The 57,508-nt window shown below is 68.5% G+C and carries 48 protein-coding genes and 1 tRNA gene (2 of these 49 cut by a window edge); 15 read left to right on the top strand and 34 right to left on the bottom strand.

Annotated features, from left to right (window positions below; all coding sequences use genetic code 11):
- The 6 genes from TSB10GB4_RS20010 to TSB10GB4_RS19985 form a co-directional block, all read right to left on the bottom strand.
- A protein-coding gene (locus TSB10GB4_RS20010; protein WP_186397176.1) for an alpha/beta fold hydrolase crosses the window boundary here: on the bottom strand, nt 1-403 show its 5' portion. The gene continues 365 nt to the left of window position 1, outside the view; 403 of the gene's 768 nt are visible here — the first part of the coding sequence; its start codon is at nt 401-403; the stop codon falls past the left edge of the window.
- Between the two features lie 56 nt (nt 404-459).
- The gene (locus TSB10GB4_RS20005; protein WP_186397175.1) at nt 460-1,281 is read right to left on the bottom strand and encodes an alpha/beta fold hydrolase; all 822 of its coding nucleotides are present in this window, start codon (nt 1,279-1,281) and stop codon (nt 460-462) included.
- A gap of 140 nt (nt 1,282-1,421) precedes the next feature.
- Complete coding sequence (locus TSB10GB4_RS20000; protein ID WP_186397174.1) at nt 1,422-1,862, bottom strand: hypothetical protein; 441 nt, start codon at nt 1,860-1,862, stop codon at nt 1,422-1,424.
- Nucleotides 1,863-1,893: 31 nt separating this feature from the next.
- On the bottom strand, nt 1,894-2,217 hold the full coding sequence (locus tag TSB10GB4_RS19995) for a hypothetical protein (RefSeq protein WP_186397173.1): 324 nt from the start codon (nt 2,215-2,217) through the stop codon (nt 1,894-1,896).
- A 294-nt stretch (nt 2,218-2,511) separates the two neighbouring features.
- Nucleotides 2,512-2,587: transfer RNA gene (locus tag TSB10GB4_RS19990), tRNA-Ala, on the bottom strand.
- Between the two features lie 192 nt (nt 2,588-2,779).
- Nucleotides 2,780-3,172, bottom strand: a complete 393-nt coding sequence (locus TSB10GB4_RS19985; RefSeq protein ID WP_186388762.1) for a TIGR02300 family protein — start codon at nt 3,170-3,172, stop codon at nt 2,780-2,782.
- A gap of 256 nt (nt 3,173-3,428) precedes the next feature.
- Here TSB10GB4_RS19985 and aroA point away from each other — a divergent pair, with 256 nt between their 5' ends.
- The 3 genes from aroA (at nt 3,429) to rpsA (ending at nt 7,474) form a co-directional block, all read left to right on the top strand.
- The gene (aroA, locus tag TSB10GB4_RS19980; protein ID WP_186397172.1) at nt 3,429-4,784 is read left to right on the top strand and encodes a 3-phosphoshikimate 1-carboxyvinyltransferase; all 1,356 of its coding nucleotides are present in this window, start codon (nt 3,429-3,431) and stop codon (nt 4,782-4,784) included.
- Nucleotides 4,781-5,407, top strand: a complete 627-nt coding sequence (gene cmk, locus TSB10GB4_RS19975; protein WP_186397171.1) for a (d)CMP kinase — start codon at nt 4,781-4,783, stop codon at nt 5,405-5,407. Before aroA ends, cmk begins: the two co-directional genes overlap by 4 nt.
- Before the next feature lie 357 nt (nt 5,408-5,764).
- Nucleotides 5,765-7,474: a 30S ribosomal protein S1 gene (rpsA, locus tag TSB10GB4_RS19970; protein ID WP_186388759.1), complete on the top strand. Its 1,710-nt coding sequence runs from the start codon at nt 5,765-5,767 to the stop codon at nt 7,472-7,474.
- A gap of 87 nt (nt 7,475-7,561) precedes the next feature.
- Here rpsA and panB read toward each other — a convergent pair whose 3' ends face one another.
- Nucleotides 7,562-8,368, bottom strand: coding sequence for a 3-methyl-2-oxobutanoate hydroxymethyltransferase (panB, locus tag TSB10GB4_RS19965; protein ID WP_186397170.1), 807 nt, complete (start codon nt 8,366-8,368; stop codon nt 7,562-7,564).
- 197 nt (nt 8,369-8,565) lie between these two features.
- Here panB and sppA point away from each other — a divergent pair, with 197 nt between their 5' ends.
- The 3 genes from sppA to TSB10GB4_RS19950 all read left to right on the top strand — a co-directional run bounded on the left by sppA (nt 8,566) and on the right by TSB10GB4_RS19950 (nt 10,435).
- On the top strand, nt 8,566-9,573 hold the full coding sequence (sppA, locus tag TSB10GB4_RS19960; protein WP_186397169.1) for a signal peptide peptidase SppA: 1,008 nt from the start codon (nt 8,566-8,568) through the stop codon (nt 9,571-9,573).
- A complete protein-coding gene (locus tag TSB10GB4_RS19955; protein ID WP_186388755.1) occupies nt 9,570-9,881 on the top strand; it encodes an integration host factor subunit beta in 312 nt (103 codons plus the stop codon). The genes sppA and TSB10GB4_RS19955 overlap by 4 nt, the downstream gene beginning before the upstream one ends.
- A 197-nt stretch (nt 9,882-10,078) precedes the next feature.
- Nucleotides 10,079-10,435, top strand: a complete 357-nt coding sequence (locus tag TSB10GB4_RS19950) for a LapA family protein (RefSeq protein WP_186388754.1) — start codon at nt 10,079-10,081, stop codon at nt 10,433-10,435.
- A gap of 60 nt (nt 10,436-10,495) precedes the next feature.
- On the opposite strand, the gene TSB10GB4_RS19945 is transcribed toward TSB10GB4_RS19950, so the two are convergent.
- From TSB10GB4_RS19945 to TSB10GB4_RS19875, 15 genes are all read right to left on the bottom strand, one after another.
- On the bottom strand, nt 10,496-11,116 hold the full coding sequence (locus TSB10GB4_RS19945; RefSeq protein ID WP_186397168.1) for a trimeric intracellular cation channel family protein: 621 nt from the start codon (nt 11,114-11,116) through the stop codon (nt 10,496-10,498).
- Nucleotides 11,117-11,763: 647 nt separating this feature from the next.
- On the bottom strand, nt 11,764-12,396 hold the full coding sequence (gene grpE, locus TSB10GB4_RS19940) for a nucleotide exchange factor GrpE (protein WP_186397167.1): 633 nt from the start codon (nt 12,394-12,396) through the stop codon (nt 11,764-11,766).
- 180 nt (nt 12,397-12,576) lie between these two features.
- Entirely contained in the window at nt 12,577-12,897 is a 321-nt protein-coding gene (gene trxA / locus TSB10GB4_RS19935; protein ID WP_186397166.1) for a thioredoxin, read from the bottom strand.
- 115 nt (nt 12,898-13,012) lie between these two features.
- Nucleotides 13,013-16,510, bottom strand: a complete 3,498-nt coding sequence (gene addA, locus TSB10GB4_RS19930) for a double-strand break repair helicase AddA (protein ID WP_208984892.1) — start codon at nt 16,508-16,510, stop codon at nt 13,013-13,015.
- Nucleotides 16,507-19,638, bottom strand: a complete 3,132-nt coding sequence (gene addB, locus TSB10GB4_RS19925) for a double-strand break repair protein AddB (protein ID WP_186397164.1) — start codon at nt 19,636-19,638, stop codon at nt 16,507-16,509. Before addB ends, addA begins: the two co-directional genes overlap by 4 nt.
- Before the next feature lie 24 nt (nt 19,639-19,662).
- Entirely contained in the window at nt 19,663-20,427 is a 765-nt protein-coding gene (locus tag TSB10GB4_RS19920) for a nucleotidyltransferase family protein (RefSeq protein ID WP_256376600.1), read from the bottom strand.
- Nucleotides 20,428-20,499: 72 nt separating this feature from the next.
- A complete protein-coding gene (gene tsaE / locus TSB10GB4_RS19915; protein WP_186397163.1) occupies nt 20,500-22,062 on the bottom strand; it encodes a tRNA (adenosine(37)-N6)-threonylcarbamoyltransferase complex ATPase subunit type 1 TsaE in 1,563 nt (520 codons plus the stop codon).
- Between the two features lie 12 nt (nt 22,063-22,074).
- Nucleotides 22,075-24,546 carry a PAS domain-containing sensor histidine kinase gene (locus TSB10GB4_RS19910; protein WP_186397162.1) on the bottom strand — a complete coding sequence of 824 codons (2,472 nt, stop codon included), beginning with the start codon at nt 24,544-24,546 and terminating at the stop codon, nt 22,075-22,077.
- Nucleotides 24,547-24,924: 378 nt separating this feature from the next.
- Entirely contained in the window at nt 24,925-26,322 is a 1,398-nt protein-coding gene (gene ahcY, locus TSB10GB4_RS19905) for an adenosylhomocysteinase (protein ID WP_186397161.1), read from the bottom strand.
- Between the two features lie 1,094 nt (nt 26,323-27,416).
- Nucleotides 27,417-27,710, bottom strand: coding sequence for an HPr family phosphocarrier protein (locus TSB10GB4_RS19900; RefSeq protein WP_186388743.1), 294 nt, complete (start codon nt 27,708-27,710; stop codon nt 27,417-27,419).
- 38 nt (nt 27,711-27,748) lie between these two features.
- Nucleotides 27,749-28,153: a PTS sugar transporter subunit IIA gene (locus tag TSB10GB4_RS19895; protein ID WP_186397160.1), complete on the bottom strand. Its 405-nt coding sequence runs from the start codon at nt 28,151-28,153 to the stop codon at nt 27,749-27,751.
- 277 nt (nt 28,154-28,430) lie between these two features.
- The gene (locus TSB10GB4_RS19890) at nt 28,431-28,901 is read right to left on the bottom strand and encodes an HPr kinase/phosphorylase (RefSeq protein WP_186397159.1); all 471 of its coding nucleotides are present in this window, start codon (nt 28,899-28,901) and stop codon (nt 28,431-28,433) included.
- On the bottom strand, nt 28,898-30,739 hold the full coding sequence (locus TSB10GB4_RS19885; RefSeq protein WP_186388740.1) for a sensor histidine kinase: 1,842 nt from the start codon (nt 30,737-30,739) through the stop codon (nt 28,898-28,900). Before TSB10GB4_RS19885 ends, TSB10GB4_RS19890 begins: the two co-directional genes overlap by 4 nt.
- 76 nt (nt 30,740-30,815) lie before the next feature.
- A complete protein-coding gene (locus TSB10GB4_RS19880; protein ID WP_186388739.1) occupies nt 30,816-31,514 on the bottom strand; it encodes a response regulator transcription factor in 699 nt (232 codons plus the stop codon).
- Between the two features lie 111 nt (nt 31,515-31,625).
- Entirely contained in the window at nt 31,626-33,029 is a 1,404-nt protein-coding gene (locus TSB10GB4_RS19875) for an MATE family efflux transporter (RefSeq protein WP_186397158.1), read from the bottom strand.
- A 542-nt stretch (nt 33,030-33,571) separates the two neighbouring features.
- Here TSB10GB4_RS19875 and TSB10GB4_RS19870 point away from each other — a divergent pair.
- From TSB10GB4_RS19870 to TSB10GB4_RS19840, 7 genes are all read left to right on the top strand, one after another.
- Nucleotides 33,572-35,185 carry a phosphoenolpyruvate carboxykinase gene (locus tag TSB10GB4_RS19870; RefSeq protein WP_186397157.1) on the top strand — a complete coding sequence of 538 codons (1,614 nt, stop codon included), beginning with the start codon at nt 33,572-33,574 and terminating at the stop codon, nt 35,183-35,185.
- 980 nt (nt 35,186-36,165) lie between these two features.
- Nucleotides 36,166-36,510 carry an XdhC family protein gene (locus TSB10GB4_RS19865; protein ID WP_186397156.1) on the top strand — a complete coding sequence of 115 codons (345 nt, stop codon included), beginning with the start codon at nt 36,166-36,168 and terminating at the stop codon, nt 36,508-36,510.
- A 149-nt stretch (nt 36,511-36,659) separates the two neighbouring features.
- A complete protein-coding gene (locus TSB10GB4_RS19860; protein WP_186397155.1) occupies nt 36,660-37,373 on the top strand; it encodes an XdhC family protein in 714 nt (237 codons plus the stop codon).
- The gene (locus tag TSB10GB4_RS19855) at nt 37,370-39,022 is read left to right on the top strand and encodes an NTP transferase domain-containing protein (RefSeq protein WP_186397154.1); all 1,653 of its coding nucleotides are present in this window, start codon (nt 37,370-37,372) and stop codon (nt 39,020-39,022) included. Before TSB10GB4_RS19860 ends, TSB10GB4_RS19855 begins: the two co-directional genes overlap by 4 nt.
- Before the next feature lie 166 nt (nt 39,023-39,188).
- Nucleotides 39,189-39,845: a L,D-transpeptidase gene (locus TSB10GB4_RS19850; RefSeq protein WP_186388964.1), complete on the top strand. Its 657-nt coding sequence runs from the start codon at nt 39,189-39,191 to the stop codon at nt 39,843-39,845.
- Nucleotides 39,842-40,387, top strand: a complete 546-nt coding sequence (locus TSB10GB4_RS19845) for an OmpA family protein (RefSeq protein WP_244570972.1) — start codon at nt 39,842-39,844, stop codon at nt 40,385-40,387. Before TSB10GB4_RS19850 ends, TSB10GB4_RS19845 begins: the two co-directional genes overlap by 4 nt.
- A gap of 386 nt (nt 40,388-40,773) precedes the next feature.
- Nucleotides 40,774-40,986 (top strand): hypothetical protein, encoded by a 213-nt coding sequence (locus TSB10GB4_RS19840; protein ID WP_186397153.1) that lies wholly within the window; start codon nt 40,774-40,776, stop codon nt 40,984-40,986.
- Nucleotides 40,987-41,374: 388 nt separating this feature from the next.
- Here TSB10GB4_RS19840 and rpsL read toward each other — a convergent pair whose 3' ends face one another.
- From rpsL to mutM, 9 genes are all read right to left on the bottom strand, one after another.
- Complete coding sequence (gene rpsL, locus TSB10GB4_RS19835; RefSeq protein WP_067223430.1) at nt 41,375-41,746, bottom strand: 30S ribosomal protein S12; 372 nt, start codon at nt 41,744-41,746, stop codon at nt 41,375-41,377.
- Between the two features lie 180 nt (nt 41,747-41,926).
- Entirely contained in the window at nt 41,927-44,380 is a 2,454-nt protein-coding gene (gene gyrB, locus TSB10GB4_RS19830) for a DNA topoisomerase (ATP-hydrolyzing) subunit B (protein ID WP_186397152.1), read from the bottom strand.
- A gap of 214 nt (nt 44,381-44,594) precedes the next feature.
- Nucleotides 44,595-45,212, bottom strand: a complete 618-nt coding sequence (locus tag TSB10GB4_RS19825) for a LysE family translocator (RefSeq protein ID WP_186397151.1) — start codon at nt 45,210-45,212, stop codon at nt 44,595-44,597.
- Nucleotides 45,213-45,288: 76 nt separating this feature from the next.
- Nucleotides 45,289-46,428: a DNA replication/repair protein RecF gene (recF, locus tag TSB10GB4_RS19820; RefSeq protein WP_186388730.1), complete on the bottom strand. Its 1,140-nt coding sequence runs from the start codon at nt 46,426-46,428 to the stop codon at nt 45,289-45,291.
- Between the two features lie 104 nt (nt 46,429-46,532).
- On the bottom strand, nt 46,533-47,651 hold the full coding sequence (gene dnaN / locus TSB10GB4_RS19815; RefSeq protein WP_186388729.1) for a DNA polymerase III subunit beta: 1,119 nt from the start codon (nt 47,649-47,651) through the stop codon (nt 46,533-46,535).
- Nucleotides 47,652-47,881: 230 nt separating this feature from the next.
- Nucleotides 47,882-49,360 carry a chromosomal replication initiator protein DnaA gene (dnaA, locus tag TSB10GB4_RS19810; protein WP_186397150.1) on the bottom strand — a complete coding sequence of 493 codons (1,479 nt, stop codon included), beginning with the start codon at nt 49,358-49,360 and terminating at the stop codon, nt 47,882-47,884.
- Between the two features lie 1,156 nt (nt 49,361-50,516).
- The gene (gene rpsT, locus TSB10GB4_RS19805) at nt 50,517-50,783 is read right to left on the bottom strand and encodes a 30S ribosomal protein S20 (RefSeq protein ID WP_186388727.1); all 267 of its coding nucleotides are present in this window, start codon (nt 50,781-50,783) and stop codon (nt 50,517-50,519) included.
- Nucleotides 50,784-50,977: 194 nt separating this feature from the next.
- Nucleotides 50,978-51,751 (bottom strand): enoyl-CoA hydratase, encoded by a 774-nt coding sequence (locus TSB10GB4_RS19800; protein WP_186388726.1) that lies wholly within the window; start codon nt 51,749-51,751, stop codon nt 50,978-50,980.
- Nucleotides 51,752-51,889: 138 nt separating this feature from the next.
- Nucleotides 51,890-52,795, bottom strand: coding sequence for a bifunctional DNA-formamidopyrimidine glycosylase/DNA-(apurinic or apyrimidinic site) lyase (gene mutM, locus TSB10GB4_RS19795; RefSeq protein WP_186397149.1), 906 nt, complete (start codon nt 52,793-52,795; stop codon nt 51,890-51,892).
- A 220-nt stretch (nt 52,796-53,015) separates the two neighbouring features.
- On the opposite strand from mutM, the gene ubiE reads away from it, so the two are divergent.
- Together ubiE and ubiB are read left to right on the top strand one after the other, a co-directional pair.
- The gene (ubiE, locus tag TSB10GB4_RS19790) at nt 53,016-53,801 is read left to right on the top strand and encodes a bifunctional demethylmenaquinone methyltransferase/2-methoxy-6-polyprenyl-1,4-benzoquinol methylase UbiE (protein WP_371328922.1); all 786 of its coding nucleotides are present in this window, start codon (nt 53,016-53,018) and stop codon (nt 53,799-53,801) included.
- Between the two features lie 7 nt (nt 53,802-53,808).
- Complete coding sequence (ubiB, locus tag TSB10GB4_RS19785; RefSeq protein ID WP_186397147.1) at nt 53,809-55,377, top strand: 2-polyprenylphenol 6-hydroxylase; 1,569 nt, start codon at nt 53,809-53,811, stop codon at nt 55,375-55,377.
- A 22-nt stretch (nt 55,378-55,399) separates the two neighbouring features.
- Here ubiB and TSB10GB4_RS19780 read toward each other — a convergent pair whose 3' ends face one another.
- From TSB10GB4_RS19780 to atpD, 3 genes are all read right to left on the bottom strand, one after another.
- Nucleotides 55,400-56,050, bottom strand: coding sequence for an alpha-ketoglutarate-dependent dioxygenase AlkB (locus TSB10GB4_RS19780; protein WP_186397146.1), 651 nt, complete (start codon nt 56,048-56,050; stop codon nt 55,400-55,402).
- A gap of 148 nt (nt 56,051-56,198) precedes the next feature.
- On the bottom strand, nt 56,199-56,606 hold the full coding sequence (locus TSB10GB4_RS19775) for a F0F1 ATP synthase subunit epsilon (RefSeq protein WP_186397145.1): 408 nt from the start codon (nt 56,604-56,606) through the stop codon (nt 56,199-56,201).
- Between the two features lie 24 nt (nt 56,607-56,630).
- Nucleotides 56,631-57,508, bottom strand: the 3' portion of a protein-coding gene (gene atpD / locus TSB10GB4_RS19770; protein WP_186397144.1) for a F0F1 ATP synthase subunit beta. 562 nt of this gene lie beyond the right edge of the window; the window shows 878 of its 1,440 coding nt (coding positions 563-1,440); the start codon falls outside the window, past its right edge — the gene reads right to left on this strand; its stop codon occupies nt 56,631-56,633.

Below are 57,508 nucleotides of genomic sequence, written 5' to 3'. Positions count from 1 at the left end.
CGAGGGTCCCGCCCGGGAACCTTGCGCTCAGCTCCGCCACGCTCTCGCCGGCCTGAGGCGCGAAGGCCGCGACATAGACCAGCGCCGTGACGTTGGCGTGGCCGTTCGCCGCCGCCGAGATGACCTGACCGCCATAGGAGTGGCCGACAAGGACCACCGGACCGTCGATGCCGGTCAGAACGTCCGAGACGAGGCGCGCGTCGTCCGACACGCTGCGCAGCGGATTGGCGACGGCGCGGGTGGCGTACCCGTCCTTCTGGAGCTGGGCGACGACGCCGTTCCAGCTCGAGGAGTCGGCGAAAGCGCCATGCACGAAGACGATGGTGGGCTTCGCCGGTTCGGCGACAGCGGCACCGAACAGCAGCGTGGCGGCAAGCGCCAGGGTTGCGGCAAGCTTGGACATGATCGTTTCCTTGTCTGAATGACGTTTTGGAGGAAGCTGGCGGACGCAGGGCCGCGTCAGCTTCGGATGAAGGCGAGAATGTCGGCGTTGAGGCGGTCGGCCTCGGTTTCGGCGAGGCCGTGCGACCCGCCCTCGTAGATCTTGAGCGTGGCGTCCGGGACGATCTGCGCCGAAAGGTGAGCGGAGGCCCGGATCGGCACGATCTGGTCGTCGTCGCCGTGGACGATCAGGGTCGGCCGGTCGATCCGCCGCAGGTCCTCGGTGTAGTCGACTTCCGAGAACTCGCGGATGCAGTCGTACTGCCCCTTGATGCCGCCCTGCAGGCCGATGCGGCGGAAGTTCTCGCGCAAGCCCTCGTTGCTTTCGACGCCCTCGCGATTGAAACCGTAGAACGGCACGGTGAGATCGAAGAAGAACTGCGAGCGGTTGGTCGCGGTGTTGTTGCGGATGTCGTCGAAGACCGACAGCGGCGTGCCCTCGGGATTGGCCGGCGTCTGCAGCATCAGCGGCGGCACGGCGCCGACCAGGACGACCTTGGCGACCCGCGCCGTGCCGTGACGGCCGATATAATGCGAGACCTCGCCGCCGCCGGTCGAATGGCCGACCAGGATCACATCCCGCAGATCCAGCGCCTCGATCAGCTCCGCCAGGTCGTCGGCATATTGGTCCATGGTGTTGCCGTCGAAGGTCTGGTCGGAGCGGCCATGGCTGCGCCGGTCATGGGCGATGACCCGGAAGCCGTTGTGGCCGAAGAACAGCATCTGCTGGTCCCAGGCATCGGACGAGAGCGGCCAGCCATGGGCGAAGAGAATGGGCTGGCCGGTTCCCCAGTCCTTGTAGAAGAGGCGGGTTCCGTCGGTGGTGGTGAAATAGGCCATTGCGATCTCCTGTATTTATCGCTCACGATTGCCTCGTGCACGATCTAAATAGGTGACTGCATACCCGATGTCAATCGCTCACGAATAGATCGTGTACGATTTTTATGCGGGCAAGACAGCGACGGTGCCGAGGCCTGCCGTCAGCGAAGCCGCACCGCGTCGAGCAGGCCGATCCCCCGGTCGTTGCCCTCCAGCCCGTCCGCAAGATGCCACAGGCGCCCCTGCAGTCCGTAGCCCGGTGCCAGCCGCAGCGCCTCCCGCGAGCGGGCGGCGATGCCGCAGGCCAGCACCAGACGGCGACCGGGATACCGCCGCACCAGGTCCTTCAGCCCCGCATAGAAGGTGGCCAGCCCGGCTTCGTGCATCGGCCCGCTGCCGCCGGTCGGGAATGTCAGGCGCTCCTGCGCCAATCCCTCGACCGGCATCTCGTGCGGCGTCTCGCCGGACTGGCGGATATCGACGAGCAGATAGGCCGCGGGCTCGGCAAGCAGCGCTTCGGCCGCCACCTCCCCGTCCGCCGGGTCCGCGCCCGCCTGCGCGGCGGGCCCGGCCAGCATCGACAGCAGGACCGCGATGGCCATGGCGGTTTTGCATCGGTCCGGCATCGGACGGTTACCCCAGCCGCTTCCAGCGCACCCAGACCGGCGCCCCCTGATCGGGACGGGTCGTCTTGCGATAGGCGGGGCTTCGAGGGTTGCGGCATTCGCCCCCCGCAGCCGCCTCGACGAAGGCGCCATCGGCAGACACGCTCCTGCGGCCGCCCCAGAAGTCGCAGGTCGCGCATTTCTGACGGGCGTCGGCACGGATTCGCGTTGACGCTGAGGCCGCCGCCGGCACCAAGGCAGCCGTCGCGGCGGCAAGACAGCACGCCACCAGCCGGCGGCGATCCATCCCGGCCTTGTCGCCAGGGAACGATCTGTCGGTACTGGTTGTCATCCAACTCTCCCTTTCCTGACCGATTTCCTCTTTCCGACCCGGCCCGCCTCGCGCAGGACCGGCCAGGGCCAAGTATACGGATCTGCCGGTCAAACGCAGCAGGCATCGCTGCTGCCGTTCGGGAGAAGGAGCCGTCGGAGTGTCTCGCCGGACAGGCGGGAAGCTGGGAGCGGGGATGTCAACACGGCCCAATGCGGCGCCTGGCGACAGGCCGGCATCAGCCGCAAACGGCACGGCGGGATGGGCGCCGGCAGAGGACGGAAAACGGAAATCCGCTCAGGGAAGAGGGAAGACTGGTGGAGCCAAGGGGAGTCGAACCCCTGACCTCTTGAATGCCATTCAAGCGCTCTCCCAACTGAGCTATGGCCCCGTCTTCCAGTGTCTTGTCCGACCAGGGCTCCGGAAAACCTCCGGTGCCGCGGTGCAAACGATCCGGCGACGCTTGGGTTCGTCTTGCCGGTGCGGGCGGAAAATACGTCTTCCGCCCCTCAAGTCAAGCGGAATAATCCGCTTGCCCGAACAGGCCGGGGAAAGGTCCCCAGGCCTGTGGACAACGCCGCGATCAGCGGTCGGTGTCCTCGTCGTCGCGCTCGAGCACGATGCCGACGTCGTCGTCTTCCTCGTCCTCGACGTCGATGAACACGTCATCGGCATCGTCGTCGGCGATCTCCTCGTCGACTTCCTCATCGTCGATCACGACGGCGGCATCGCCCTCGGTCTCGGCGTCCGCTTCCTCCAGGCTGACCATCTCGGCCGCCTCGTCGTCCAGCTCGACGTCATCCTCGTCCTCCTCGACCACGGCCGCAGCCTTGGCCGCGGTCTTCACCCGCAGCGCCTGGGCGAGGATGAACACCGTGCCGCATTTCGGGCAGGTGATCGGGTCGCGATTGAGGTCATAATATTTCGTGCCGCAACCGCCGCACAGCCGCTTGGTGCCAAGTTCGGGTTTTGCCACGTTTCCAACCCTTGATCTGCAGATAATCGGGCGTTCGCATAAAGGCTGCCCGGCTTCCTGTCAAAGCCTAATCCGCCCTGCTTCGTCAAACCCTTTATGGGCACGGCCGCAACCGGTTTGCGATCGCCGGACCGCCATGCGGTTGCAGACCCCTCCGGCGGAGCCGCGGCGAGGACAACACCCACGGTGACGTATCGGTTCCAGCATGATACGAGGTGCAACGCAACAGTCGGCTTCAAGCTTCCGGAAATCCAGCATGTCCCAGTCCACCTCCGCCCGGCCGCTGACGGCCCGCTCCGGCGCCGCGCTCAAGGGTCGGGTCACCGTGCCCGGCGACAAATCCATCTCGCACCGCGCCCTGATGCTGGGCGCGCTGGCCGTCGGCCGGACCACCGTTTCAGGCCTGCTGGAATCGGAGGACGTGCTCAACACCGCCGCCGCCATGCGCGCCTTCGGCGCCCGCATCCGGCGCGACGACACCGGCCTGTGGAGCGTCGACGGGGCCGGGCTCGGCAGCCTGATCGAGCCGGAGACGGTGATCGACTACGGCAATGCCGGCACCGGCGTGCGCCTGGCCCTCGGCATCGTCGGCACCCATCCGATCTCCGCCACCTTCACGGGCGACGCCTCGCTGATCAAGCGGCCGATGGGCCGGGTGCTGGAGCCGCTCAGGATGATGGGCACGCGGGTGATCTCGCGCTCCGGTGACCGGCTGCCGCTGTCGGTGCACGGTCCCGGCACCGCGGCGCCGATCAGCTACCGGGTGCCGGTGCCCTCCGCCCAGGTCAAGTCGGCGGTGCTGCTGGCCGGCCTCAACGCGCCGGGCCAGACCACGGTGATCGAACCGATCCCGACCCGCGACCATACCGAGCGCATGCTGGCCGGCTTCGGCGCGACGATCCAGGTCGACCACGACGACGCCGGCGGGCGGGTGATCACCGTCACCGGCCAGGGCGAGTTGCAGGCGCAGGACGTCACCGTGCCGGCCGACCCCTCCTCCGCCGCCTTCCCGATCGTCGCGGGCCTGATCGTGCCGGGCTCCGAGGTGACCGTCGCCGACGTGCTGCTCAACGAGCACCGCACCGGCCTCCTGACCACGCTGCAGGAAATGGGCGCGGATCTGGAGATCACCAATATCCGCGAGACCGGCGGCGAGCGGCTCGGCGATGTGCGCGTGCGCCATTCGAAGCTGACCGGCGTCGAGGTGCCGGCGAGCCGCGCACCCTCGATGATCGACGAATATCCGGTGCTGGCGGTTGCCGCGGCCTTCGCGCAAGGCACCACGACCATGCTCGGCCTGGAAGAACTGAGGGTCAAGGAATCGGATCGCCTTGCGGCGGTCGCCGCGGGCCTGCGCGCCAACGGCATCGACTGCGAGGAGGGCGAGAGCAGCCTGCGGGTGCATGGGCGCAAGGGGCCGGTCGGCGGCGGCACGGTCGCCACCCATCTCGACCACCGCATCGCCATGAGCTTCCTCGTGCTCGGCCTTGCCGCCGACCACCCGGTCACGGTCGACGACGGCGGCGTCATCGCCACCAGCTTCCCGACATTCGAGGCGCTGTTTGCAGAGCTCGGCGGCGACATCGGCGAGACGGGAGAGCAGGCCGCATGATCATCGCCATCGACGGACCGGCGGCCTCGGGCAAGGGCACCCTGGCACGCCGGCTGGCCGACTATTACGGACTGCGCCATCTCGACACCGGCCTCACCTATCGCGCGGTCGCGGCCGCGCTGCTAGCGCGCGGCCTGCCGCTCGGCGACGAGGCGGTGGCGGTGGCGACGGCGCGCAATCTCGATCTGTCGCGTCTCGACCGCGACGTGCTGTCGGCGCATGAGATCGGCGAGGCGGCCTCGCGCATCGCGGTGCTGCCGGGCCTGCGCGAGGAACTGGTGCGGGCGCAGCGGCGCTTCGCGCAGGAGCCGCCCGGCGCCGTGCTGGACGGGCGCGACATCGGCACGGTGGTGTGCCCGGATGCGGACGTGAAGCTCTATGTGGTGGCGAGCGCCTCCGAGCGGGCGCGGCGGCGCACCCAGGAGCTCATCTCCAAGGGGCAGGACGCTGACTATGCGCGGGTGCTGGCGGATCTGGAGCGCCGCGACCGGCGCGATGCCGGCCGCGCCGTCGCGCCGTTGAAGCCGGCGGACGATGCGGACTTGCTCGACACGTCGGAAATGGATATAGAAACCGCGTTCAAGGCGGCTGTGGATATCGTCGATAACGTGAACGCAAGGTAGCGGTCACGACGTCGGCGCATTTTCCGTGGCTTCGGAGAGCCGGATTGTCCGCCTGGCGCGGCATCCGCGCCCATCGGCGTCAAGGTCCGGCTCGCCCGCGACCGGCCGGGGCGACGACTGGCGGACCACGGACGCGTTCTCCCTTCCGGCGAAGAGCGGCTACGGATCTCCCGCTTTAAGACATGACTGAGCGTGCGGTTTCACCTTCCGCCTCGCCGGCCCGCCCCTTGCTCGCACCGACAGGTCCGGGAGTGGCGCGGAAGCAGTTCCCGAAACGGGGGCTGCCGGATGGGGACACCGCCTGGGACCAACACAAACCCGCCGGCGACAAGCCAGATTTGGCTGCCAGGAGTTTCGATGAGCAGTTTGAACCCTACCCGCGATGATTTTGCCGCCCTTCTCGAAGAGAGCTTCGAGCAGCACGAGCTGTACGAGGGCTCCGTCGTTACCGGCACCGTGATCGCCATCGAGAAGGATCTCGCGGTGATCGACGTCGGCCTGAAGGTCGAAGGCCGCATCGCGCTGAAGGAATTCGGTGTCAAGGGACGTGACGGCGACGGCGCCGGCGTCTCGATCGGCGACAAGGTCGAGGTCTATCTGGAGCGCGTCGAGAACGCGCTCGGCGAGGCCGTCCTGTCGCGCGACAAGGCCCGCCGCGAAGAGAGCTGGGTCCGTCTCGAGGTCGCCTTCGAGGCGAACGAGAAGGTCACCGGCCAGATCTTCAACCAGGTCAAGGGCGGCTTCACCGTCGACCTCGACGGCGCCGTGGCGTTCCTGCCGCGCTCGCAGGTCGACATCCGCCCGGTCCGCGACGTCGCCCCCTTGATGCACACGCCGCAGCCGTTCCAGATCCTGAAGATGGACAAGCGCCGCGGCAACATCGTCGTGTCGCGCCGCGTCGTCCTCGAGGAGACCCGCGCCGAGCAGCGTTCGGAACTGGTCCAGAGCCTCGAGGAAGGCCAGATCATGGAAGGCGTGGTCAAGAACATCACCGACTACGGTGCGTTCGTCGACCTCGGCGGCATCGATGGCCTGCTGCACGTCACCGACATCGCGTGGCGCCGCATCAACCATCCGAGCGAGGTCCTGTCGATCGGCCAGACCGTCAAGGTCCAGATCATCCGCGTCAACCAGGACACGCACCGCATCTCGCTCGGCATGAAGCAGCTCGAGGCGGATCCGTGGGACGGCATCGAGGCCAAGTATCCGGTCGACGCCAAGTTCACCGGCCGCGTGACCAACATCACCGACTACGGCGCCTTCGTGGAGCTGGAAGCCGGCATCGAGGGCCTGATCCACGTCTCCGAGATGTCCTGGACCAAGAAGAACGTCCATCCGGGCAAGATCGTCTCCACCTCGCAGGAGGTTGAGGTGATGATCCTGGAGGTCGATCCGGTCAAGCGCCGCATCTCGCTGGGCCTGAAGCAGACCCTGCAGAACCCGTGGGAGGCCTTCGCCGAGAAGTTCCCGATCAACACCGAGGTCGAGGGCGAGGTCAAGAACAAGACCGAGTTCGGCCTGTTCATCGGTCTCGACGGCGACGTCGACGGCATGGTGCACCTCTCCGACCTCGACTGGAACCGTCCGGGCGAGCAGGTCATCGAAGAGTACAAGAAGGGCGACATGGTTCGCGCCGTCGTGCTCGACGTCGACATGGAGAAGGAGCGGATCTCGCTCGGTATCAAGCAGCTCGGCGGCGATCCGTTCGACACTGCTGCGGCCGGCGAGCTGCGCAAGGGCGCGGTGGTGACCTGCGAAGTCGTCGAGATCAAGGACGGCGGCCTGGAAGCCAAGATCGTCGACACCGACCTGACCACCTTCGTGCGTCGCGCCGACCTGTCGCGCGAGCGCGGCGACCAGCGTCCGGAGCGGTTCTCGGTCGGCGAGAAGTTCGACGCCCGCGTCACCCAGTTCGACAAGAAGACCCGCCGCGTGTCGGTCTCCATCAAGGCGCTGGAAATCGCCGAGGAGAAGGAAGCCGTCGCGCAGTACGGTTCGTCCGACTCGGGCGCCTCGCTCGGCGACATTCTCGGCGCGGCCCTCAAGGCCCGCGAGACCGACGACTGAGACCGACGCGACACCTCGCGAAAACACCGAACCCCGGCCTTTCGGTCGGGGTTCTTTCGTTTCGGGGGGAGTTGCGCCCCGCTCGGTTCAGCCGTAGCAATGCTCGGGCGCGGGATAGGCGCCGGAGCGCACCTCCTCGCCGAAGGCGCGCAGCGCCTCCATGATGCTGCCGCGACCCGCGAGATAGTCCTTGACGAACCGCGCCTTGCGGCCCTCGCCGAGGCCGAGCATGTCGTGCAGGACGAGAACCTGCGCATCGGTCGCAGGTCCCGCGCCGATGCCGATCACCGGCACCTTTGCCGCCTCGCTCACCGCCCGCCCGAGCGCGTCCGGCACGCATTCGAGCAGCAGCAGGCGGGCGCCGGCCGCCTCCAGCAGGCGGGCCTCCTCGCGGATGCGGGCGGCGGCCGCCTCGTCGCGGCCCTGCAGGCGATAGCCGCCCAGCATGTCGGCCGTCTGCGGCGTCAGGCCGAGATGGGCGCAGACCGGCATGCCGCGCTCGGCAAGGTGGCGGACCGTGTCGACGACCCAGGCGCCGCCCTCGATCTTCACCACATTGGCGCCGGCCTGCATCAGCCGCGCCGCGTTGGCGGCGGCCTGGTCGGGCGCGTTGGCCGCGCCGAAGGGCATGTCGGCAATGATCAGCGGGCGGTGCTCGCCGGCTTCGGTTCCGCGGCGCACGCAGGCCGTGTGATAGGCCATGTCGTCCATGGTGACGGGGACCGTCGAGCCGCGCCCCTGCACCACCATGCCGAGACTGTCGCCGACGAGCAGCGTCTCGAGGCCGGCGCGCGCGGCGACGGCGGCGAAGCTCGCGTCATAGGCGGTGACCATCGCGAAGCGCCGGCCCTCGCCCTTGCCCGCATCCAGCGTATTAAGGGTGATTTGCGCCATGGTTCTATGCCCCTCCCGAACCTGCTATCCTGCATTGCAGCAAAGACTGACTCGGCCTAACTGCCAGAGCGCGCCGGGTCAGGCAAGCCCGCAACGGGCACCCGGCCGGGTGCGGCTCGCAGTTCGGGCTTTTCAACCGGGGCACGGCCATGTAGCGATAGGCCGCCCCGAGGGGAGAAAATGGAAAGGTTCGGCCCATGGCCCTTGATGCGGATGCCCTCGTCGACCGGCGACGGTTGCGCCGGAAGGTGGTTTTCTGGCGCGTGTTCGCCTTTCTGCTGGCGATCGTCGCGATCGGCGGACTGCTCGCCTGGAGCGGCAACTTCGATTCGCTGTCGCGGCGCGCCGACCATGTCGCCCGGCTGCAGGTCAGCGGCCTCATCGTCGACGACAGCGACCGGGCCAAGCTGATCCGCGATCTTGCCGACAACGCCCGGGTGAAGGCGGTGATCGTCGAGCTGAACTCGCCCGGCGGCACCACGGTCGGCGGCGAGACGCTGTATCTGGCCCTGCGCGAACTGGCCGAAAAGAAGCCGGTGGTCGCCCAGATCGGCACGCTGGCCGCCTCGGCCGGCTACATGACCGCCATCGCCACCGATCACATCGTCGCCCGTCACACCTCGATCACCGGCTCCATCGGCGTCTACATCCAGTATGGCAATTTCGGCGGGCTGCTCGACACGCTCGGCGTCAAGTTCGACGTGGTCCGCTCCGGCCCGCTCAAGGCGGAGCCGAACTTCCATTCCGACCCGCCGCAGGCCGCGCGCGACAACCTGCAGGCCTTGATCGACGACAGCTACGAATGGTTCGTCGCGCGGGTGGCGGAGCGGCGCGGAATGGACGAGGAGGCCGTGCGCACCGTCGCACAGGGCGGCGTCTATTCCGGCGACACCGCCCGGCGGCTCGGACTAATCGACGCAGTCGGCGGCGAGGAAACCAGCCGCAAATGGCTGGAGAGCGAACGCGGCGTCGCCGCCTCGCTGCCGGTCGTGACCTGGCGCGTGAAACGCGAGAGCGAGCGCGGGCTGCCGCTGCTCGGCCAGGTGGCCCACTGGTTCGGCACCGGGGTCGCCAGCGGCGCGCTGCAGGCGGTCGAGGCGACCGGGGCTATCCTTCCCGAAGGCCTTGCGCTTGACGGTCTTGTATCCGTTTGGCAGGCTCGCAACGCGGCGGAAAGTCTCGACCGAACAGGGGGACGCGAATGATCAAGTCGGAACTGGTGCAGCGGATCGCCGAACAGAATCCGCATCTCTACCAGCGGGACGTTGAGAACATCGTCAACGCGATCCTCGACGAGATCACCGATGCCCTGCGCAACGGCAACCGGGTCGAGCTTCGGGGCTTTGGCGCCTTCTCGGTGAAGAACCGCCCGGCCCGAACCGGGCGCAACCCGCGCACGGGCCAGAAGGTCGAGGTGGAAGAGAAATACGTGCCCTTCTTCAAGACCGGCAAGGAGATGCGCGAGCGGCTCAACGACGGCGACGGCTCGGAAGATCCGGACGACGACGACTGAGGTCGCCCGACCGGGTCGCGGGACCGCAAGAGGGTGCCGGAGGAGGGTCGCAGGCGCAGCGGAGATCGAGCCCGCGCCCGTCCGGCCGCGCGGAGCGTCCCGCTAGGGAGCCTGACCCTTCAGGAGACTGGCCGCGCAGGAGACTGGCCGCGCAGGAGACTGGCCGTACAGGAGACTGGCCGTACAGGAGACAGGAATTGACGCGCTTTCTGAAGAACCTGGTGCTGGTGCCGATCGCTATCGTGCTGATTGCCCTCGCGGTCGCCAACCGGCATGTCGTGACCCTGTCGCTCGACCCGTTCAACCGGGCCGACCCGGCGCTCAGCGTCGACGCGCCGCTGTTCTGGATCCTGTTCGCCGCGGTCGCCTTCGGCGTGTTCATCGGCGGCGTCGCCTCCTGGGCGGCGCAGGGCAAGTGGCGCAAGGAGGCCCGCGTCAAGCGGCGCGAGGCCGACCTCTGGCACTCGGAAGCCGACCGGCTCAAGGCGGTGCAGCAGCAGGGCCAGAAACAGGCTGGCGGCGGCAAGGCGATCGCCTCGCGCAGCGCCGCCTGATCTGATCTAATCTGTTCTGATCTTCTGGCCGTCCGACGTTTCACCGGTTCGGGCGGTCGGTCAGGACTCGTCCCGCGGCGGCGTGTAGCCGGGCAGATTCCAGCCCTTGAGGATCGCCCCGCCGCGCAGGAAAAACGCCACCGAAACGCCGGCGATCGCCGCCGGCCAGGCGTCGGCCCCGAAGGAAAACAGGCCGACATAGACACCCGCCCCGACAAAGGCCGGCGTCAGGTAGAGTTCCGCCTTCAGCAGCGCCGAAGGCTGTCCGGCGATGGTGTCGCGGATGATGCCGCCGAAGGTCGCGGTCGCCACCCCCATCAGCACGGCCACCGTCGGCGGGTGGCCGAGCGACAGCGTCTTCGCCGCCCCCATCACCGAATAGGCCGCAAGGCCCATGGCATCGACCCAGCGCAGCGGCTTGCTCAGCCGCTCCACGGGCGGAATGACGAACCACATCAGCGCGCCGATGGCGATGCAGACGACGAGATAGATCTCGTTCTCGACCCAGAACACCGGTGCGTCGAGCAGCAGGTCGCGCAGCGTGCCGCCGCCGACGCCGGTGAACACGGCAAAGAAGACGAAGGCGAGGCAGTCGAGCCGCAGGCGCGAGGCGACGATGGCCCCCGTCACCGCGAAAACGGCAACACCGAGAAAATCGAGGATCTGGAGCATTGTCGCCATGCGGCGATGCTAGGCTGTAATCCCGCGCATCCGCAATGACCGAAATCGGGGCACCGCCCGCTGTCCCCGTATTGCGACGAGCCGGACTTTTGTAAGGGCTACGCTGATCAGGCTTTAGGTGAGGCCCGCATCCATCATCGCTATCACAGCATCTATGATGCTGGAGCGCGTCGATCACGCCTGCGGCTATGGCCAACGTCGCGTGAGCTACTTCTGTTCTCTAGATCGGGGGGATATTTCCAGCCTCGTATTCGTCTTTTATAGGAAGCTTGTCGAAAGGCGGCTCATATCCTTGCGCATCGTATTGGAAGCGCGGAATTTCGCCTAACGACGATGGGACTCCATAATCGACAAACGCGTATTCCGTGCCACTTACTGGCGACTTTGTTCGATGAATTCCTTTTGCCGGCATGCGAATGCTCCCAACTCTTGCACTTAAACAGACAACAAGAACTGGGCGCTTTGGATAGATATCAAGGAAACAGGATTCCAAACCGAGACACTACCGCCTTGCGCGGAGACACGCCGAAACAGGCAGAGAAGGAAAAGGCAGCGGGCACTGCGCAGGCGCGCGCAAGGGCGCGCCTGCAAGGTCTTTCACGCGCCGAGAGCCGCGCCCTCGAGTCGCTGGGAGAGCGGTACGGCCCTCAGGCGGTGCGGTCGACCGTCGAGCCTGGCTCGGCCAGGGGCGCCTCGCCCTCCGGCTTGCGCTCCTTCGGCCCGCCCTTCGACACGCCGACAAGGGCGGGACGCAGGACGCGGTCGCCGATGACGTAGCCGGCCTGCATCACCTGCACGACGGTGTTGTTCGGCACCTCGGTGTTGGGCACCTCGAACATCGCTTGGTGGAAATTCGGATCGAACCGCTCGCCGGCCGGGTCGATGCGGCGCACGCCGTGCTTCTCGAGCTGGTTGATCATCTCGCGCTCGGTCATTTCGACGCCCTCGATCAGGGCGCGCATGGCCTCGTCGGCGGCTGTGCGGGCGTCCGCGGAGATCGCCTCCAGCGCCCGGCGCAGGTTGTCGCCGACGCCCAGCATGTCGCGCGCGAAGCTCGCGGCGGCATATTGCTTGCTGTCGCGGATTTCCTTCTCCGTGCGCCGGCGCAGGTTCTCCATCTCCGCCATGGTGCGGAGCATGCGGTCCTTCAACTCGGCGTTTTCCGCCAGCAGCGCCTCGGTCGGATCGAGCGTGGCCTGCGCCTCGCCGCCGCTCTCGGCCTCGTGGCCGGTCGCGACATCCTCGGGGGTGATATTGGTCTTGTCGTTGCTGTCGTTCATGGTCTTCCCGGCAATGCTCGGCGTCTTCAGGGTCGGTGCGTCAGGATCGGCGCGTCAGGGTCGACGCGGTGCGGCCGGCCCGATCGGGGCGGTCCACGCAAGACGCACCGCTCCGGTCCACCACACCTGACGGGCCGGAGCAGCGTGATTCGGGTGAGGTCCGTCCGGAACCGGAACGCGTTAGATCGCGGTCTGGATCCAGGCGGCCAGCTTGTTCTTCGGCGCCGCACCGATCTGCGTGGAAACCGGCTGGCCGTCCTTGAACAGGATGAGCGTGGGGATGGAGCGCACCCCGTACTTCATTGCCATGTTCTGGTTCTCGTCGATGTTGAGCTTGGCGATCTTCACCTGCCCGCTCATCTCCTCGGAGATTTCCTCAAGCGCCGGCGCGATCATCTTGCACGGACCGCACCATTCGGCCCAGAAATCCACCACGACGGTGCCGGACGCCTGCAGGACGTCGGCTTCAAAGCTCTCATCGGTCACGACTGAAGTGGCCATTTCATGCCCTTTCCAAAAGCTCGCGGATGCGACGCACCCTTTCGTTGCCCCGAACGTAGGAAGGCGGCCCGCCCGCGTCAAGCAAGCGTTGGGTCGCACCCATGTCGCTGCGGACTCAGGCGGGCGCGAGCGCCGCCACCGCCGCGTCCATCGCCTCTGCCGGCAGTTCCACCAGCTTCGGCCCTGCCGTATAGACCAGCGCGGCGCGCACCAAGCGCCCGGGCCAGATGTCGGCGAGCAACCGGCGATAGACCGCAAGCTGCACCACATAGGCCTCGCCGACCTCCCCCGGCACCCCCGGCACCCGGCGGTCGGTCTTGAAGTCGAGGATCCACACCGCGTCCTCGTCGACCCGCAGCCGGTCGATCTGGCCGGAGACCTCATAGGCCGAGCCGTCGGCAAGGCGCAGCGTGCCGGCGAGCGGCACTTCCGCGCGAGCATCGCCCGAGAAGACGGCGGCAAAACCGGGATGGTCGAGAACGGCAAGCGCCTCCGTCAGCAGTTGCTCCGTCCTTGCGGCAAAGACCGGGCTCAGGGCATGGGCGAGGTAGCGTTCGCCGGCGGCGCGGCGGGCGTCCCTCGGCAGTTCGGGCAGCAGTTGCAGCAGCCGGTGCAGGTGGCGGCCGCGCTCCAGCGCGAAGTCGGGCGCGGCCCGCGCTTCCGCCAGCCGGTCGGTCGCCGGCACGGGCTCAGTCCCCTCCTTCGCCTCCATCTCGTCGAAGGCCTCGGAGGGGCGCAGGCGGCGCGGCCGCTCGATTGCGGCGACGGGGGCGAACAGCCAGGCGGGGGCGGGCGCGCCGGCCGCCTCGCTCGCCTCGTCCCCGACCCGCGCCAGCAGCGGCGCCGGCGCGGTCGTGCCGGGGCGCTGCCAGATGCGGCAGGGCCCGCCGTCTCCCGCCTCGCCGTCGCGGGCGCCCGGCTCCAGCGCTTTTGCCACCAGCGCGTGCCAGCACTCATCCGACTGGCCGCGCGCCGGCATCCAGCCGCAGACCACCAGCCGGTCGCGGGCGCGCGTCATCGCCACATAGAGCAGGCGGCGATATTCGTCGGCCGCCGCCTGGCGCAGGGCGTCCAGCCGCTCGCCGTGCCAGGGGCTGCGCTCGGCCTTGACCGGGTTCCACACAAGGCCGGTGACCTCGCCGAGAGTGCCCGGCATCGCCCGCTCGATGAACACCGGATCGTGATGGGCGCTGACCGGCGCCGCGCCGCCATCGACCAGCACGACGAGCGGCGCCTCCAGCCCCTTCGCCCCGTGCACGGTCATGATCCGCACCACGCCGCGCGCCGCGTTGAGCTCGCGCTTCACCTCGGTGGGCGCGGCCGCGAACCAGGCAAGGAAGCCCTCCAGCCCCGGCACCCCAGTCTGCTCGAAGGCCAGCGTCACCGCCAGGAACTCGTCGAGCACGTCGTCGACCTCCGAGCCGAGGCGGGCGCGGAAGGCGCGGCGCCCGCCGTCGGCACCCAGCAGACGCGAGAAGAACTCGAAGGGCGGCAGGAAGTCGGCGCGCGCGCGCCAGGTCTCGATCCGCTCGCGCGCCCGCTCGAATGCCGGATCGCCCTCCGCCTGCCGGCGCAGCGACTGCCACAGCGTGCCGGAGCGCAAGGCAGCCCCGTCGGGGCGGGCGAGGCGGAACAACGCTTCGTCGTCGAGGCCGATCAGCGGGCTCTTCAGCAGGCAGGCGAGCGACAGGTCGTCCTCGGGCAGCAAGAGGAAGCGGCCGAGCGCCAGCAGGTCCTCGACCGCGATATGGTCGTTGAGCACCAAGCGGTCGCTGCCGGCCACCGGCACGCCCTCGCGCTTCAGCGCCCGTGTCAGCGCATCGACAAAGGGCCCGCGCTTGCGCACCAGCACCAGGACGTCGCCGGGCGCCGCCTCGCCGCTCGTCCACCAGCCGCGCACGCAGCGCGCCAGCCGGTCGGCCAGCCGCAGCATCGGGCTGCCCGCGCCGATGCGGTCGACCGGCGCGGTCCAGTCGTCGGGCACCTCCTGCGCCACCGGTTCTTCCGGCGGCCAGATCTCGATCATGCCCGGATCGTTGCGCCGCACCGCCTCGTGCACCGGCGCGCCCGCCTCCCGCGACAGGCCGGAATGCATGTCGGGCGCTTCGAACACCGTGTCGACGGCGGAGAGCACATCGGGCCGCGAGCGGAAGGAGAGCGTCAGTTCGACCCGCTCGAACGCCGCCTCGGCATCCCGCGCCCGCCCCTCGAAATAGCGGCGCATGTCGGCGAAATAGGCCGGCACCGCGCCCTGGAACGAATAGATCGACTGCTTCTCGTCGCCGACGGCAAAGAGCGTGCGGGTGCGCGGGTGCGCCGAGGCGCCGGCGAAGAACTCCTCGGCCAGCGCCTGCACCACCCGCCACTGGTGCGGGCTGGTGTCCTGCGCCTCGTCGACGAGGATATGATCGAGGCCCTGGTCGAGCTTGTACTGCACCCAGAGCGCCGCATCCGCGCGCGACAAGAGGCTCGCCGTGCGTACGATCAGGTCCTCGAAATCCATCAGCCCGCGGCGGGTCTTCTCGGCCTCGTAGATGTCGAGCATGGCATCGGCGAGCCGCAGCGCTGCCTCCGTGCCGGCGAGCGCATAGGCGATCCGCCGCCGCTCGAGCAGCGCCAACAGCCGTTCCTGCTCGGCGTAAAGCCGCTCGACAACTTGCGGGAAATTCTCTTCCACCTTCTTGGTCGCCAGCGACTTGGTCGGCGCGAGGTCCTTGTTGAGGAAGACCCGCTGCCAGACCTCCCACCACGCGTCCGGCGTACCGGCGAGCCGGGCCGCCATGCGCAGCCGTTCGGCCCGCTCGATGTCGCGCGCGCCGCCGCTCGCCAGCGCCTCGGCATAGGCCAGTGCCTCCTGCGGCGAGATCGAGACCTCCTCGCAAAGCGCCGCGTCGAGGCGGGCGAGCGTCTCGCCTTCCGAAAGGCCGAAAGCCTCGGCGAGTTGCGCCAGCGCCGCCTCCAGCGAGCCGGCATCCTGCAGCCAGCGGCGCAGCGTGTCGCGGCGGGCGATCAGGTCGGCAAGCGCCGTCTCCACCGTCTTGTCGGGGAGTTCGGAGACCAGATGCACCAGCGCCCGGCCCAGCCGGCTCTCCGGCTCGCGCTCGGCCAGCGCCAGCACGCGCGAACGGGCGCCGGCGAGAAGATCCGCCGCCTGCCGGTCGTCGAGCACCTGGAAATGGCCGGCGACATTCGCCTCCAGCGGAAACTGGTGCAGGATCGCCTCGCAAAAGGCGTGGATCGTCTGGATCTTCAGCCCGCCCGGCGTCTCCAGCGCCACGGCGAAGAGATGGCGCGCCCGCGCCAGTCCGCGCGCATCCGGCCGCCGTCCCTCGATGACCTCCAGTTCCTTCGCCAGCGCCTCGTCGGTCAGCGCGATCCACGAGCCCAGCGTCTCGAAGACGCGGGTCGCCATTTCGGAGGCCGCCGCCTTGGTGAAGGTCAGGCAGAGGATGCGCGAGGGCGCGGTGCCGGCGAGCAGCAGGCGGATCACCCGCCGCGCCAGAACGAAGGTCTTGCCCGAGCCGGCATTGGCGCTGACCCAGGCCGAGCGCAGCGGGTCGGCGGCCCGCGCCTGTTTCTCGCGCGTCGCGAGAGGGATCTCGAAGGTGCTCATTCCTCCTCCCCTCCACCCAGCGCCCATTCTCGCACCCGCGCCAGATGGTCGTAAGGACCGGACATCTCCGCTTCCTTGCGCACCCTGGCGCGCGACAGATAGCCCTTTTGCGGGTTTTCATAGCCGGCAAAGAGTTTCACCGTACGGGCCAGCGCCTCCGCCGCTAACTCGTCGACGCTGGCGATCTTCGGCGTCCGGTCCTGCCATTCCAGCGGCGTGCGCCCGCCGGTGAGACGCAGATAGGCGAGCGTCGCGACGGGCGCTGCCCTATCGACCTCGCCGAAGGCGCCCTTGCCGATCATCGCCACTTCCAGCGGCAATTGCGGCGCCAGCAGCGCGGCGACCTCCTTGTCGCTCGGCGCCTGCCCGGTCTTGTAGTCGATCACCGCCAGCGTGCCATCGGCCATCTGGTCGATACGGTCGGCCCGCGCCGACAGGGTGACGCGGCCGCCGGGGGCAAGATCGAGCTCCAGCGCGCCGGGGATCTCCAGATGGCGGCCGACGATCAGGTTCGCGCGGCCTGCCTCGTGGCGGATGAAGGCGGCGGCGATCCGCTCGAAGCGCAGCCACCATACGGCGCGGATCGCCGGGAAGGCATCGAGCGGGGCGAACTGCGCCCGGCCGATCGCCAGCAAATGCGCCAGCGCCGCCGCGTCGAACGGGCCGTGCCAGCTCTTCAGGAAGTCGGCGAGGCAATCGTGGATCAGCGTGCCCTTTTCCGCCGCGCCCGGATCGCCGCCGATCGGCTCGACCGGGTCCAGCACCAGCACCTTGCGGGCATAGAGCGCATACGGATCGCGGATCAGCAGCTCCACCTCGGTCACCGAGATCCGGCGCGGGCGGGCGGCAACGGGCGGCGCCGGTTCCGGCCGCGCGATCGGCGCAACTCCCGCCTCGGCCCGGTCGAGATGGGCGGCGAGCGCCAGCACGGCCTGCCCCCGCGCCTGCATCGCGGCGGTGACGCCGTGGCCCAGCAGCGTCGTCAGCCGCAGCAGCCAGCGCGAGGCGACGGCCGGCGCGCCGCCAGAGCGCTCGGCCCGCGACAGGATGACCTGTCTTGCGCCCAGCGCCTGCGAGAAATCATGGGCGGCCGCGCCGATGCGCCGCTCCGGCGGGTCGAGGCCGAGCCCGCCCTTCATCGGCCGGTTGAGCCAGGGGTCGTTGCGCGTCGCCTGCGGCCAGTTGCCCTCGTTGAGCGCCCCCAGCACCAGCAGGTCGAAGTCCTGCAGCCGCGCCTCCATCGGCCCGAAGATCGCAATGCGCGGATCGCCCGGCAGGCGGCGGCGGACATTGATGCCGGAGACGAGGGCGATGAACATGTCCGGCCAGTCGGCGGCGGGCGCCGCGAGGCCGGCGGGACCGGCGGCGATCATCCCGGCAAAGGCGGCGGCGAGCCCCTCGCCGGCCTCGCCGGCATAGAGCTCGTCGGAACGGCCTTCCTCGTCGCAGGCCAGCCGCACCAGCACCGCCTCGTGGTCGGCGGCAAGCTGCACCACGTCGACCGGCTCGCGCGTCTCCGCATGGCGCTCCAGCGGAACCAGCGCCTGCGCCAACCTATCGACGAGGTCGGCGACATCCTCCCAGTCGTCCTCGTGGAGCTTCTGCCAGCGCGGCAGCCGCGGCGGGCTCTCGCCCTCCGTTGCCAGCCGCCGCGCGGCGGCAACCGCCTCGCGCAGGCCGCCGGTTCCGGCCCTGGCGCGCGGCCCGCGCAGCACCGCGCGCTCCAGGGCGCGCGCCGCGGCGCGGATCTTGTTAGACGGCAAACCAAGCCGCGTCAGCGGGTGTTTCAGCAGGGCGAGCAGCGCCACCGGCTCCAGCCCGTCCAGCGCCAGCCGGGCGGCGAGGCGGGCGAGCACGCCGGGCGCGGTCTGGTCGAGCGGGCGGCCGGCGCTGTCGTCCGGCTGCAAGCCCCAGCGCGACAATTCGACGGCGACCCGGCGGGCGAGCGTCCTGTCCGGCGTCACCAGCGCCGCCGTCTTGCCCTCCTCGACAGCCGCGCGCAGGGCGGTGGCAACAGCCAGCGCCTCCTCCGCCTCGTTGCGCGCCGCCATCAGCGCCACATCGGCGAAGGCGCCAGCCCGCGCCTCTTCCGGAATCTCGGCAACGACCCTCGGCCAGACATCCGTCGTCTCGGCCGGCCGCAAGGCCTCGGCGACCAGCCGGTCGCGCAGCCGCAGGGCTTCGCTCGCTCCTATCGCCAGCGGCACCACCTCGCCGCGCGAGATCTTCAGCGCGCCGGCGAGCCGCGCCATGCCGTATTGCGGATGGCTGGGGCTCCCCGAAACGCCCTCGCCCCCCAGGATCGCCCGCCAACTGTCCTCGTCCATCGCCGCATCGAAGCCGGGCAGCACCACGGCACCGCGCTCCAGCCCGGCGATGACGGCGAGCAGGTCGGCAATCGCCGGGATCGAGCCGGTGGCGCCGGCGGCGATCACCGGCCCGCGCGGCGGGGCCTGGCGCAGCCGCTCCGCCTCGCGCCGCAGCAGCATTGAGCGCCGCGCCTTCGGATCGCTCGCCGCGCGGCTGGCCAGATAGGCCGGCCAGTGCTCCATGGCGATCTTCAGGAAGTCCAGCGTGATCTGCCAGTAGCGGGCATGGTCCTCCGGCACCAGGCCGGCAAGGCCGGTCCAGGAGATCTCCTCCGTCGCCATCTCGTCCATCAGGGCCAGCAGATCGCCGGCGAGCCACGCGGCATCGGCGGCGGAGGCAGGCGCGCGCAGCACCGCGCCGGGCGGCAGGCCCAGCACCTCGCGGCGCAGCGCCCCCTCCCAGGCCTGCACCAGCCGGGTCATGGCGAAGCGCCGCTCCATCTCGGGCAGCGCCGGCGGCAAGCCGTCGGCCCAGGCCTCGACCTGCAACAGGTGCAGGTCCTCCTCGACATCGCCGAGCGGGCGGATCGCCGGCAGCAGCACCGGCGCCCCGCCCAGCTTCTCGCGGATCAGCGGGGCGATGGCGCGGGCGGCGCGGCGGGTCGGCAGGTAGAGCGTCAGGTCGGCCAGCGCCAGCGGGTCGGCGGCCGGGTCGAGACCGGGCACCAGCCGCCCGTCGAACAGGGCGTCGACCAGGGTCCGCAGGAAGGGCGCGGAGGGCGGGATCGTATGGACTCGCGGCGCTGCCTTACCCGTCATCGGTCTCCGCCTCCCCTTGCGCCGTCAAGCGGCGCTGTCGCGGATGGCGCGTTCGGCGGCATCGATCGCCTCCGGCGTGCCGACATGCAGCCAGATCCCCTCCATCAGCACGCCGAACAGGGTGCCGCGCTCGATCGCCGCGTCGAACAGGCGGTTGAGCGAAAAGGCCCCGGCCGGCGCGCCGTCGAACAGGCGCGGATGCAGGATCGCCCCGCCGACATAGGCGAAGGGCGCGACCTCGCGCTCTGCCCGCCGCGCCAGGCGTCCGTCCCCATCCATCACGAAGTCGCCCTTGCCGTCATAGCCGACGGCGGTGACGAGACCGGACAAGAGCAGCAGGGCGTCCATCTTCTGCGGGTCGAAGTGCCTTGCCAGATGCTCCAGATTGGGCCTCACGCCCTCGATCCAGGTGCTGTCGGAATTGAGCAGGTAGAACGGCTCCTCGCCGAGCAGCGGCAGCGCCTTGACGACACCGCCGCCGGTTTCCAGCAGCTCGGCACGCTCGTCGGAGATCAGCACCTTGGGCGGTCCCTGCCAGCGCAGGGCATGCACTTCGACGAGATCGGCAAGGTAATGCACGTTGACGACGACGGTCTCGACGCCGGCGGCAACCAGCTTGTCGAAGGCCCGGTCGAGCAGCGCCCGCCCGGCGATCGAGACGAGCGGCTTGGGCGTCGTCGCGGTGATCGGGCGCATGCGCTTGCCCATGCCGGCCGACAGCACGATGGCCCGCTTCGGGCCTCGAACGTCCGCCTGTTTCCTCGCCCCGATATCCGTATCTGCCTGCAAGTCCGCCTCTTTCCGTTGGGTGGATGCCCCCGCCGTTTCTCCTGCCCCGCGCCGCCTCGGGGCCCGGCCCGCTCAGCCGGTCTCGCCGAGGCGGCCGTCGAACCAGCCGGCCAGTTCGGCAAGCTCGGGATGGCGCAGGCAGCGGGTGAGATACTCGCGCACGCGCGGCAGATGCACAAGGTAGCCGGGCTTTTCGTCCCGCACGGCGAGCCGGGTGAAGATGCCGAGGATCTTGGTCGCCCGCTGCGCACCCATGATGGCGTAATCGCGGCGGAAGGCCGCCTCGTCGAAGCCGGGCGAGGTGGCGTGCCGCCGGGCGAGATAGTGCCCGACGATCTGCTGCTCCAGCTCCGCCGGCACATCGACGCGCGCGTCCATCGCCAGCGAGGCGACGTCATAGGCGGCCGGGCCGATCATCGCGTCCTGGGTGTCGACGAGGCCCAGGCGGTCGGTGCCCTCGCCCTCCTCGCGCCAGATCAGGTTGGGCGAGTGGTAGTCGCGCAGCACCCAGTTGCGGTCCCGCGACGCGCGCTCGAACAGCGGCGCCCAGCAGGCCGCGAAGGTCTCTTCCAGGGCATCGGACACCGTCTCCCCCATATGCGGCAGATACCATTGGAGGAACAGTCCGGCCTCGACCCGCATCGCCCGCGGGTCGAAGTGCGGCAGCCGGTAGCTGCCGCCGCCGCAAGCATCCGGCAGCGGCAGATCCGCCTGCGGCGGCGCGCCATGGAGCCTTGCCAGCAGCTCGGCGGCAGCAAGATAGCGCTCCGCCACCGGCCGGCCGGCCTCGACGACGCTGCCGCGCCCGAGGTCCTCCTGCAGCACCAGCCCGGCCGCCAGATCCGCGCCGAGGGTGCGCGGTGCGCGCAGGCCGCGCGCGCGCAAGGCCTCGGTGACGGCGACCACCGCGTCGACCCCATCGGTGAGGTGCACGAGCTGGCGATAGCTCAGCCCGTCGCGCAGCACCGGCTGCGGCGGCAGCGGCGCCGAATCGATCAGCACCGCGCGATCCGCCCCCGCCTGCACCGTCTCGAACCGGCGGGCCGAGGCATCCGCCGCAAAGCGCCTTCGGCTGGCGCCGGCAAACCCGCTCGCCTCGATCAGCCGGCGGATCGCCAGCGTGCGCTCCAGCCGCGCGCGCCAGGCCTCGTTCGGCGGCAGCAGGGTGATCGCGCGCGCCTGCGGCGTGTCGCCGGCGGCGAGGCGCAAGATGAGCCGGTTTCCCGGCAGGCGCGCGGCCGCCCGCTCCGGCCATTCGATCAGCGCGGCGCCGGTCTCCAGCACCTCGTCGAGGCCGAGTTCGTCCAGTTCCTCCTCGTCCTCCAGCCGGTAGAGGTCGAAATGCGCGACCGGCAGGGCGGTCAGCGGATAGGTCTGGACGAGGGTGAAGGTCGGGCTCGGCACCTCCAGCGCGGGATCGTCGGCGAGCGTCCGCAGCAGGGCCCGTGCGAAGGTCGACTTACCGGCGCCGAGGTCGCCGACCAGGCACAGGCAGTCGCCGGGCTGGAGCAGCATGGCGATGTCCTCGGCAAGGCGGCGGGTCGCCGCCTCATCGCCGCAGAACAGGGCGATCGCGCCGGCGCCGGGATCTGGCTCCCCCTGCCGGCGGGACGATGCGGGGCCGGTGTCGCTCATGCGGCGGGCCGGTCACTCGGCGGCGTGCTGAAGGGCATCGGGAGCGAAGGGAAATCGGCAGACGACATACGTGCCGACCCCCTCTTCCGACTCGATGGAGACCGTGCCGCCATGCAGCTCGACGAAGCTCTTGACGATGGACAGGCCCAGCCCGGCGCCGCGGCGGCGCTGGCCGGCATCGCGGCCGACGAAGCGGGCGAAGACCTGGTCGAGCATGTCCTCGGGGATGCCGCAGCCATGGTCGCGGACATGGAACTCGATGGCGCTGGCCGTGCGCAGGCAGGCGACGTCGATGGTGCCGCCGACATCGGAGAATCGCAGCGCGTTGGAGATCAGGTTGAACAGCACCTGGCGCAGCCGCCGCTCGTCGGCCTGGATCACCCCGACATCGTCGGCGATGGTCAGCTTCAGCGCGATGCCGCTGTCGGCCAGCCGGTCCTTCAGCCCCTCCACCGCCGCCTGCACGGTCCTTGCGACGTCGACCGAGGAAATGTCGAGCTCCATGATGCCGGCATCGATGGTGGCAAGATCGAGAATGTCGTTGATGATCGCCAGCAGCGCCGAGGAGGAGGAGAGGATGTAGTCGACATACTCCCCCTGCTTGTCGGTCAGCGGGCCGAATTTCGGGTCGGAGAGAAGCTGGGCGAAGCCGATAATGTTGGTCAGCGGCGAGCGCAATTCGTAGGAGACGTGCTGGATGAAGGCGTTCTTGAGCTGGTCGGCCTGTTCCAGCGCCTCGTTCTTGTCGAGCAGGGCGCGCTCGACATTGACCGAGTCCGTCACATTGACGAAGGTCACCAGCGTGCCGCCGTCGGGCAGCGGCACGGTGGCATAGTCGATCGCCTCGCCGCTTTCGCGCTCCAGCCGGTCCGACACCGGCTCGCGGTTGTCGGCAAGGCTGGTCACCGCCGTCACGAGCTGGCGCCAGGTCGCCGCCTCGTCCTCCTCCAGCATCTCCATGTCGACGACGCGGGTGATGTGCGGACTGTCGCCGAGCCGCTCGTCGGCCAGGTCCCACATGGTCTCGAAGGCCGGGTTCCACAGCCGCAGCCGCCCGTCGGAGCCGAACACCGCCACCGCCTCGGACAGGTTGTCCAGCGTCTCGCCCTGGACGCGGATCAACGAGTTGTAGCGGCTTTCCAGCTCCAGCCGCTCGGTGACGTTCTCGTAGATATAGGTGACGCCGCCCTGCGGATGCGGGTTGGCGATGACGCGCAAGGTGCGTCCGTCCGGCAGGTGCCACCAGAACTCGCGCGCGTCGAGCGAGGTATAGGTCTCCAGCAGCTTGTTGCGCCAGCCGCGATAGTCGGCCTGCTCGGGCAGCTTGCGCGCAGCGCGCAGGGCGTCGAGCAGGGCCGCGTCCGTCGGATTGCTTTCGAGGAAACTGGCGTCGAGGTCCCACAGGGCGCGGAAGGCGGCGTTGTAGAACTGCAGCCGCCGGTCGGCGCCGAAGATCGCGACGGCGGTGGCGAGCTGGTCCAGCGTGCGGGCGTGGAAGTCGATGGTGCGGCCGAGTTCCTGGCGCACGTTCTCCAACTCGCTGACATCGATGGCAAGGCCGCCGGAGCCGGTCTCCACCGAGATCTGGGTGATATCGAAGATCCGCCGGGCGCCGGCCGCCACCGCCGGCAGGCGGGCGCGCGCCTGGCCGCTCTCGTCGCGGCCGCGCTCGATCTGGCCGCGGCCCTTGGCGTCGAGGAATTCGACCCTGGCCTCGATAGCCGCCGCGCCGCTGTCGGTTTCCACCGCCCGCGCATAGGCGGCATTGACCCAGACCAGCGCCCCCTCCTCGTCGCGCAGCCACGCGGGCGAGGATATGCCGTCGAGCAGCGCCCGCAGGGTCTGCAGCTCGCGGGTCATGGCGCCGTTGCGCTCGGCCATCACGGCCTGCGACCGGCGCTCGCCGGTCAGGTCGCGCAGCCGCAGCACCGGTGCGCTGGCGGCGAGGCGGCCGCAGATCTCGACCATGCCGCCGGACCGGGTCGGCAGGGTCATGCGGAAGGATTCGCCATGCTGGCGCAACCGGTCGACCGCCTGGTCGAGCGCGGCCGCGGCTCGCGCCTCCAGCCAGGAGCCGAAGGCCAGCAACCGGGCGGGCGAGCGCGGCACGCCGGAGCTCTCGTCCAGCATGCCGGCGACGAAGGGCTCGTCCTCGCCGGGCTGCCACATGACGATGCGCTGGTCGTCGGAGGCGATCAGGCTTTCCAGCCGGTCGAGCCGGGCGACCAGCCGGGCGCTGGTCTGGGTGGCGCTGCTGAGGGTTCCGGAATTGGCCCGCATGTTGCGGATCAGGGTGACGGCGGCGGTCACCGCGAAGGCGACGGCGCCGCCGATCGCGGCGATCCACACCACCTTTTCCGGCGTAAAGGATCCGGACAGCAGCGGATGCGTTGTGGCAGCGGCGTCCTGGGCAAGGCACAGGCCGGTGGAGGCGACGAGGGCCAGCGGCGCGGTCGACAGACCCAGCCGCGCCTTGCGACTCATGTCCCGCCATGCGGCGCGCCTGCGCCCATGTTCCCAGCCGTCCGCCGGCATCCGCTCGTTCCCCTGTCGCCCGTATCGGGTCGCCCGCATCGCAGCGCCCGCATCGGGTCGCCCGTTTCAGGTCATCCGTTTCAGGTCGCCCGCTTCGGGCCACCCGCTTCAGGCCGCCGCCAACGGGCCGTCACGCCAGTTCTGCCTCACGAAGCACCTGATTCGCAAAGACCATAACGCAAACGCGAATCGCGCAGAAGGGTGCGTTACCGAAAAGTAAACGGGGGCCGTGTCATCCACAGCCCCCGTTTCCGCACTCGTTCAAGGGTTCGTCCCCGCCCGGCAGGCCCCGTGCCTGCCGGTTGCGCCGGAAACCGGCGGGATCGATCAGTAGCGGTAATGTTCCGGCTTGTAGGGGCCGGTGGTCTTCACGCCGATATAGTCGGCCTGCGCCGGGGTCAGCTCGGTCAGCTCGACGCCGAGCTTGGCAAGGTGCAGGCGGGCGACGCGCTCGTCGAGATGCTTCGGCAGGACATAGACGTCCTTGTCATAGGCATCCGGGCGGGTCCACAGCTCGATCTGCGCCAGCACCTGGTTGGTGAAGCTGGCCGACATCACGAAGCTCGGATGGCCGGTGGCATTGCCGAGGTTCAGCAGGCGGCCTTCCGACAGCAGGATCATCCGCTTGCCGTCCGGGAACTCGATCATGTCGACCTGCGGCTTGATGTTGATCCACTTGTAGTTGCGCAGCGCCTCAACCTGGATCTCATTGTCGAAGTGGCCGATATTGCCGACGATCGCCATGTCCTTCAGCGACCGCATGTGGTCGAGCGTCACCACATCCTTGTTGCCGGTGGTGGTGATGACGATGTCGGCGCTCGGGGCGGCCGTCTCCAGGGTGACGACCTCGAAGCCGTCCATCGCCGCCTGCAGGGCGCAGATCGGGTCGACCTCGGTCACCTTGACGCGGGCGCCGGCGCCGCGAAGGCTGGCGGCCGAGCCCTTGCCGACATCGCCATAGCCGCAGACGACGGCGGTCTTGCCGGCCATCATCACGTCGGTGCCGCGACGGATGCCGTCGACGAGGCTTTCCTTGCAGCCATACTTGTTGTCGAACTTCGACTTGGTGACGCTGTCGTTGACGTTGATCGCCGGGAACGGCAGCAGGCCCTTGGCCTTGAGCTGGTACAGGCGGTTGACGCCCGTCGTCGTCTCCTCGGAGACGCCGCGGATCTCGTCGCGCTGCTTGGTGAACCAGCCGGGGCTCGCCGCCATGCGCTTGCGGATCTGGGCGAAGAGGATCTTCTCCTCCTCCGAGCCAGGATTGGAGAGCACGTCCTCACCGGCCTCGGCGCGGGCGCCGAGCAGGATATACATGGTGGCGTCGCCGCCATCGTCGAGGATCATGTTGGCCGTGCCTTCGGGGAAGAAGAAGATCCGGTCGCAATAATCCCAGTATTCCTCGAGGGTCTCGCCCTTCTCGGCGAAGACCGGGATGCCGGCGGCGGCGATGGCGGCGGCGGCGTGGTCCTGGGTCGAGAAGATGTTGCAGGAGGCCCAGCGGACCTCGGCGCCGAGCGCCACCAGCGTCTCGATCAGCACGGCGGTCTGGATGGTCATGTGCAGCGAGCCGGCGATGCGCGCGCCCTTGAGCGGCTTCTTCTCGCCGAACTCCTCGCGGCAGGCCATCAGGCCCGGCATCTCGGTCTCGGCGATGTCGATCTCCTTGCGGCCATAGTCGGCCAGGGAGATGTCCTTGACGTAGTAGTCGGTTGCGGTGGTCATCGGTCTCGTCCGCTCACTGTGTTGAAAACTGCGGCCGTGCTGGACGCAGTCGCTGTTTGAACCTGCATTCGCCTGCCCGCAGACGGCCGTCGCGCGACGCGGCGCCTGTGGCCGTCCGCTGGCCTTCCGGGCGCGTCCCGGTCCTGTCTGGCGCCGTGTCATCCGGACTCTCGTCCGGGGTTCGGCGCAGATAACGGCTTGCGCCGGACGCGAGCATCCGGCGGACGCCGGTTTTATAGGCCGGAAATCAGCACAAAGCAATAAGGATATAAAGATTTCTTTATGTCCTCTTCATTCGCAAATCCCTTGCCTTGGTGCGCGGCTCCGGTCCTTCTCCGCCGCCCGTCCGGCCGGACGAGCGCCGAGCCGGAACCGGAGGCTCTTTCAAGGAGTGCTTGTCGCGCCCGCCTCCCCCTGACGTCATTCCGGGCAAGACCTCTCCCCGGTGTCTTTCCGGGCAAGGCCTCTCCTTCGTCATTCCGGCCAAGCGAAGCGCGAGCCGGAACCGGGGAGGCACGGCGGTTGTGGGGACATCCGGGAGCACGCCGGACAGGCCCTCGGCTCCCCGATCCCGGCTCGGCGCTGCGCGCCGTCCGGGAGGACGCGGGGAAGGGTGGTGCGTCCGGGAAGACGTGGCAAGACGCGATTGGGCAGAAGGACGCGGGAGGGACGCGCGTGTTTTCGCCACCGCTCTGGCAGCCAATGGCCCCCGGGTCGCGCTTCGCTTGCCCGGGATGACGTCCGAGGGTGGGCGACGGCGGCGGGATAACGGAAACGACCCTCCGCCGGTCGCCCCACCCACAGGATGTCGTCCCGGTTTCGGCGAAGCCGAAGACCGGGAACCAGTAACCCCGAACGGTTCCAGTGAGGCCTCAGCGCTGCCGCCGGAACGCTGGAGGTTGCTGCCTTCGCACGCCCGCCTACCCCAGCGGATACCGGACGCCTGCCTGCGCAGGCGTGACAGCCGCGGAAGGTGGCGATGCGTCCCGCCTCAACCTTGCCGAGGGGGCCAATGGGTCCCGCCTCTCCGGCCCCGAACAGACCCCGCCATTCCGGCCAGCGGCCGCGTCCGGCGAGGGCTCCGGCAGCGCGGCTCAGTCGGTTTCGCCGAAGCCGCTTTCGACCAGTTCGGCGATGGCGGCAAGCGCGGCTTCCGCCTCGGCCCCGCTGACCGAGACGCGGATCGAGCAGCCGGGGCTGGCGGCCAGCATCATCAGGCCCATGATGGACGTGCCGCCGACCGTCTGGCCGTCCTTCATCACGATCACCTGCGCCTCGAACGTCTCGACCAGCTTCACCAGCTTGGCGGAGGCGCGGGCATGCAGGCCCCGGCGATTGACGATCATCAGGTCGCGGACGAGTCCGACAGCTTGCATCGTGTCCGTCATCCCGACCCCGTCATCCCGACCCCGTCACCCCTGACCCCTCATCCCTGGCCCGACAGCACCTGGCTGGCGACGGAGATGTATTTCTGGCCGGCCTTGCGCGCCTCGTCGACCGCCACGGCGATGGGGATCTCGCCGCGCAGGCTCGCCAGCTTGATCAGCATGGGCAGGTTGACGCCGGCGATCACCTCGATATTGGTGCCGTCCATCACCGAGATCGCGAGGTTCGACGGCGTGCCGCCGAACATGTCGGTCAGCAGCACGACGCCGGCTCCGTCATTGACGCTCGCAACGGCGGCAAGGATGTCCTGCCGACGCTGCTCCATGTCGTCGTCCGGGCCGATGCAGATCGTCTCGATCCGCTCCTGCGGACCGACGACATGCTCCAGCGCAGACTTGAATTCCACCGCCAATCGTCCGTGCGTAACAAGTACGAGACCGATCATGCCCTGTCCGTCATTTGCCCGTCATTGCCTGTCGTGTCGTGTTCGTCCGCGGCGGCCTGTGCACGGCGCCCGGCACGGTCCCGGATTGTTCGGTCGCGCCACCTGCCATGCATCGAGGCCCCCAGCTCCCGGTCGTTCGATGCCGGGCGCCCAATGTCGGCAAGGGAACGCTGCAGTGCAAGAAAAATCGGCGCCGCCGCCGCCTTTTTCGCCAGCTCCCCCCCGCCTTTCCGCCCCGCGCCGCTCACCTGTCGCTCACTGGCCGCTCACTGGCCGCTCACCTGTCGCTCACCTGTCGCTCACTGGCCGCTCCCGCCAGCACCGCCAGCACATGCAGGGCCGAAGCGCCCTCGCGGCCGCACGGCACGGCAAGGCGCGCAAGCGTGACCCCGCACAGTTGCACGCGCATCGCCTCCGGCTCCGGCATCCGCTCCAGCTCCGCCTCCGACACCAGATCGACCACCAGCCGCACCACCGCGCGCGGCTCGAAGGCGAGGGCGACAATGCCCTCCCCGCGCCGCTCCCACAGGCCGGCAAGGGCGGGGGGACAGGTGGCGATCAGCCGGCCCGAACGGGCGTTGAGCGCCACCCGGTCGTCGGCGACCGCCAGCGCCAGGCGGCCGCGCAGGCGCGCCTCGCTGAGGATCCGTTCGCCGAGCCGCGACTTGCCGGCGCCCGAGCGGCCACGGATCAGGATACCGGCGCTGCCGACCAGGATGCAGGACGCATGCACCGTCTCGCCGCTCATCCCCGGCTTTCGGCCGGCAGGCGCACGGTGAAGCGGGCGCCCTCGACGCGGGTCTCGCCGGTCTTGGCGTCCGTCGTCTCGCGGTTCGACACGGTGATGGTGCCGCGATGCGCCTCGACGATCTGCCGGGAGATCGACAGGCCGAGGCCGGAATTGTTGCCGAAGCCCTCGGATTCGGGACGATCCGTGTAGAAGCGCTCGAAGATGCGCTCGCGCAGCTCCGGGCGCACGCCCGGCCCGTCATCGTCCACCGTGATCTCGACCATGTCGGCGGTGCGGTTGGCGGCGATGCGCACGCTGCCGCCCGGCGGCGAGAACGAGCGGGCATTGTCGATCAGGTTGTTGATCACCTGGCCGAGGCGGCTGTCATGGCCGAGCACCCTATAGGGGTGGTCGCGCCGCGAGGGGGCGATCTGCACCGCCACCGGCGCCTCGCCGCTTGCCGCGCGCTCGTTGGCAAGGTCGCAGACGCCGAGCAGCAGCGTCGAGATGTCGATGGGTTCGGCGTCGGCGCGGGCGAGTTCCGCGTCCAGCCGCGAGGCATCGGAAATGTCAGTGATCAGCCGGTCGAGCCGGCGCACGTCGTGCTGGATCACCTCCATCAGCCGGGCGCGTGCCTGCGGCTGCTTGGCCAGCGGCAGCGTCTCGACCGCGCTGCGCAGCGAGGTCAGCGGGTTCTTCAGCTCGTGGGCGACGTCGGCGGCGAAGGTCTCGATCGCATCCATCCGGTTGTAGAGCGCGTTGGTCATGTCGCGCAGGGCCCGCGCCAGGTGGCCGATCTCGTCGCGCCGCTCGGAAAACTGCGGGATCTCCTCGCGCGACTTGATGCCGCGGCGCACCCGCTCGGCCGCCGCCGCCAGCCGGCGCACCGGGCCGGCGATGGTGCCGGCCAGCAGGATCGACAGCACCATCGTCACCGTCGCGGCGACGAGGAAGACGCGGACGATGCCGATGCGCTCGGCCCGCACGATGGCGTCGATGTCGCCGCCTTGCGTCGACAGCAGCAGCGAGCCCAGCACCGCGCGGAAGCGCTGCACCGGCACCGCGACCGAGACGATCAGCTCGCCGCGCGAGGACACGCGCACGACGCTGGCGGGCGAGCCGGCGAGCGCGGCCTCCACCTCCGGATAGGCGCGGCCGTTGCCCGCGCCGATCTCCTCATAGAGCGGCAGGTCGCCGCGGCGGAACCACAGTTTCACATCGGCCCAGATCTGGTCCCAGATGCCGGGTTCCTCCGCGGTCGGCGGCGGCAGGTCGAAGCGCAGGATCTGGCCGCGCGCGTAAAGATGCCGGGAATCGAGGATCAGGATGCCCTCGGGATCGTAGATCCGCGCCCGCGTGCGCGTCGGCGAGATCAGCCGGCGCAGCACCGGGGCGACCCGTTCCGGGTTGATCGGGAAGTCGGTCAGCCGCGAGGCATCGGTCGGCGAGACGCTCTCGCCGGCCTGGAGCTGCAGCAGTTGCTCGGGATCGACCATCAGCCCGTCGGTCTCGACGGTGGCCGAGGCGGCGATGGCGCCGGCGATGATCTCGCCCTGGGTCAGCAGGCTCTGGACGCGGGCGTCGATCAGTCCGGCGCGGAACTGGTTGAGATAGAGGATGCCGCCGACCAGCGCGCACAGGCCGGCAAGGTTGAGCACCAGGATGCGGCGGGTCAGCGAGGAGGTCAGATAAGGGGACAGGGCGCCGCCGATCCGCGACAGGATGCGGCGGCGGAGCCGGCGCGGGGCCGTCTCGCCGCGCCCAGCCGTCGGCCCGTCCCCGGCCCGTGCCGGGGACGCCGGCCGCGGGTCGGCCTCGCGATGCGCCTGCCCGCCCGTGTCCACCTCGATCGCCATTCACCTTCCCCGGCCGGGAGCTCCCGGCCACGCCTTCGTGCCCTGTTTCCGGGCCGCGTCTTCGCGCTCGCGCGCCTCAGCCCTCGCGGAAGCGGTAGCCGACGCCGTACAGCGTCTCGATCATGTCGAAGCTGTCGTCGACCAGCTTGAACTTCTTCCGCAGGCGCTTGATATGGCTATCGATGGTCCGGTCGTCCACATAGACCTGATCGTCATAGGCCGCGTCCATCAGCGCGTTGCGGCTCTTGACCACGCCCGGACGATGCGCCAGCGCGTAGAGGATCAGGAATTCGGTGACCGTCAGCGTCACCGGCTGGCCCTTCCACATCGAGGTGTGGCGCTCCTGATCCATGACCAGGTCGCCGCGCTCCAGCAGCTTGTCGCTTTCCGGCTTGCTGGTCGAGGGATCGCGCGGCTGCACGCGGCGCAGCACCGCCTTGACGCGCTCGACCAGCAGGCGCTGGGAGAACGGTTTGCGGATGAAGTCGTCGGCGCCCATCTTCAGGCCGAACAGCTCGTCGATCTCGTCGTCCTTGCTGGTCAGGAAGATCACCGGCAGGTCCGACTTCTGGCGCAGCCGGCGCAGCAGTTCCATGCCGTCCATGCGCGGCATCTTGATGTCGAAGATGGCAAGATCCGGCGGATCGGTGATCAGCCGGTCGAGGGCCGAGGAGCCGTCCGTATAGGTATGGACCCTGTAGCCTTCGCTCTCCAGCGCAATGGAGACCGAGGTCAGGATGTTGCGGTCGTCGTCTACGAGTGCGATCGTCGGCATGGTCGAAAGCCCTGAACCCGTTCTTCTTGTTCGCTCGTCTTGGTTTACCAGCCTTGGCGGTGCAAATGCGCATAAATTATGGCGAGGCCGGACGGGGCCCGCCAGCCGCCATCACGCCTGCGGCGCCGGCTCCGGCCGGCCCCGCGCGCTCTGGCGCGCGAAGCGCAGGGCAAGGCCGGTGAAGGATACCACGATCCCGGCGATCAGCCCGCCGATCAGCCCGCCCGCGCCGACCTCCAGCCCGATCGCCATCAGATAGGCGGCCGGCACCGCCACCAGCCAGAAGGCGCCGGTCTGCCACAGGGTCGGCCACCACACGTCGCCGAGGCCGCGCAGCGCGCCCATCGCCACCGCCATCGACGCATCGAGCGACAGCATGAAGCCGGCGACGAACAGCGCCTGCGCGGCGGCCTCGACGGTCAGCGGGTCGCTGGTCACCACCCGCGCCGCCGTCTCCGGCGAGACCAGGAACAGCAGGGCGACCGGCAGCGGCCACAGCGCGCCGAGCGCGATCCCGGCCCAGCCGGCGCGCCCGGCATTGGCCGCATCGCCCTCGCCGAAGGCGCGGCCGACCAGGATCGCCGTCGCCCCGCCGGTGCCAACCGCCATCATGAAGGTCAGCGTGACGAGGCTCATCGTCGTCTGATAGGCGGCAAGCTGGGCGGTGCCGAGCCAGCCGGCCATCATCACCACGGTGGCGAAGGCGGCGCTTTCCGCGCCCTGGGCAAGGCCCATCGGCAGGCCGAGCCGGCGCAGCAGGCGCGCGTCCGGGTCCGTCCACAGGCCGACCGCCGCCGCCCCGGCCCGGCGGCGCGGCAGGATGCGGAACCTGTCGTCGCGCCCCGCCTGCCGCAGCAGGATGGCGAGGATGGTCGCCCCGGCAAGGGTGCGCGCAATGGTGCTCGCCAGCATGATGCCTTCCGCCCCGCCGGCGGCGAACAGCCCGCCCCAGCCATAGCCGAAGAGCGCGTTCAGCGGCACGTTGACGAGGTTGGCGGCGAGCATGATCGCCATGCCGGTCTTCGGCCGTCCCGTCGCCTCCATGAACAGGTTGCAGGCGACGAAAATGAGGATGCCCGGCATGCCGAAGCCGAAGGCGAGCGAGACGCGCGCCGCGCCTGCGGCAAGGTCCGCCTCCTGCCCGGTCGCCCGGAAGAACGGCTCGGCCAGCAGCGACAGGACGAGACAGAAGAGACCCAGCGCCAGCGCATGGGCGAGCGAGGCACGCAGCACCGCGCCGGCGCGCGGGGCATCGCCCGCGCCGAGCGCCTGCGCGGCCAGCACCGCGGTCGCCTGCAGCGCGCCGACGGCGATCATCATCAAGGTAAGCTGCGGCGCGACGCCGAGGCCGAAATGGGCAAGGTCGGCGGCGCTCGCCCGGCCCGCCATCACCGTGTCGACGGTGAACATCACCACCAGCGCCGCGCGCGAGACGATGATCGGCAGCGCCAGCGCCACGGTGGCGCGGAGATGATGCCCCGTCGGGGCGGGAATGGACCTGCGTGGTGTCGACATCTGGGCCTGAACAGGGAGGCGGCGGGTGGCAATCGGGCCCGCGACCATAGCCGAAACCTCCGCGCCGGTCATCGCCGCCGCGGATGCCTCGCCGCGAGCCCCCCGATTCTTCCCCCCAATTCGGGGCTCCTCCCCCGCGAAAACCCATGGCTTTGAACGGATGATCCGCGAATGATCTGATATGAAACGAGTATTCCACCGGAGCACGCGCCGGAACCGTATTATTTTTCCTTAAAAAATAATTATAATCACAGAAATGGTGAATTAAATCGATTTAGCCGCAAGCTTGCCACCTTCGTTGCGCTTGTTGATTTCAGGGCCATCCACTAGGTTCGCTCTGCCAAAAGCGAAAAAGAAAAGCAGGGCCGGACCTGAAAAACAGGTCGACGGCCGTTCCGTGCGCCGGCACAGGGCCGCCGGCGGGTCATCGCTACCGGAGTCATATTGCGACCTCGCGACAGGAGCGAACGCGCGGCGACCGGCAGTATCAGCGGCCCCATGGCGGGCCGGGCGAACCAACACGATACAGGGATTTCGGAAACATGGCGGACCAGGGCGTAGAGCTGTCTTCGAAAGACGCGGGCATGTGCGGCTTGAAGGAGCTCGGCGGACTTTATCGCAACCTCACGGCGCCTGCGCTTTACGAGCACGCCCTTGGCCGCAACGAGGCGGTGCTTGCCGAGGGCGGCGCCCTCGTCGCCGACACCGGCGTCCATACCGGCCGCTCGCCGAAGGACAAGTTCATCGTTCTCGACGACACCACCCGCGACACCGTGTGGTGGGACAATTCCAGCGCCATGAGCCCCGAGCAGTTCGCCGCGCTCCATGCCGACATGGCCGCCCATGCCAGGGGCATGTCGCTCTACGCCCAGGACCTTTTCGGCGGCGCCGACCCGGTCCACCGGATCAAGGTCCGCGTCTTCACCGAATATGCCTGGCATTCCCTGTTCATCCGCAACCTGCTGATCCGTCCGGGCGCCGCCGAGCTCGCTGAGTTCGCGCCCGAGATGACGATCATCGACCTGCCGAGCTTCCGCGCCGATCCCGCGCGCCACGGCTGCCGCACCGAGACGGTGATCGCCTGCGACTTCACCAACCGCATCGTCCTGATCGGCGGCACCTCCTATGCCGGCGAGATGAAGAAGTCCGTCTTCTCGATGCTGAACTTCCTGCTGCCGGCCAGCCGGGTAATGCCGATGCACTGTTCGGCCAATGTCGGCGACGAGGGTGACACGGCCGTGTTCTTCGGCCTGTCCGGCACCGGCAAGACCACCCTCTCCGCCGACCCCTCGCGCACGCTGATCGGCGACGACGAGCACGGCTGGGGACCGGACGGCGTCTTCAACTTCGAGGGCGGCTGCTACGCCAAGACGATCAAGCTGTCGGCCGAGGCGGAGCCGGAGATCTACGCCACCACCCAGCGCTTCGGCACCGTGCTGGAGAATGTGGTGCTCGACCCCGACACCCGGGTGCCCGACTTCGACGACGGCTCGAAGACCGAGAACACCCGCTGCGCCTATCCGATCCACTTCATCTCCAATGCCAGCCCGACGGGGCGCGCGCCGCATCCGAAGAACATCATCATGCTGACGGCGGATGCCTTCGGCGTGCTGCCGCCGATCGCCCGGCTGACCCCGGCGCAGGCGATGTATCACTTCCTGTCGGGCTACACGGCCAAGGTCGCCGGCACCGAAAAGGGCGTGACGGAGCCGCAGGCGACCTTCTCCACCTGTTTCGGCGCCCCGTTCATGTCGCGCCATCCCTCGGAATACGGCAACCTGCTGCGCTCGCTGATCGCCGCGCATCAGGTCGACTGCTGGCTGGTCAACACCGGCTGGACGGGCGGCGCCTACGGCACCGGCCACCGCATGCCGATCCGCGCCACCCGCACGCTGCTCACCGCCGCGCTGGACGGGTCGCTGCGCGATGTCGCCTTCCGCACGGACGCGAATTTCGGCTTCGCCGTTCCGGTCGAGGTGCCGGGCGTCGACGCGGCGATCCTCGACCCGCGCTCGACCTGGGCCGACAAGGACGCCTATGACGCGCAGGCCGCCAAGCTGGTGGACATGTTCGTCAGCAACTTCGCCAAGTTCGAAAGCCATGTCGACGGCGCGATCCTCGCCGCCGCCCCGTCCTTCCGCGCCGCGGCCGAGTAACGCCGCAGCGGACCGGCCTTCCGCGCTGCGACCGGACAACCCGCGCCGCAGCGCTGACTGACTGAAGGGCGCCGCAGCCTCGCGGCGCCCTTTTTCGTTAGGGGCGGCGCCCGTGCGGGGAGCGGCCCGCGCACCCTCGCAACCGCTCTGGCAACCAATAGGCCCCGGCTCTCCGGCTTCGCCTGCGGCCGGGGTGACGGCAGAGGGGATGCAAGGCCGTGCCACCCTCTCGAGGGTCATCCCGGTCCAGCGCAGCGCAGAACCGGGAACCATTGGCGCCCTCGGCAGGGGCGGGACGGCTTAGAGCGACAGAGCAACTCCGAAAAGTCTGTTCTTCGAGGGACTGCAAATTATTCAATCGATCGAGCATCGCTCCGTGTCGTCATGTGCCGACACGCCCAGACCGCATCTTGCCAACGGGTAGCGAATGCATCAGACACAACAAACCACGATCCATGTACTCCCGCTCCGTGATTCCTCCCCATACACGAGCAAGTACATTCATGTTTTCTAGCATTCATACAGGCCGGAGCGCATTTTTCCTGCTCGCGATACGGCTGTATGATATAAACTTCATTGTATTTTTCCAAAGATCTATTCACAACATCACTGAACCATTTTTTTGGTATCTCCCAATATTTTCCATTTTCAACCCATCTACGTTTCATGCGCTCCCCGTTCCGTAGCCATTCAAAACTGTCCTCAGCCTCAGGTAGGCGCAGCCTTATCTTCTGGCCAACAGCTACACGCCTCAGGATAACGGGGCACCTTGCTTGGTTCCAAATCTTGCGCATTTTCAGTTCATCAAATTCGATCATGTAATTTTTTCCGATGAAAATCAAATAACTGGCGGAAACTCAAAGATTACGACAAAAAGCCCATCTTGTCTAAGACGCCCCCTTCCGACCAAAGGCCAGCAACAGGACGCCTGTGCAGCGCGCCGGGGTGAGCCTATATTCGGGGCAACGAAGGAGACGGACATGCAGCAGGATGCAATCCGGGTGGACGCCGATCCGCTGGCGCTGGCCGAAAGCTGGACGCGCGAGGGCCGCAGGGTCGCCCTTGCCACCGTGATCGAGACCTGGGGCTCGGCGCCGCGCCCGGTCGGCGCCCATCTGGTCATCGACGCCGAGGGGAATTTCGAGGGCTCGGTGTCCGGCGGCTGCGTCGAGGGCGCGGTCGTCGCCGAGGCGGCCGAGGTGATCGAGACCGGCAGGCCCGCCATGCTGGAATTCGGCGTCGCCGACGAGACCGCCTGGCGCGTCGGCCTGTCCTGCGGCGGCCGCATCCGCGTCTATGTCGAGCCGGTGGCGCAGCCGGCCTGAACCGTCGGCACCCGCCTCCGCCGTGCCCGTCCGGCGCAGTCTCCGGCGATCCGGTCGCCAGACTTCAGGCAGCCAGACTTCAGACCGGCCAGACTTCAGACAGGCCAGACTTCAGCAGAGCCAGACACCAACCCCGCCAGGACCCGCCCATGGACCTTCAGCTCCTCGCCCGGTTCAACGCCGCCCGCAGTGGCCGCAAGCCGGCGATCCTCGTCACCGAGATCGGCAGCGGCGCCCAGCGCCTCGTCGCCCCAAGCGACATCGCGGACGCCGATCCGCTGGCGGCGGAACTGCGCGCAAGGCTCCGCTCCGGCAAGTCCGGCCTGATCGCACTTGAAGGCGGCGGCCAGGCGTTTCTGACCGTCAGCGTGCCGCCGCCGCGCATCGTGCTGATCGGCGCCGTCCATATCAGCCAGGCTCTCGTGCCGATGGGGCAGATCGCCGGCTTCGACGTGACCGTCGTCGACCCGCGCACCGCCTTCGCAACGCCGGAGAGGTTTCCGGACGGCACGCTGCTCGCCGAATGGCCGGCCGACGTGCTGGAGCAGCTCTCGCTCGATCCCTACACCGCGCTCGCCGCGCTCACCCACGATCCGAAGATCGACGATGTGCCGCTTGCCGCCGCGCTGTCGGCCGGGTGCTTCTATGTCGGCGCGCTCGGCAGCCGCAAGACCCATGGCAAGCGCCGCGAGCGGCTGCAGAAGGCCGGGGTGACGCCGGATGCCTTCGCGCGCATCGACGCGCCGATCGGCGCCGATATCGGCGCCGCCTCGCCGGCCGAGATCGCCGTCGCCGTGCTCGCCAACATCATCGCCGCGCTGCGCAAGGGTCCCGAGCTCAAGGGAGAAGGAGGCCGGCCGTGAAGTTCGGCCCGCTTGCCACGAGGGACGCGGAGGGCGCCCTGCTCGCCCACACGCTACGGCTTGCCGACGGTGCGCTGAAGAAGGGGCACCGGCTCACCGCCGACGACATCGCGCGGATCCTCAAGGCCGGGATCGCCGAGGTCATCGCCGCCCGGCTCGGCCCGGATGACTGCCACGAGGACGAGGCGGCGCACCGCATCGCGAAGGCCGCGTCCGGCGGCGGCCTGACGCTGGAGCCGCCGTTCACCGGCCGGGTCAATTTCCATGCGGATGCCGACGGGGTGCTGGTGGTCGACAAGGACGCGATCGACCGGACCAACCGCATCGATCCGGCGATCACCCTGGCGACCCTGCCGGCCTTCGCCCGCGTCACCCGGGGGCGCATGGTGGCGACCGCCAAGATCATCCCCTTCGCCGCGCCGCGCGCCGATGTGGAGGCCGCCTGCGACACCGTGCGCGGGGCGGTGCATCTCGCCCCGTTCCGTGCGCGGCCCGTCGCGCTGGTGGCGACGCAGCTCGCCCATCTCAAGCCCGCCACCCTCGACAAGACCCGGCGGATCACCGAGAGCCGCCTTGCCGTCTACGGAGCGCAGCTCGCGGGCGAGACGCGCGTCGCCCACGACACGGAGGCGGTGGCGGAGGCGATCGCGGCGCAGATCGCGGACGGGGCGGAGCTGGTGCTGGTGTTCGGCGCCTCGGCCATTGTCGACCGGGACGACGTCATCCCCTGCGCGATCGAGCGCGCCGGCGGCACGATCACCCATTTCGGCATGCCGGTCGATCCGGGCAACCTGCTGCTGGTCGGCGAGGTCGGCGGCGTGCCGGTGCTCGGCGCGCCGGGCTGCGCCCGCAGCCCCAAGGAAAACGGCTTCGACTGGGTGCTCGACCGGCTGATGGCGGACCTGCCCGTCACGCGCCAGGAGATCACCGGCCTGGGCGTCGGCGGGCTGTTGATGGAGATCGGCACCCGGCCGCAACCGCGCGAAATGCCGCGCGAGGTGGCACAGGCGGCGGACCCGCGCCGGCGCCGGGTCGAGGGCATCCTGCTCGCCGCCGGCCAGTCGCGCCGGGCCGGCGGCGTCAACAAGTTGCTGGCGCGGATCGGCGGCGAGCCGCTGGTGCGCATCGCCGCCAGGGCCGCGCTGGCAAGCGGGCTGTCCCGCCTCACCGTGGTGACCGGCCACATGCGCGAAGACGTCGAGGCGGCGCTTGAAGGGCTCGACGTCGCGCTGGCGCACAATCCGGACCATGCGGAGGGCATGGCCTCGTCGATCCGCACCGGCATCAAGGCGCTCAGGCCGGACGCGGACGCGGCGATGATCCTGCTCGCCGACATGCCGGGCGTCACGGCGGCCGTGCTCGACCGGCTGATCACGGCCTATCGTCCGGACGAGGGCGTCACCCTGGTGCTCGCCACTTCCGGCGGCAAGCGCGGCAATCCGGTGCTGTGGGACCGCGGCCATTTCGACGCGCTGGCGCGGCTGGAGGGCGACACCGGCGCCCGCCATCTCATCGGCCAGCACGCCGCCGCCCTGCGCGAGGTGGAGATCGGCGAGGCCGCGCGGCTCGACCTCGACACCCGCGAGGCGCTGGCGGCGGCCGGGGCGGAGGTTGGCGAAGCCCCGTCGCCATCGGCGTCACCGAACTGAAAAACTTCAAAGGATTGACGTTTTCTCCCTGATGGACAGTAATAGGGCCGTTCCGCGCTCGCGACTGCTGGCGAGGGCGGGAGGGGAACGGCTGCCCGTCAGAGGAGGAGACGGCATGACGGTATCCAGGACGACGCTGTCCATGAGCCCGATATCCGTGAGCCGGATATCCATGACCCGGAGGGCGCTGCTCGTCGGTGCGGGCGCGCTGGCGGCGAACATCTCGCTGCCGATGCCGGCGATCGCGTCCTCGAAATGGTTCGACGGGGCCGAAGCGGACAACGGCTTCAGCTTCCGGCGCACCAATTTCTCGGTGATCAAGCCGCAATGGCGCCGGCAGATGGTCAAGTATTTCTCGCCCGAATCGCCCGGCACCGTCGTCGTCGACACGCGCAATCATTATCTCTACTGGATCTGGGAGAACAACACGGCGCTGCGCTACGGCGTCGGCGTCGGCCGCGAGGGCTTCCAGTGGTTCGGCCGCGCCCAGGTCCGGCGCAAGGCGCTGTGGCCGCGCTGGGTGCCGCCGCCGGAGATGCGCCAGCGCCAGCCCGACCTGCCGCAGATGGTGGAGGGCGGCGCGCCGAGCAACCCCCTGGGGCCGCGCGCGCTCTACCTGCATCACGACAGCGGCGCCGACACCGGCTACCGGCTGCACGGCACGCTGGAGCCTTGGAGCATCGGCAGCAACGTGTCGTCTGGCTGCATCCGCATGTTCCCGGAGGACATCATCGACCTCTACCAGCGCTGCCCGGTCGGAACCCGCGTGTCGGTTCTCGAACATCTGGGCGCCGGCACCCCGCAGGACCAGGAGCGCACGTGACCTCATCCGCGACACCCCTCGCCGCCCGCTCCCTGCCGGGACCGGCGCCGACCGTCCGTCTCCTTGCCGCGCTGGCCGCCTGCGGCCTGCTGGCCGCCTGCAACACAGTGGAGAACGTCGCCTCGCCGGACATCACCAATGCGCCGGTGCTCGGCTTCGCCAACATGGAGCCGGGCAGCGAGGAGGCCTTCATGCTCAATGTCGGCCGGCGCACCTATTTCGCGCCCGGTTCGGCGGAGATCGACGAGACCGCGCGCATGACGCTCGACAAGCAGGCCGACTGGCTGACCGCCAACCGGCACTGGTACGCCAAGATCCAGGGCTTTTCCGACGATCCGGGCAGCCCCGGCGACAACGGCACCCTGTCGACGCGCCGGGCCAATGCGGTGATGGCCTATCTGGTTGGCAAGGGCGTTGCGCCGAACCGGCTGTGGGCCAAGGGCTACGGCACCGAGCGCAAGGTGCGCGACTGTCCGGCGGAGGAATGCAAGGCGCAGAACCGCCGGGTGGTCACCAACCTGCGCGAGGAGCGCGAGCGCTAGGCGCGCACGCCAGGCCGGAACGAGAGGCCGGGGAGGAGAGGGCCGGGACGAGAGGCTCGCACCTGGCGCTGCCCCCTGCCCGCCGGCCGGCGATCGCGTCGCCGTCCCGGCGCCTATTCCGGTACCCATTCTGGCACCCAATCTGGCGGCTCGGCGTTAACCACATCGCTGCACTGCAATAAAGGCATGGCTCCCATGCCGGGGACGCGTTTGGCCTTTGGCAATATGACACCTATATTACAGTCATCAGATCGACGCCGGGCCTCGAGCGCCCGGCTTTTTTGACGCCGCGGCCGCAAGGCCTGCGCTCCTGACACCGATACCCCGGCAAGACCCGCGGATCGCGCTTCGCAGCGCCAGGCGTCGCAGCTTGAAGGATCAGACCGATGAACGAACTCCGTTTGCCGCGTGCCGGCCAGTGCAAGTGGGCCGAGGGCACCGGCGGCAACTACACCTTCCCCTGCCGCAACCGCGTCGAGGCCGGCGTCTCCTATTGCGGCGAGCATCACGCCTTGGTCTATATCTCGGCCGAGGAGCGTCGCCGCAATCGCGAGAGCGCGCCGATCGCCTTCCGGGCACAGCGCCGCATCGCCGCCTGATCCGGCGCGCGCCTCGCCGGCCGGGCCGGTCGCGGCGGAGGTGATCGAAAACAGCGCGATTTGAGACGCCAAACGCAAAATCTCGCAAGATTTTGCAAAATCGCCTCAAAAAATATCTATACATTTCAACAGGATAGCACCCTTCGAGAAATCGGATGGGCGCTTTTTCCGTTGGCCTTGGCACCACTTGTCCCCGCCTCCAGGGCCTTGAAACCGCATCTGCGGTGCCCCGGATACCCCCGCTGGGAGCCGATTCCCCGTCCGCCACCTGTCCCCGCCCGCCGCCATGGCCGCGACCGGCTGGGCGCAAAAGCAACAAGGCCTCCCGGACGGGTGTCCGGAAGGCCTTGCGAAGACAAACCCTGCCGGGGACAACCCGGCCGGAAACTTACTTCGGGCGCTTGGACCCGTAGAGCGAACGGCGCTTCTTGCGGTCCTTGACGCCCTGGGTGTCGAGCACGCCGCGGATCACGCGGTAGCGGACGCCCGGAAGGTCGTTCGGGCCGCCGCCACGCACCAGCACCACCGAGTGCTCCTGCAGGTTATGGCCCTCGCCCGGGATATAGGCGGTGACTTCATTGCCATTGGTCATGCGAACACGCGCGACCTTACGAAGAGCCGAGTTCGGCTTGCGCGGCGTCGTGGTGTAGACGCGGGTGCAAACCGCGCGCTTCTGCGGGTTACCGCCCAGCGCGGGGGTCTTGGACTTCTTGACGGTCGGCTTACGGTTCAGGCGAACCAACTGGTTGATTGTCGGCATAGGGTGCTTGCAGCTTGTTTTTGAGGAATGTCTTGGCCGCCTCGTATAGGGGGGGCGGCCCGCTTTGTCAAAGGGAGAATCCCGCTTTCCGGCGTTTTCCGCCGCGTCCGATTGCTTGCTGCGCGATTCCGGCATCCGGCTTTCGCGCAGCAACCACTCCGGCGGGCGGGGCGGCGGTTGTCAGACGTCCAGATTGGCGACCGCGAGGGCGTTCTCCTGGATGAAGGTGCGCCTCGGATCGACATCATCGCCCATCAGCTTGGTGAAGATGTCGTCGGCGGCGTCCGCCTCGCGCACCTTCACCTGCAGCAGCGAGCGCACGTTCGGGTCGAGCGTGGTCTCCCAGAGCTGTTCGGCGTTCATTTCGCCGAGACCCTTGTAGCGCTGCATGGCGATGCCCTTGCGTCCTTGCGCGAACACCGCGTCGAGCAGGGCGCGCGGCCCGCGGATCGCTGTGTCATTGCCCTTGCGGGCCAGCGTCGCCGCCTTGATGTAGATCTCCTGCAGGTGCTGGGTGCGGGCGTCCAGCTTGCGGGCATCGGCCGAGCCGAGCAGGGCCGCGTCGATGGTCGCCGCTTCCTTGACGCCGCGCACCGTGCGCTCGAACACCAGGTCGCCATTGTCCAGCACCTTGCCTTCCCAGCCGCGCTCGAACTCATCGGCGAGGATGTCCAGCCGGCGGGCGATATAGGCCGCCGCCTCCACCGAGCGGACCGGATCGTGATGCACGTCCGGGTTCAGCGCGCCGGCGATCGCCGCCTGCTCGACCACATCGCGGTCGTAGCGCGAATGCAGCCCGTCGAGGATACCGGCGACCGAGCGCGCCTTTTCGACCACGTCGCGCAGGTCGTGTCCGCTGCGCACTTCGCCGCTGGCCAGGGTCAGCGTGCAGTCTTCCAGGCCGGTGTCGATCAGGTAGTTTTCCAGCGCCTCCTGGTCCTTCAGGTACTGCTCGGAATTCCCGCGCTTGACCTTGTAGAGCGGCGGCTGGGCGATATAGATATGGCCGTTCTCGATCAGCTCCGGCATCTGCCGGAAGAAGAACGTCAGCAGCAGCGTGCGGATATGGGCGCCGTCGACATCTGCGTCCGTCATGATGATAATCTTGTGGTAACGCAGTTTGGCCAGGTTGAATTCTTCCTTGCCGATGCCGGTGCCAAGCGCGGTGATCAGCGTGCCGATCTCGTTGGACGACAGCATCTTGTCGAAGCGCGCCCGCTCCACGTTGAGGATCTTGCCGCGCAGCGGCAGGATCGCCTGATTCTCGCGGCTGCGGCCCTGCTTGGCCGAGCCACCGGCCGAATCGCCCTCCACCAGGAAGAGTTCGGCCTTGGCCGGGTCGCGCTCCTGGCAGTCGGCGAGCTTGCCGGGGAGCGAGGCGACATCCAGCGCGCCCTTGCGCCGGGTCAGTTCGCGCGCCTTGCGCGCCGCCTCGCGGGCCGACGCCGCCTCGACGATCTTGGAGACCAGCACGCGGGCCGGGGCCGGATTTTCCTCCAGCCATTCGGCCAGCGCCCCGTTGATGGCGTTCTCGACGACCGGACGGACCTCGGAGGAGACCAGCTTGTCCTTGGTCTGGGACGAGAATTTCGGGTCCGGCACCTTGACCGAGAGCACGCAGGTCAGCCCCTCGCGGCAATCGTCGCCGGTCAGCGAGACCTTTTCCTTCTTGAGGAGGCCCGACTGGTCGGCATAGCCAGTCATCTGCCGGGTCAGCGCGCCGCGGAATCCGGCCAGATGCGTGCCGCCGTCGCGCTGCGGGATGTTGTTGGTGAAGCACAGCACCTGCTCGTGGTAGCTGTCGTTCCACCACATCGCCGCTTCGACCGTGACGCCGTCCTTCTCGGTGCGCATGACGATCGGCGCCTCGATGAGCGGGTGCTTGGCCCGGTCGAGATAGCGCACGAAAGCCTCCAGGCCGCCCTCGTAGAACAGCTCGACGGCCTTCTCCTCGACGCCGCGCCGGTCGGTCAGGAGAATGCGGACGCCCGAATTCAAGAAGGCCAGTTCGCGCAGCCGGTGTTCCAGCGTGGCGAAATCGAACTCGATGCGGGTGAAGGTGTCCGGCGACGGCAAGAAGGTGACTTCCGTCCCCTTGCGCCCGTCCGCCGGGCCGACGACGGCCAGCGGCGCCTCGGCCTCGCCATTGCGGAAGCGCATGCGGTGCTCGTTGCCGCTGCGCCAGATGCGCAGGTCGAGCCAGGTCGACAGGGCATTCACCACGGAAACGCCGACGCCGTGCAGGCCGCCCGACACCTTGTAGGAGTTCTGGTCGAACTTACCGCCGGCATGCAACTGGGTCATGATGACCTCGGCGGCGGAGACGCCCTCCTCGGAGTGCAGGTCGGTCGGAATGCCGCGGCCGTTGTCGGTCACGGTCACCGAACCGTCGGCGTTCAGCGTCACCGTCACCCGGTCGGCATGGCCGGCCAGCGCCTCGTCGATGGCGTTGTCGACCACCTCGTAGACCATGTGATGAAGGCCGGAGCCGTCGTCGGTGTCGCCGATATACATGCCGGGACGCTTGCGCACCGCATCGAGGCCCTTGAGGACCTTGATCGAGTCCGCGCCGTATTCCTCGGCGCCGTTGCTGACCTGCGGTTCGCTTTCGCTGCCCGTCGGGGTATCGCTCATTCGAATCAAACGCTCGCTGGATCTTGTGTGTCGTTCAGTTATACGGGCTTGCAACAGGGGTTCAACCGGCTGTCGCCCGGCTTTCCGGCCGCCGGCCACCGCTTGGCGACCGCCGCGATACGCCCCTCACCGTCCGCTTGCGGAGGGGTTTCGGCAGGCATCGGTTTTCCCGTTCCAAGTCAATGCGTTATCCGTGCCCGTCGGCGTGCCGTGCTCAGCGTGTGGCGACCGCCACCGCCGCCCCCGCCATTACCGAGCCGGCGACCCTGTTGAGAAGTTTCAGCGCGCGCGGGCTGGCCAGCATCCGCCTTGCCCGCTCGGCCAGCAGACAGTAGCCGCCGAGCACCACCGCCAGCACCGCGAAAGTGACCAGCGACAGCTCCGCATAGCCGAGCATGGTCACCGTCTCCAGCGCGATGATGTTGGGCAGCAGCGCCAGATAGAAGACCATCACCTTGGGATTGCCCATGGTCACTGCCAGCCCGCCCATCGCCAGCGCGACGGGCCGTTCCTTGCGCACCGGACCGACCGCCGCAAGGCCGCCATCGGCGGGTGCGGTCCACATCTTCCATGCCAGATAGGCCAGATAGAGCGCGCCGGCATATTTGACCAGCAGGAACACCGTGCCGAAGGACTTGGCCAGCACCGCCAGACCGGCGACGGCGAAGCCCAGCCAGATCACGTCGCCGAGGGCGATGCCGAAGCAGAAGGCGAACGCGCCCTCGCGGCCGCGCGACAACACGCGCGCGACGATGGCGGCAATACCGGGACCGGGAATGACGGCCGCGACGAACAGGGCCGCGGCGAAGACGAGCAGCGCGGAAACATCCATGTAAAACTCGATCCTTGGGAGGCCGGCCTTGCGAAAGCCGCCTTGCAGGGGGGCCAGGAGGGGCCGGGAGAGCCGTTCACCCTTCCATATAAGGCGAAATGGTCGAATGTGCGACCTTCAGAATCTGGCTGCCCTCCGGCAGGTCGACGAAGAGCTGGCTGTCGGTTCCCGTCATCAGCACCTGCAGTCCGAGGTCCGCCAGCCGCGAAAACAGCGCCTTGCGCCGGCCGGGATCCAGATGCGCGGCGACCTCGTCGAGCAGCAGCACCGGGGTCATGCCGGCGGTCTGCGAGGTCACTTCCGCATGGGCGAGGATGAGGCCGATCAGCAGCGCCTTCTGCTCGCCGGTCGAGGCGAGCGCCGCCGGCATGTCCTTGGCAAGGAGGCGAACGGCGAGATCGCTGCGATGCGGGCCGTAAAGGGTCCGTCCGGCGGCGCGGTCGCGCAGGCGCGCCTCGCCGAGCTGGTCGCGGTAACGGTCCTCGATGTCATATGCGGCAAGCCCCTCGCAGTCGCGCTCGAAGTCGCCGGCCAGCTCGACGCCGGCCAGCGGAAACGGCAGGCCGAGATCCGCCTGCTGGTGGATGCGGGCCTGCAGCAGGGCAACCGTCTCGCGCCGGGCAAAGCCGACAGCCACGGCAAGCGGGGCGAGCTGCGCCTCCACCGCGTCGAGAAAGGCGGCCGAGCCGCCCTCCTCCAGCAGCCGGTTGCGGGCGCGCAGGGTCTTTTCCAGATCGGCGACGCGGCGGCCGTGGCCGGGGTCGATCGCCAGCACCAGCCGGTCGAGAAAGCGGCGCCGGTCGCCGGCCGGGCCGGTGAACAGCCCGTCCATCGCCGGCAGCAGCCAGAGCACGCGCAGATGATCGAGCAACTGGTCGGAGGAGCGGGCGTCGGTGCCGTCGATGCGGATGCGTCGGCCGGTCTCGCCCGGCGCGTGGCCGACGCCGATGCGGGTCTCGCCGTCGGGGCCGGTGAGACGGGCGGCAACGCTCCAGCTTCCCTGCGCGCCCTGGCGGTGGAGTTCGTCGAGCTGGGCCCGGCGCAGCCCGCGTCCCGCCGTGAGCAGCGACACCGCCTCCAGCAGATTGGTCTTGCCCGAGCCGTTGTCACCGACCAGCGCCACCAGGCGGGCGCCGAATGCGACGCTCGCCTGCTCGTAATTCCTGAAATCGGTGAGTGTCAGGCTGCTGAGGGCAACCTGGACCGGCTCGCCCATCCGGCCTCCATACGGGTCGCGTGGCTTCGGGTCCCTTGCCTGCGCAGCGCCTGCAGGTCCCGGCAAGGGCGCAGACGGCCCGCGGCCGCCCCGGCTGTACCCGCCTAGACGCGCATCGGCATCAGGACATAGAGCGCGTCTTCCGCGCCCTTGTCCTGGATCAGGGTCGGCGCACCGGCATCGGCGAGGCGGAAGCAGGCGGTGTCGCCGCGCAACTGGCCGGTGATCTCCAGCAGGTAGCGCGAGTTGAAGCCGATCTCCAGCGGGTCGCTGTCATAGTCGATGGCCAGTTCCTCGGTCGCCGAGCCGCTGTCCGGATTGACCACCGTCAGGATCATCCGCCCTTCCGAGATCGCCAGCTTCACGGCGCGGCCGCGCTCGGAGGAAATGGTGGAGACGCGGTCGACGGCGGCCTTGAACTCGTCGCGCTCGACCAGCAGTTCCTTGTCGTTGTTCTGCGGGATTACCCGGCCGTAGTCCGGGAAGGTGCCGTCGATCAGCTTGGAAGTCAGGATCACATCGCCGGTGGTGATGCGGATCTTGGTCTCGGAGATCTCGATGGCAGCCTCAGCGTCGGGGGCTTCCAGCAGCTTCTGGATCTCGCCGACGGTCTTGCGCGGCACGATGATGCCGGGCATGCCGCTGCTTCCGGCCGGCGCGGGGATTTCCGCGCGCGCCAGACGGTGGCCGTCGGTCGCGACCGCGCGCAGGCGCTCGCCCGCCTCGGCCGTCACCGCATGCAGATAGATGCCGTTCAGATAGTAGCGCGTCTCCTCGGTGGAGATCGCGAACTGCGTCGCATCGATCAGCGTGCGCAGATCGCGCGAGGCGAGCGTGAAGCGATGGGAGAACTCCCCGGCGGTGATGTCGGGGAAATCGGTTTCCGGCAGCATTTGCAGCGCAAACCGCGAGCGCCCGGCCCGGATCTCCAGCGTCGCATTGTCCGACGAGGTCTCCAGCGCCACCTGCGCGCCCTCGGGCAGCTTGCGGACGATGTCGTAGATCATATGCGCCGGAACGGTGGTCGCACCGGGCTGCTCGACCAGCGCGGCAACCTTCTCCGAGATCTCCAGATCCAGATCGGTCGCCTTCAGCAGCAACTGTCCGCCATCGGCGCGCAGCAGCACGTTGGACAGGATCGGGATGGTGTTGCGGCGCTCGACGACACGATGAACATGGGTCAGGGACTTCAGGAGATCGGTCCGCTCGAGGGTCACTTTCATTGCATCGTCCATTATCAAAAATCGTGGGAACCGCGACGGTCAAACGGGCGTCGACACTGCCCCTTCGCGCTGCGAAAAGCAAGTGTCGGCGAGACTTCCGTGGCATTCGCGACGCCGGTGCCGTCCGTCCCTCGGCCTTGGCCTCATTTTAGGCCCGAAACCCAGGCCGAGGACAAAATGTCGGGCGGCCTCCCTGCCGGGATGCCGCCCAAGATGCCGTGTGGACCGCGTCAGGCGTCCAGCATGCGCTTCAGGAGGTCGAGCTCCTGCGCCAGCGAATTGTCGGACCGTGCAAGGTCCTCGATCTTGCGCACCGCGTGCAGCACCGTGGTGTGGTCGCGATTGCCGAAGCGGCGGCCGATCTCGGGGAGGGAACGCGGGGTCAGCACCTTGGCGAGATACATGGCGATCTGGCGCGGCCGGACGATGGTGCGGGTGCGGCGCGCCGACAGCAGATCGGCCTTCGACACGTTGTAGTGCTTGGAGACGATGCGCTGGATGTCCTCGATCTTGACCCGGCGCGGCTCGGCGTTGCGAACGAGATCGCGCAAGGTCGCCTCGGCCATCTCCTGCGTCACCGGCTGGTTGGTGAGCTGGTTGTGGGCGATCAGGCGGTTGAGCGCGCCTTCAAGGTCGCGGCCCGAATTGCCGACGTGGCGGGCAACGTAGTCGAGCACCGCTTCGGGAACGGTGAAGCCTGCATGCGAGCGGCGCACCGCGTCGATGCGGTTGCTCAAAATAGCGCGGCGCAGACCGAAATCGGGTTCGGAAATGGCAACGACGAGACCGCCGGCCAGGCGCGAACGCATACGGTCGTCGAGGGTCTCGAGATCCCCCGGCGGCCGGTCGGCAGCCACCACGACCTGGCGGGCGCCGTCGATCAGCGCGTTCAGCGTGTGGCAGAATTCCTGCTGGACCTGCTTGCCATGCAGGAACTGCATGTCGTCGATCAGCAGCAGGTCGATGGTGCGCAGCGTGTCCTTGAAGGCGAGCGCGGACTGGGCCTTCAGCGCCGAGACGAAGCGATACATGAAATGCTCGGCCGTGAGGTACAGCACCCGGCGCCCGGACGCCTGCGCCGCCGAGGCGACCGCCTGCATCAGGTGCGTCTTGCCGAGGCCGACCGAGGCATGGATGTAGAGCGGATTGAAGGTCACCGAGGCCGCTGTGGCGACCTGACGCGCGGCGGCCAGCGCCAGTGCGTTGGACTCGCCCTCGACAAAGGACTCGAACGTGTATTTCGGGTCGAGCGAGGCACCTTCCAGGCCCTCGCCGCCCTCGCGCGAGGTCGCAGCGACAGGGCGCGCCACGCCGCCCGGCGCCGTGTCCGGCCTGGACGCGCCAGCCCCCTCGACCAGCTTGATCTGCTGGGCGGCGCGCGGGGCGGCCGGCGCCGTCCGCGCCAGACCGGCCACGGCGGGACGCGCCCGCACCGCACCGCGAACCGTCAGCTCGATGCGATGGACGTCATCGCATTCGTGCTTCCAAAGACCCATCAACCGCTCGCGATAATGGGACTGGATCCACTGCTTGAGGAACCGGGTCGGCACGGAGAGGCGAACGGTGCCATCGGAATGATCCTCCAGATCGACCCGAGCGAACCAACTGGTGAAGACATCCTCTCCGAGCTCGGCCCGCAGCCGCTTCTTGACGCGCGTCCAGTGATCAATGCCCGCGGTCTCTGATGCCGGCAGTTCCTGCAAGTTCATCGTGATCGCCTCCAAATGGTCAACGAGGTGCTCCGCCGCCGCAGAACCCGTTGCACTTATTGTGTTTTTCGCCGTTTCGGCGCGGTCTTGTCGCGAGCCGTCCCCGGCCCGCCAGGTGTCGCGAAAGCGACAGATAGCCTCACCGAGTGAGCGCTGCCCGCCCGGCTGAAAATCTCGTCTGCCCCTTGGGGCTTCCCGTTGCCTCAACCTCCTGCGGGTCATGCGGGCGATGGATCGCCCCGGCAAGGAGAGGGTCGCTGGATGCGAGAGGACCGTCCGACGCTTTCGCAATCGACGCCCCATGAATGGATCAGGTCGTGGCACCCCTCGAAGGGCGCCACGCTGGAGCGGCACAGAAAATGGATTGCGCAGTCATCGTCAAGCCCTCTTTCCAGTCTCGAGCTTCCCTGGGCGCAACCGTCGCAGACAAACCACACCTGTCGCGACACCCGCACCAACGCCTCCCGCCGTCTCCGCAAACGGCGTGCCGCAAGACACAGAAATCCTGTCTTGCCGGACGGGCCAGCAAGTCAAAAACGACTGGATCATGCGGGGGAGACTGTCTTTCCGATCTACGACTTCAGTAGAAGACGCCGTTTGACCGGGGAACTTTTGGAACTCTTCCAAGAGAACGCGCGGCTTTCGCCCAATGTATATTTTTTGCACAAATATAACATTGCTCTCCTAGAGGCCCCTGTCTTTTTTGTTTTGCGATTTTGCCCGGGCGAGCGCCCGATAACCAAGACCATACACAGCCCCCACAGGCCCCGCAACAGTCTCGCCCGGCAATTCGGCGCCCCCGAGGGTCAGGGTCACGCCCGCACCTGCGGATGACGGCGAGGCGCCATTTGGAAGGCGTTTTGACTCAAAGCGTTTTCGATCCGGCCGAGCCTTTCACACCATTTTGCTGTGCAGGAAAAAAAAATTCACGACCTCAATCTTGACAGACGGGAAACCGCAGACACCGACGAAGGCCACACCCAACATGATCTTAAGACACTGATTAAGAAAAGGTTTTTGTGACAGGTCAAAAGCCGCGAAACGCATTCGAATCGCCCGGCTTGCTTAGGCGGGAAGGGAGACGAAAGTCGATGCCGGCAAAAGAAAAACCCGACCAAAAGGCCGGGTTCCAACTCTTCCGCGATGATCGCAACGCTCAGGCGCCGAGGACCTTGATGCGGGAGCTCAGGCGGGAAATCTTCCGCGACACCGTGTTGCGGTGGTAGACGCCCTTGGACACCGCCCGCATGATCTCGGGCTGGGCTGCCTTGAGGGCATCGCTCGCTGCGGCCTTGTCGCCAGAGGCAATCGCCTCCTCAACCTTGCGCAGGTAAGTGCGCACCCGGCTGCGGCGGGCCTTGTTGGTGGCCGTGCGACGCTCGATCTTGCGCGCCGCCTTCTTGGCCGAAGGGGTGTTGGCCATATTCTGTCCTGATGCGTTACGTGAACAATCCGACTCGTTCGGGCCAGGGCGTCGAAGCCATCTGGATCAAACGAAAGCGGCGGCGGAACGGGCCGCCACCGGTCGACCGCGTTATAGGCGGCCGCCCGCCCGCCGTCAACGCGAAAGTCACGAAAAACGCGTGAACTCCCGCGCCGCCGGCCGACGGACGCCGCCTACATGTTCTTGAACTGGGGAGCGCGCTTCTCCACGAAGGCATTCATGCCTTCCGTCTGGTCTTCCGTCGCGAACATCGAGTGGAAGACGCGACGCTCGAAGCGCACGCCCTCGGCAAGGGTCGTCTCATAGGCGCGGTTGACGCTTTCCTTGGTCATCATCGCAGTGGGCAGCGAGAAACCGGCAATCTTCTCGGCCACGCGCATGGCTTCCTCGAGCAGCTCGTCGAGCGGCACCACCCGGCTGACAAGGCCGGAGCGCTCCGCCTCGGCGGCATCCATCATCCGGCCGGTCAGGCACATTTCCATCGCCTTCGACTTGCCGACGAAGCGGGTCAGGCGCTGGGTGCCGCCGGCGCCGGGCATCACGCCGAGCGTGATCTCCGGCTGGCCGAACTTGGCGTTGTCCGCAGCCAGGATGAAGTCGCACATCATCGCCAGTTCGCAGCCGCCGCCGAGCGCGTAGCCCGCCACCGCCGCGATGATCGGCTTGCGGAACCGCGACACGTGGTCCCAGGAGGTGATGAAGTCGGTCTTGTAGGCCTCGACGAAGGAGAGCGAGGACATCTCCTTGATATCGGCGCCGGCGGCGAAGGCCTTTTCCGATCCGGTGAGCACGACGCAGCCGATCTTGTCGTCGCTCTCGAACAGCGCCAATGCGGCGTTGAGCTCGGCAATCAGTTCGGAATTCAGGGCGTTCAGCGCCTTCGGACGGTTCAAAGTGACGAGGGCGACCCGCCCGCGCTTCTCGACCCGAATATTCTCGTATCCCATGGGACCTCCCAAAATGGGACGGCGCGTCGTCAGCCAGCGCCGCCTTCGCGGATCAAGGGGTATCCGAAGGCCCCCGCCGCCGCAACCTTGCAGTTTCCGGCGAGACGAGCTCCGACCAGGCCCGGCCGCCGCCCCTTTCTACCCCTGGCAGTGGGGGCAATGGAAAGTCGAACGACCCGACTGCACGATACGCGCGACCGTGCCGCCGCAGCCGGCGCGCGGACACGGCTCGCCCTCGCGCCCATAGACCGCGAAGGAATGCTGGAAATAGCCGAGTTCGCCGTCGGCCTGGCGGTGGTCGCGCAAGGTCGAGCCGCCGGCGACGATGGCCTCGGCGATGACCTCGCGAATGGCGGTGACAAGCCGCTTTGCCCCTGCCGTCGGCGCGCCGGCGGCGGTGGCGAGCGTTCCGGCGCTGCGCAGCGGGCTGAGCTTTGCCCGGTGCAGCGCCTCGCAGACATAGATGTTGCCGAGCCCGGCAATGGCGCGCTGGTCGAGCAGCAGCGCCTTGAGCGGTGTCGCCCGCCCCGCCGCAACCCTCGCCAGGTGTTCGGCATCCAGCGCATTGCCGGTCGGCTCCGGGCCGAGCGCGGCGAACCAGGGATGCTGCTCGACCTCGGCACGCGCGATGAGGCTCATGAAGCCGAACCTGCGCGGATCGTTGTAGACGATGCGCAGGCGCTCCGCACCGCCATGCTCGAGATGGAAGATGACGTGGTCATGCGCCCGGTCGACCGAGCGCGGATAGTGGAACGCCTCTGCCGCAACGGGCTGCGAGCGCTCCTCGCCGACCTCTTCGATGCGGAAGGAGCCGGACATGCCCAGATGCATGACGAGAACGGTGCCGTCCTCCAGATCGCCCAGCAGATACTTGGCCCGCCGCCCGAGCGCGACCATCCGCTGCCCGCCGAGCCGGTTGCGGAAATCGGCCGGCAGGGGGAAGCGCAGGTCGGCCCGGTTGAGGGTCACCTTGCGGATCATGGCACCGTCGAAGACCGGGGAAAGGCCCCGGCGTACGGTTTCGACTTCGGGCAATTCCGGCATGGAGGTCTCCGCAAGGGGGCGCTGCGTCGGCCGCGCGGTCTCGCCCTCTTGCATAAAGGAGATGGGCGGGGCGTCAATCCTTCGCTCCGGGCCAAGCGTCCCGGCAATGTCCTGCGCCGGAAAGGCGCGCCCGCAACCCGTGACCTCATCGCGAAAATGCTGTAAGCCATGCCTCGATCAGCGGAAACACAGGCGCATGGAGAGCCCTATGGCGGCCAGCATGGACAGCGACCGGGGGCGGACGAGCGGCCCGGAAATGGCGACGAGCTTCGGCTTCCGCAAGGTCGCCAGCGGCGAGAAGCAGCCCCTCGTCAACGAGGTGTTCCACCAGGTGGCGAACCGCTACGACCTCATGAACGACCTGATGTCGGGCGGCCTGCACCGGCTGTGGAAGGACGCGATGGTGTCGTCTCTGGCCCCGCCCAGAGCCGACCGCCGCGCCTTCCGCGTCCTCGACGTTGCCGGCGGCACCGGCGACATTGCAACGCGCATCATCGAGCGCGGCGGCAAGGCGACCTCCGCCGTCGTCTGCGACATCAACGGCTCGATGCTGGACGTGGGCAGAGCCCGCGCCGCCAAGGCGGGGCTCGGCGATCGCCTGAGCTTTGTGGAGGGCAATGCCGAGGACCTGCCCTTCCCCGACCGCTCGTTCGACGCCTATACGATCGCCTTCGGCATCCGCAACGTGCCGCGCATCGACAAGGCACTCAGCGAGGCGCGGCGCGTGCTGAAGCGCGGCGGGCGCTTCCTGTGCCTGGAGTTCAGCCAGGTGGATGTCGCCGGTCTCGACAAGGTCTATGACCTGTTCTCCTTCAACGCGATCCCGGTCATGGGGCGGATGGTGACCGGCGACGGCGAGCCCTATCGCTATCTGGTGGAATCGATCCGCAAGTTCCCGAACCAGGAGCGTTTCGCCGACATGATCCGCGAGGCCGGGTTCGCGCGCGTCAGCTACCGCAACTATTCGGGCGGGATCGCCTGCCTGCATTCCGCCTGGGCGATCTGAGGCCTCCATGCCGCTCGCATCCCTCTTCCGGCTCGCCCGCGCCGGCTTCGTCATGGCGCGGGAAGGCGTTTTCGGCATCGTCGATCTCCCCGACCTGCCGCCCGCCCAACGGATGGCCCTGCGCGCGGTCCGCCTGCTGGAGCGGCGCTCCGTACGCGACAAGGCGGCCGACAAGCGCCTGTCGGACGCATTGACCCGGCTTGGCCCCTCCTATGTGAAGCTCGGCCAGTTCCTGGCCACCCGCCCGGACGTCGTCGGGCGGGAGATCGCCAGCGACCTCACCGCCCTGCAGGACCAGATCCCCTCCTTCGGCATGGAGGAAGCACGGCGGGTGGTGGAAAGCCAGCTCGGACGGCCGGTCGAGGAGCTGTTCGTCCGCTTCGACGAACCGGTCGCCGCCGCCTCGATCGCCCAGGTGCATCCGGCGGAAATCGAGGAGCGGGACGGAACGCGCCGCAAGGTGGCGGTCAAGGTGCTGCGCCCCGGCGTTGCCGAGCGCTTCCGCCGCGACCTGAAGAGCTATTACCTGATGGCGCGGCTGGTAGAGCGGATCCACCCGCCCTCGCGCCGCCTGCGCCCGGTCGCGGTGGTCGACACGCTGGCCCGCTCCGTCGAGCTGGAAATGGACTTCCGCCTGGAAGCCGCCGCCCTGTCGGAAATGGCGGAGAACACCCGCGACGACCCGGGGTTCCGGGTGCCGGAGGTCAACTGGACACGCACGGCCAAGGCCGTGCTGACCATGGAATGGATCTCGGGCCGCAAGCTCTCCGACATCGAGGGGATCGCCGCCGACGGGCACGACCTGCCGGCCATCGGCGCCATGGTGATCCAGTCCTTCCTGCGCCATGCGGTGCGCGACGGCTTCTTCCATGCCGACATGCACCAGGGCAACCTGTTCCTGGATGAGGACGGCCAACTCGTCGCCGTCGACTTCGGTATCACCGGCCGGCTCGGCACGGCGGAGCGGCGGTTCCTCGCCGAGATCCTGTTCGGCTTCATCACCCGCGACTATCGCCGGGTGGCGGAGGTGCATTTCGAGGCCGGCTACGTTCCCTCCGACCAGGACGTCGACGTGTTCGCCCAGGCGATCCGGGCGATCGGCGAGCCGATCCACGGGCACGATGCCTCGGAGATCTCCATGGCCCGGCTGCTCACCCAGCTTCTGGAGGTGACGGAACTGTTCAACATGCGCACCCAAACGCAGTTGATCATGCTGCAGAAGACCATGGTCGTGGTCGAAGGCGTCGCGCGCACGCTCGACCCGCATCTCGACATGTGGCGGACCGCCGAGCCGGTGGTGCGCGGCTGGATCGAGCGGAACCTCGGCCCCGCGGGACGCCTGCAGGATGCCGCCGGCGGGCTTGTTGCCCTCGGCCGGCTTGCAGCCGACCTGCCGATCCTCGCCGAGCGAGCGGGGAGACTGTCGAGCGAGCTCGAAACCATGGCAGAGAGGGGCCTGCGCTTCGACCCGGCCACGGCCGAGGCAATCGGCCGCGCGGAAGCCCGGCACACGCGCTCGGGACGCATCGCGCTGTGGGTCATCGCCGCGCTGATCGCGATCGCTGTCTTCACCTGACGCCCGCTGCCGGGAGGCCCCGTCAGGCCGGCGTCACCCGCCGCAGGGTCAGGTTGATCCGCCCATCGCCGCGCACGAGCGTTGAGGTGCCCGGCAGCAGCCGGTCGATCCCGTGATAGGCAAGGCGCGCCGCGCCTCCCAGAACCACCACGTCGCCGGAGGCAAGCCGCAGCGACCGGGTCGGGTCCTTACGGCTCCTGCCGCCGATGCGAAACAGCGCCGTCGCGCCGAGCGACACGGAGATCACCGGTGCGTCGAAAGTCGCCTCGTCCCTGTCCTGATGCAGGCCCATGCGGGCCTTTGGTCCATAGAAATTGACGAGGCAGGCTTCCGGCGGTGGCGCCTCTGGCGTCAGTTCCCGCCACAAGTCCAGCAACCGCGGCGGCATCGCCGGCCACGGCTCTCCCGTGACCGGATGCTCGGGCTGATAGCGGTAGCCGGCCCTGTCCGACACCCAGCCGAGCGCGCCGCAATTGGTCATGCGGACGGAGAATGGCGTCCCCGTGCGCGGCATTACCGGCGTGAACAGGGGCGCAGCCGCGACGACCGCGCGGATCTCCTCAAGCAGATCTTTCTGCGCCTGCCGGTCGAGGCGATCCGGCAGCAGCCGAAACCCGTCCGGTAGCGCCGCCTGAGCCTTTCGGCCGCTCTCTCGTGACTGCCTCTCCTGCATGCGCGAAGTCTCGCCGCAGATGCCCGGTCCTGTCCACCCGCTATCGGACGGCCCCTGGGCGGATTGGCGTTCCGAAACGCAAAAAGGGCGCCGCGGGCGCCCTTCTGCAAGTTTGGACTAGATACATGCCGATGTTGCCGGCCGATCGTCAGGCCAGCTTGAGCGCCGCCTGGACCTCGCGAAGCTGGGCAAGCGTTGCCGCCGTCCGCGCGCGCGCGTCGTCGTCGCTGGCGTCTGCCAGGTCTTCTTCCGCATCACGGATCTGGCTGGCGATGTCCTCCGCCTTCAGATCGCTCAGCGACGTCGCCTGCTCGGCCAGCACCGTCAGCCCCTTCGGCCCCGCCTCGGCGAAGCCGCCGCGCACGAAATAGGCCTGGTCCGCACCGCCCTCACGCGAGACGCGCAGAAGGCCCGGGCGCAGGGTCGACATCATTGGGGCATGTCCGGCCATGACGCCGAACTCGCCCTCGGAGCCCGGCACCACCACCATCGTGACTTCTTCCGAGAGAAGAAGCCGCTCCGGGGAAACGAGCTCGAACTGGAATGCTCCCGCCATGTCGTTCCTCGATCCTTCCCGTGCCTAGGCCGCTTCGGCGGCCAGGCGCTGCGCCTTCTCGACCGCCTCGTCGATCGAGCCGACCATGTAGAAGGCAGCCTCGGGCAGGTGGTCGTAGTCGCCGTTCACCAGGCCCTGGAAGCCCTTGATGGTGTCCTCGAGCGCGACGAGCTTGCCCGGCGAACCGGTGAAGATCTCGGCGACGAAGAACGGCTGCGACAGGAAGCGCTCGATCTTGCGGGCGCGCGCCACGGTGAGCTTGTCCTCTTCCGACAACTCGTCCATGCCGAGAATGGCGATGATGTCCTGGAGCGCCTTGTAGCGCTGCAGGGTCGCCTGCACGGCACGAGCCGTCTCGTAGTGCTCGTCGCCGATGATCCGCGGATCAAGGATGCGCGAGGTCGAGTCAAGCGGATCCACCGCCGGGTAGATGCCTTTCTCGGCGATCGAGCGGTTGAGCACCGTCGTCGCGTCGAGGTGAGCGAAGGTCGAGGCCGGCGCCGGGTCGGTAAGGTCGTCGGCCGGCACGTACACGGCCTGCACCGAGGTGATCGACCCCTTGGTCGTGGTGGTGATGCGTTCCTGCATCGCACCCATGTCGGTGCCGAGCGTCGGCTGGTAGCCCACGGCCGAAGGAATACGGCCGAGAAGCGCCGACACTTCCGAACCCGCCTGGGTGAAGCGGAAGATGTTGTCCACGAAGAACAGCACGTCCTGGCCTTCGTCGCGGAAATGCTCGGCGACGGTGAGACCGGTCAGCGCCACGCGGGCACGGGCTCCGGGGGGTTCGTTCATCTGGCCGTAGACCAGCGCGCACTTGGAACCCTCGGTTGAACCGTTGTGCTCCTTGGGATCGCGGTTCACGTTGGATTCGATCATCTCCCAGTAGAGATCGTTGCCCT

It is taken from the genome of Stappia sp. TSB10GB4, from assembly GCF_900185745.1.
In the GTDB taxonomy this organism is placed as follows: Bacteria; Pseudomonadota; Alphaproteobacteria; order Rhizobiales; family Stappiaceae; genus Stappia.
Note: the sequence above shows the minus strand (reverse complement) of the source record. Positions and strands in the feature narration are given on the sequence as shown.

Bases quoted from the DNA above. Each gene is read 5' to 3' on its own strand.
- TSB10GB4_RS20005 (WP_186397175.1), bottom strand. From the start codon at position 1,281: ATGGCCTATTTCACCACCACCGACGGAACCCGCCTCTTCTACAAGGAC.
- TSB10GB4_RS20000 (WP_186397174.1), bottom strand. From the start codon at position 1,862: ATGGCCATCGCGGTCCTGCTGTCGATGCTGGCCGGGCCCGCCGCGCAG.
- TSB10GB4_RS19995 (WP_186397173.1), bottom strand. From the start codon at position 2,217: ATGACAACCAGTACCGACAGATCGTTCCCTGGCGACAAGGCCGGGATG.
- aroA (WP_186397172.1), top strand. From the start codon at position 3,429: ATGTCCCAGTCCACCTCCGCCCGGCCGCTGACGGCCCGCTCCGGCGCC.
- cmk (WP_186397171.1), top strand. From the start codon at position 4,781: ATGATCATCGCCATCGACGGACCGGCGGCCTCGGGCAAGGGCACCCTG.
- rpsA (WP_186388759.1), top strand. From the start codon at position 5,765: ATGAGCAGTTTGAACCCTACCCGCGATGATTTTGCCGCCCTTCTCGAA.
- panB (WP_186397170.1), bottom strand. From the start codon at position 8,368: ATGGCGCAAATCACCCTTAATACGCTGGATGCGGGCAAGGGCGAGGGC.
- sppA (WP_186397169.1), top strand. From the start codon at position 8,566: ATGGCCCTTGATGCGGATGCCCTCGTCGACCGGCGACGGTTGCGCCGG.
- TSB10GB4_RS19955 (WP_186388755.1), top strand. From the start codon at position 9,570: ATGATCAAGTCGGAACTGGTGCAGCGGATCGCCGAACAGAATCCGCAT.
- TSB10GB4_RS19945 (WP_186397168.1), bottom strand. From the start codon at position 11,116: ATGGCGACAATGCTCCAGATCCTCGATTTTCTCGGTGTTGCCGTTTTC.
- grpE (WP_186397167.1), bottom strand. From the start codon at position 12,396: ATGAACGACAGCAACGACAAGACCAATATCACCCCCGAGGATGTCGCG.
- trxA (WP_186397166.1), bottom strand. From the start codon at position 12,897: ATGGCCACTTCAGTCGTGACCGATGAGAGCTTTGAAGCCGACGTCCTG.
- addA (WP_208984892.1), bottom strand. From the start codon at position 16,510: ATGAGCACCTTCGAGATCCCTCTCGCGACGCGCGAGAAACAGGCGCGG.
- addB (WP_186397164.1), bottom strand. From the start codon at position 19,638: ATGACGGGTAAGGCAGCGCCGCGAGTCCATACGATCCCGCCCTCCGCG.
- tsaE (WP_186397163.1), bottom strand. From the start codon at position 22,062: ATGAGCGACACCGGCCCCGCATCGTCCCGCCGGCAGGGGGAGCCAGAT.
- TSB10GB4_RS19910 (WP_186397162.1), bottom strand. From the start codon at position 24,546: ATGAGTCGCAAGGCGCGGCTGGGTCTGTCGACCGCGCCGCTGGCCCTC.
- ahcY (WP_186397161.1), bottom strand. From the start codon at position 26,322: ATGACCACCGCAACCGACTACTACGTCAAGGACATCTCCCTGGCCGAC.
- TSB10GB4_RS19900 (WP_186388743.1), bottom strand. From the start codon at position 27,710: ATGACGGACACGATGCAAGCTGTCGGACTCGTCCGCGACCTGATGATC.
- TSB10GB4_RS19895 (WP_186397160.1), bottom strand. From the start codon at position 28,153: ATGATCGGTCTCGTACTTGTTACGCACGGACGATTGGCGGTGGAATTC.
- TSB10GB4_RS19890 (WP_186397159.1), bottom strand. From the start codon at position 28,901: ATGAGCGGCGAGACGGTGCATGCGTCCTGCATCCTGGTCGGCAGCGCC.
- TSB10GB4_RS19885 (WP_186388740.1), bottom strand. From the start codon at position 30,739: ATGGCGATCGAGGTGGACACGGGCGGGCAGGCGCATCGCGAGGCCGAC.
- TSB10GB4_RS19880 (WP_186388739.1), bottom strand. From the start codon at position 31,514: ATGCCGACGATCGCACTCGTAGACGACGACCGCAACATCCTGACCTCG.
- TSB10GB4_RS19875 (WP_186397158.1), bottom strand. From the start codon at position 33,029: ATGTCGACACCACGCAGGTCCATTCCCGCCCCGACGGGGCATCATCTC.
- TSB10GB4_RS19870 (WP_186397157.1), top strand. From the start codon at position 33,572: ATGGCGGACCAGGGCGTAGAGCTGTCTTCGAAAGACGCGGGCATGTGC.
- TSB10GB4_RS19865 (WP_186397156.1), top strand. From the start codon at position 36,166: ATGCAGCAGGATGCAATCCGGGTGGACGCCGATCCGCTGGCGCTGGCC.
- TSB10GB4_RS19860 (WP_186397155.1), top strand. From the start codon at position 36,660: ATGGACCTTCAGCTCCTCGCCCGGTTCAACGCCGCCCGCAGTGGCCGC.
- TSB10GB4_RS19840 (WP_186397153.1), top strand. From the start codon at position 40,774: ATGAACGAACTCCGTTTGCCGCGTGCCGGCCAGTGCAAGTGGGCCGAG.
- rpsL (WP_067223430.1), bottom strand. From the start codon at position 41,746: ATGCCGACAATCAACCAGTTGGTTCGCCTGAACCGTAAGCCGACCGTC.
- gyrB (WP_186397152.1), bottom strand. From the start codon at position 44,380: ATGAGCGATACCCCGACGGGCAGCGAAAGCGAACCGCAGGTCAGCAAC.
- TSB10GB4_RS19825 (WP_186397151.1), bottom strand. From the start codon at position 45,212: ATGGATGTTTCCGCGCTGCTCGTCTTCGCCGCGGCCCTGTTCGTCGCG.
- recF (WP_186388730.1), bottom strand. From the start codon at position 46,428: ATGGGCGAGCCGGTCCAGGTTGCCCTCAGCAGCCTGACACTCACCGAT.
- dnaN (WP_186388729.1), bottom strand. From the start codon at position 47,651: ATGAAAGTGACCCTCGAGCGGACCGATCTCCTGAAGTCCCTGACCCAT.
- dnaA (WP_186397150.1), bottom strand. From the start codon at position 49,360: ATGAACTTGCAGGAACTGCCGGCATCAGAGACCGCGGGCATTGATCAC.
- rpsT (WP_186388727.1), bottom strand. From the start codon at position 50,783: ATGGCCAACACCCCTTCGGCCAAGAAGGCGGCGCGCAAGATCGAGCGT.
- TSB10GB4_RS19800 (WP_186388726.1), bottom strand. From the start codon at position 51,751: ATGGGATACGAGAATATTCGGGTCGAGAAGCGCGGGCGGGTCGCCCTC.
- mutM (WP_186397149.1), bottom strand. From the start codon at position 52,795: ATGCCGGAATTGCCCGAAGTCGAAACCGTACGCCGGGGCCTTTCCCCG.
- ubiE (WP_371328922.1), top strand. From the start codon at position 53,016: ATGGACAGCGACCGGGGGCGGACGAGCGGCCCGGAAATGGCGACGAGC.
- ubiB (WP_186397147.1), top strand. From the start codon at position 53,809: ATGCCGCTCGCATCCCTCTTCCGGCTCGCCCGCGCCGGCTTCGTCATG.
- TSB10GB4_RS19780 (WP_186397146.1), bottom strand. From the start codon at position 56,050: ATGCAGGAGAGGCAGTCACGAGAGAGCGGCCGAAAGGCTCAGGCGGCG.
- TSB10GB4_RS19775 (WP_186397145.1), bottom strand. From the start codon at position 56,606: ATGGCGGGAGCATTCCAGTTCGAGCTCGTTTCCCCGGAGCGGCTTCTT.